The following is a 57305-nucleotide window of genomic DNA, read 5'->3' on the forward strand; positions in this document are numbered from 1 at the left end:
GGCAATCGGCAGTGCACAGTAGGTATGGCGCAGGCGATCTTCCAGGGCTTCCGCCAACTCGTTTTTCAGTAAGTGCGTTTCAACCAGAAACTGGTCCGCCGTGTTCGTTGCGTTCGCATCGCATATCAATACTGCATAGCGTTCCTGCAACTTGGCCAGTCTACTGGTGAATGATTGCCCGGAGCGTTCCCCCTCAGCATGGGGTTGCACTTTGATTGCGCATTCGTACGCCTTGGCCAAGGCACTAATCCCCTGCAATGTTTGCCCGACTTCCAACACTTCCGCCCTGGGTGGCTGGGATTGCAGCAACTTGCCGATACGCTCGGCACGGCTGCTCACGCTGCCGTCGGCCAGCCTGTGTTGGAAAAATTCCTTTACCCGAAGCAATAGCGGCATACGGCCATTGTCGCCACCCTGGCGCACCGCCCGGAGTTTCCGCCCATCCGGCAGCGCCTCAACCCGATAACTGCAGTCGCCCAGTTTCAGGGTTGCGGCACCGCCTACCGCCACCGCGCTGCATATCCTGTCCAGCAAGCGGCTGTCCTTGGCCAGACTGGACATATCGCGGCAGCTGGCTTCGAGTAGGGCATCGGCGGCTGACGCGCGTGGCTGGTGCGTACTGGAACGCCCCGGCTCGGTATGCAGCTGTGTTTGCATCGGCCGGGATGATTTGATCATGGCAATCAAGGACGGCCGGACCGGCTGCTCCTGTTGCAAGCAGGCATGTTGCAGTTCGAGGTAGCCCTCCAATTGCTTGAGGCAGGACAAGACTTCCAGCCAGTCGGCTCTGACATCGGGCAGACGGCCAGGATTGAAGGCGCCGCCCTGCTCGTCGGACCTGTTCTTCTCAAGCAATTGGTACTTATCCAGCATGCCGGCCAATCGCTCCGACCTATCAGTAAGGAAAGACCTTAGCCGGTCCCAATGCCTATGCAGATGGTCCGGGAAGTGGCTTGGCAATACCTGGTTCTGTGCAGCCATCCGAAGGGAATGAAAAGTCGTATGGACCATATCAACCATGTACGCCAGTGCCTCAAAGGACTCGGGTTGATTGGCATCGAGCAGGAACGACACCTTGCCCCCATCCCGCAGCCAACGACAGATATTCAAGCCGGCCGTATCCAATGCAACCAGCACTTCGGCCCTGGCCACCCTTGCCTTGTCCCTGCGCAAAGAGATATCCGAACGATGTGCAAGCAAATCCGCTTCGCCGGGAAATTCAAACGGCACCCGATCTTCCGGACATGGCCAGTGCTTCACCTCCCGGTATTTCAGCAAGGATTTTCCGACGACTTCTTCCAGGATGTTGATCGCACTTGTGAGCTCCCCAGGGTAATTCAGCTTGGTCAGCCACTTGATCAAATGGCTTGTGCCCCTCTCGTACTGCGCCAGCACCATCTCTGCCTCCAGCATCTGCGAATAGCACTGCATGGGTGTCACTGAATAGTGAACCCCCCGTTTGGGCGGCAACCCTTGGCGAATGCGTTGCCGGAAGGCGCAGGCCTGCTTTTGGACTTCAGTCAGGTACGCAAAAATTGTCTCGGCGTGCTTTGAACCCTTGCCGCTGGCAGAGATCGGCTGCACGACTTCCAAACGATTGTTCCGGGTATCCCGCAAGTGGCAGGCTGCCTGCCCCTGCACTTCGATCCGTACTTCCCGCAACTCCCCTTTCTTTATATTCCATATTTCCGATACCTTGCTTGGATTGCATACCGCAGCCAAGTCTTGATAGCGCAATGTAATGGGCGAAAGTTTCATACCGTCTCCTCTCAATAGGATGATCCACGGCAGAAGTTCGAAGTAGCATCTTGCAGTGCAGGCTTGCCGCAAGGGGCTGGCAAGCAGATAAATCAATAATAATCACGGTTTTTATAGTCAACAAAACTACTTCGTTCCCCTTGGTCGAATCGCCCGTTCTGGATCGTGCGCTTCGCCACGGACAACAGCTCCTCATGGTGGTGGCCATATTTCACGTCCCCTAATCCCCTGATAAAGACATATTTATGGAATCGTTCAATTCCCTTTGGCGCGCACATCCGGTTTATATGGCGTTCGAAGTGTCTTGCGCGTGATTCCAACGTTCCACGGGCCAAGCGATGGGTAAAGAATTCCGCGAGGGGGTAATAATCGCACAGGCATATACAGCACTCTGTTCTCCTGAGTTTCCTTTCAGGCGCCGCATTACGCTCCACAACGGCAAAACACATTTTTCCGCGGGTAAATTTAATTTTATTGAAATAATCTATTTCCGCAGAGCCCAGGTTCTTGTATTTTTTTACCAGTCTACAAAAATCATCTTCCTGGGTCACGACCTCCCCTACCGCACACGGCACGACCAGATGCCAGGTCACCCTATATGTCCTCCCATCCACCTCAAAATTATCACTTATCTGCTCCAGCGTCTTTTGCGACGCCGCATAAAAATGCTTCTCGTTCGTAAACGTATAAACAGCGTAGGGGTCTATGCAATTAGGTCCTGGATGCACATCGATCACGTTTACCTCCTGAATTATGGCCCGCCGCTGATTACACCCTGCCAACGCCGGTGGATTGAAATAGGATCTTGATTGATCTATTTCCTGCGCAAGCGCGGCTTTCAGAAAGCTGCTGCGGGTATCGACTATCCGGAGGCGAGATGAGGCCGGCTGTCGTCATCCCATGGTGGCGATGGAGGCGGATCCGGTACCCAAGCCGCTTCCTTTCTGACCTATAACGATGAGCCCGGCATTCTCCGGCCGGCCATTCATTCGAAGAGGAAGGAAGCACATATGAAAACAGAAAAGTGCCACCAGCAACGTCCCCTCATGCTCGCCCTACTGCTAGCCGGTCTCGTGCCCAGCCACGCGGCGGAACGGATTCCATTGGCAGGCAAGGTACCAAACCAGGCGGCGGCGCACAGTGGCAAGCAATTGGACGTGGACGCCGGCGGGCCGGCCACCGCCCTGTCGCAGCGGCTGGGTTTGGCGACGGCGGATCTGCAAGCGGTACGCCGGCTGGAACTACCCAATGGCAATGTGACGGTGCGGCACCAGCAGCTCCACCGCGGGGTCCCTATCTGGGGGGAAAGCATCGTAGAGCAGCGCGGGACCATGCAGGCACTCAGCGGCGCCATGATTACCGGCATCGAGGCCGACCTGCCTAGCGTCACACCCGCCTTGCCGGCCGATTGGGCGCTCGCCCAGGCCAAGCTGAAAACCGGCTGGACCGGCCCACTGCGTAATGCGCAGACGCAGCTGTATATCAAGCTCGATGCCAGCAACCGTGCCCGGCTTGTCTACCAGGTCTCCTTCCTGATCGAGGGCGCTCGTCAGCCCAGCCGGCCTTTTTTCCTGATCGATGCCAACAGCGGGGAGGTACTGTCCCACTGGGAAGGGTTGACGCATCGCGACGCCACCGGCCCGGGCGGCAACGGCAAGACCGGCCGCTACGAGTACGGTACCAACTACGGTCCTTTGCAGGTGAGCGACAATTGCACCATGAACTTCGGCGGGATAAGCACCATAGACCTGCAAAACGGCACCAGCGGCGGCACACCTTACCAATTCGCCTGCCCACGCAGCGAGGGCAGCGAAACCAACGGCGCCTATTCGGTCGTCAACGATGCCCACTTCTTCGGCACGGCCATCATCAATATGTATCGCAGCTGGCTGAACGTCGCACCATTAGCCCAGCCCCTGGTGATGCGGGTGCATTACAGCAATAATTTCGCCGGTGCGTTCTGGGATGGTACCGCCATGTCCTTCGGCGATGGTTCCGCCAACTCCGGCTACTATCCCTTTGTCGTCCTGGACATCGCGGCGCATGAAATCAGTCACGGCTTTACCGAACAGGTGTCCGGTCTCAAGTACCAAGGCCAGCCGGGCGCCATCAACGAGTCCTTTTCGGATATCGCGGGTGAGGCGGCTGAGTACTTTGTGCGAGGGCACAACGACTTCCTGGTCGGCGCCGAAGCCATGCGGGGCGAAGGTGCGGTCCGCTATATGAACAATCCGCCGCAGGACGGCCAATCCATCGACCATATCTCGCGCTATACCGAGAATATGGACGTTCATTACAGCAGCGGCATCTTCAACAAAGCGTTCTACCTGCTGGCGACCAAGCCCGGCTGGAATACCCGCAAAGCGTTCGAAGTGATGGCCGACGCCAATCGGCTGTATTGGAGTCAAAACACCAACTTCGCCGAGGGGTCCTGCCACGTCCTGAGGGCGGCACAAGCACGGGGTTACAATCAACAGGATGTCTATACCGCTTTCCATGCGGTGGGCCTGACGCCCTGCGTCGTCGTGGACGACTTCCTGATCAAGGGCGTGCCCAGACGCAATCTGCAGGGCGCGGCCAATTCCGAGTGGCACAACTTCCTGACAGTGCCGGCCGGTGCGCGCAACCTCACTTTCAAACTATCCGGAGGCACCGGCGATGCCGATCTGTATATCAAGTTTGGTAGCCGTCCCACCACCTCCAGCTGGGATTTCCGCCCGTATCGCAGCGGCAACAACGAGACCGTCACCATACCCGTCGCCAAGACAGGCACTTACTTTGTCATGTTGCGTGGCTATTCGGCCTACAGCGGCGTAACCCTGCTGCCTGACTACAACAATTAGCACAACGGGGCCGACTTTATGCCGGCCCCGCTTACCACGAGCCCTGGCGAAGGTCTGAACGTTCGAATCAGCAGATTTTTATAGTGAATTGCTTTCTTCGAAAGCATCCGTATTTCTTTGCAGTAAATTGACAATCCCAGTTGATGAATTTACTCGAAATTTTCAAGAAGCAGTGAAATGCATTCAATCACAGGAATTATGTATGGATAACATACCGACAAAGCAAGCCCTTAGCGCAGAACCCTATCCAATCATACCAGCAAACAGAAAACCAGTGCGGCAATCGCATTCAACAACACCAGCCTCCGTCGCACCGCTTGATCGAAAGGATTTACCGCCTCCACTTCTAAAAGCTTTCGACGCGCTACCCTCGCAGCATTCGCGAGATAATCCAGTATTAGTTGCGCGCGATCTCCATATTTACAACGCCCTTACACACGAAAGCAATATAGTAAGCATCCTGACACAAGGCCAAGCATCGACATACTCAGGGAGGCACTTCTCTCCCAAAGGCATCGCCCTCAACGCGCCTTTTTATAATTACCCTGCTTTTGTCTACATCAAGCTGAGCAAATTCATTGACGAATATCAAAAGCATATGAGTGCGTTAAGTACGAGCGGAAAAGAAGCTCTAGCGGACCTATGCTGCGACATGATAACCGGGGAGATGATGCAGAATCCCAGGCTGGTATTATTAAGGAAAGCTGGACGGCACCAACAGCCCTATATTGCAACGGTTTGCGACGAAAAAACACTTAGCGATCCATCCTTGATAAAATCATGGGTAAGCAATAATTTAGCCACGATAGAAAGCCGGGAATTCGTGGAACTAAAAACCATCATCGTCGCACTGGATGAAGATCTAAAGAACGACATCGCCGACAATCTAAGGGTAAAAAATATCGAATCGGAAAGGCCCAGTCCTCAAGAGTGGGCTGCAATCAGGCCCGAGTCTTTAGATTCATTCCAACAGCAACATCCCACAAGCTTTCTCAACCGAGTATGGGAAAAACGGGAAGAGGTCATTGAGGGTCATTTCACAAGGCAACAATATTTAATGGAGTCTCAATACCAAAAAACACGCAGGAGCGAGTCGGCTCAACCACCATTCGACCACCGCTCCTGAGATTTGCCTACGTCGACCAAGGCACCTAAGCAATTGATTCAGTTGAAAAACAAGCATGGGCGTTGCAATTTGGCGGCGAGTTTTTCATTACCCAATCAAAGGCTTAGGTGCAACTACCGAACCGGCTCCCAGGCTGCACCGGTTTCGCGCTTCACCCTATTGCTTGAGCGGGGTCTTGGCCGCCACCAGCGTGAGCTCATCCCCCATTACCAAGAGCACGCCAGCATCGTCGAGACGCACGATACTGGCCTTGCCCAGTGCATTGCTGCGGACAATCAGCGAATACACCGCCCGTGCTTCGAAAGCGCCATGGTGCCCAGCCCCCGTATGGACAATCTTCACTTCACCCGCCTCGCCGCGCGCCACATCCGGCTTGAGCGACTTGGCCTGGCCGAGAAACCGGCGCAAACCGTCTTCGGTCGCCAGTTTATGCTTCAGTGCCACGGCTTGGCGAACCACTTGGGCGGGGATTGCCGGCCAATAGACTCCTTCGCTGATGGACTGCCCTCGGTTATCGAGCGCGGCAAAGGCAAACGACCCTTCCACCGGGATACCGCTCAATGAGCGTTCCAGATGGGTCGTGTACCACAACAGCTTCGATTCAAGCGGCTGGATACCCGCTTTCACCGACCCGCCGCCCGCCATGGTGGTGGTCACGTGGGTCGCGCTCACCTCCTTGGCCGGAATCCCGGCTGCCAGCAAGTAGGCTTTGACTTCCATGCTGTGCTTTTCCGGGTTGTCGGTCAGATATTGCGGCAGTGCTGCGCTCAAGGCGGCCGACTTGGGTCCGGCGGAATAGGCGTTCGGCACCAGCAGCGTTGCGCCGGTCACGGTGTCCCGCATAAATACCGCCTTGTCGCCAACGGTACGTAGATAAGGGCCTTGTACGTCCTGCCGGAGCGCGCCGTTCGCGCCGAAGCGGGATTTTTCCACGCTATGTACGTAGGCAATGCCCTCGCCGGCCGCCAGGGCTGATTCGCTTGCCGCTGCGTCAGGCTCGGCGGCCGCCAGGGCGCCGACCTGCAGCAAGCCGAATGCGATCAACACGCCAGTATGCAATCTATTTAATTTCATGATGCTTCCTCCAGATGAATGGGCCAATTCAATCCTGATGGTTCAAGGCAGAATAAAGGGATGATTATTGCAATCGTAATTGCAGGTATATAGCCAGGACATCCAGCCCCAGCCTATCCCGTCATTCGCCTCGTTTCGTAATTGCACCCACGATTCGGTTCGATTGGCCCATTCCGCCCGCGCCTGGTTGATTTCCACCGAAACGATAATATGCGCGCCACAACCGACCACGCCGTGATTGCCGCCACCAAAGGCGCAGCCGCTGCCGCCGGTAACCGAGTTGATGGCATCGGTCCAGGATGGGCCTACCGCCGAATTGACATTTGCAACGTAGCGATCGGCGAATGCGCGGCCGCGATTGGCCACGTCGGCGGTATCGGAGCCGACCCGGGTGGGCATGATCAACGCGATGCTGGATACCCCGGCAAAGGCATTCAGCATCTCCGGCACATATAGGTCAGGGGTAATGCCGCAACTATTGTCGATGACGGCAAGGTTGATCCCGCCATTGGTGCCTGCACCTGCCCAGGCGCCCGAGCTGGCATCTTCACCCCAGCGCACGGCGCCGGTGGAGTAATTGACCAACTGGCAGGAGGTTCCGGTCCTGTCCACCACGATATTCCGTGGCCGGGAGTAAACGCAGCGGCCGGCCAGCGGGCTATCGGTAAAACGCAGGCATTTTTTCTGGGTACCGGCGATATCCGGGCAGCCGGCGGTGGTGGTACACGCAGTGTTGGTCTGGTCGTCACAGGTGCCGTGGCCACTGAAATAGGCGATGGCGTCGCCCGGCCGGTCGAAATTCGAGGTGTCGGCATTGCCGGCGACAATTTGCGGATCGGGAAAATCGGTGGGATAAACCAGCCCATTTACATAGCGAATACTGGCGGTATATCCGGCAATCGATAACATGCGATTTCGAAAATTATCGACGTTGGGAATATCGTTCGATAAGGCGCCGCAGGAATAGATATCAACCGCTTCAATAGCAATGCCCGTTTCGGCCGCGGCAACCGATATGGCGGGTAGAACAAGCAGTACGGATGCAATGGCACGTGGCGCGTGCTTTTTTATCAAATGCATGATGCTCCTCCTTGCGATCACATGCCGGCCAATTCCGGCAATGTGGAATCCGCCGCTTTGTCCCCCGCTATTGATAAAGGCGAGCAGACGCGACGACGAAGCGGTGCACCGCGCGCAAGCGAGCGCGGCCATGTATTCAACGTATAGCGACGGAATGGGTACGCTGTTCAGCTACCCGTGCGTCGGCGACGCAGGGAGAGGCGGAGCAGCTTTCGTCGAAAAGGCATAGGGATGGGGCATGGCTTGGCCATGATTTCCTCCTGCGCGCCGGGTGGATATTATATTTTCCTGAGGGTCGGCCGGCTAAATTGGGTTATAGGCGCGAGTTCCCGCGCCGCCGAGAATGCCGATGGACGGTTCGCCCCTGGTTTGGCGAATACGCGAGGCTTGCCTAAGCTCTAGCTAGCCCCCTAAACGGGACAAGACCGATAAAACGATTGGAGGAAACCCATGGCTTATTTCGCCGGCTTCGACACATCAACTTTCCCGGGCGTGCAAAAAATGGCCTGGCTGAAGGCCAACACCAACCTGGTCTGGTGCGGCTACTATCTGGCGCCCGCACCTAGCCATCCCGGTACCAGCTGGATGGGACAAAGGGCAGCGCTACAAGCTGCCGGCTGGGGCATTGCACCCGTTTATGTAGGCCAGCAGCTGAGTAGCCAGCCGGGCTCGCATACGGTGACAGCCGCACAGGGAACGATAGATGGCAACCAGGCTGCCGCGCTTTTACAGACAGATGGCTTCGGCCCCGGGCGCTGGGTCTATCTGGACTTGGAAAACGGCGCACCCTACCAAGCCCCCAGACGGACTACGTGAATGCCTGGGTCGCGGCTGTGACCGCCGCGGGTTACGGCGCCGGCGTCTATTGCTCTCATGGCTTCGCGGAGGTGGTAGCGCAACACATTCCGCAGGCGCGCATTTGGGCGTTCGAAGTGAGCACCACGGCCCAGCACGGCATCAGCGGCAACACTTTTCCCAATCCCAGCCCCGCCGGCTGTGGCTATTCGGGGGCGACAATCTGGCAACTGCAGCAAAACGGTGTGATAGATCTTGGCAGCAACGGCAGCCTGGAGGTGGACCTCAGCACCGCGCTGACTGCGGACCCAGGCTCGCCTTAGTCCGGCGCGGGGCTGCCGCGCCCGGACTTACGGAGCGTGGCTGTATCGGCGCCCTCGGTGCCGATACAGCCACGCTCCCTTTTGCGGGTGCTTGAAACCCCCGCACTACTTTTTGTCGCTACCTCCGCTGGGAAAACCAAAGCCTGTCCATATGGTCTTGGTTCTGTCCTGCAGTTGCTGCTGCATATCCACGAACATATTGGTACTTTGCTCCAGATAGCTGGTCATCATGTTCTGCATGGCCGGCGCCTGGAACTTCATGAAATCGCCCCATAGATTGGCATTGCCCGCCAGTGGGTTGTCGCCCTGGCCTATGATGGACTTGGATTGGTCCTGCAAACGCTGTTGCATCTGACTGAACAACTGCAGATTCTTTTCCAGGTAGTTACCCATCAGACCTTGCATGGCGTGACCGTAGAAGCGGATGATCTGGGTCAGCACGTCGTAGGTGAACATCGGTGCAACGCCGCTTTCCTCATCTAGAATGATCTGCAACAGCACGCTGCGGGTGATATCCGCGTGGGTTTTGGCATCTTCCACCGTGATCTCGACATTTTCGAGTACCAGCTGCTTTACATCCTCAAGGGTGATGTAGCAGCTGGTTGCCGTGTCATACAGCCGTCGATTTGGGTATTTCTTGATGATGCGTTTTTCAATATCGGCCAAGTTTGTCTCCGTTATTTTCTGAATCAATGACTTAGCGAGGAAAGGTTAGTCTTGTTGCGATGCAGCAAATCGTCTTGACGGCGCAAAACCCGCTTCCTAGAATGCCTAGAGTTGTGCGAAGCAGCATAACTATAACTTAAGCCTTCGCATCGAGCATCCACACCGATAGAACGAGGAGTACAGCATGACCCAAGCCCCCTATTCCGACCTGGCCCAGCAACAGATGGAGCTAGCCCTCAAGGTCGCCCGCATCGGCATCGACAGTACCGAGCGTTTGCTCAAACTTCAGCTGGGCGCCGCCAAAGAGGCGCTGGAGGACTCCGCCAGGACCGCCGCCCGCCTGAGCGAGGTCAAGGATCCACAATCGGCCATGGCGGTGCGGGCCGAACTGACCGAGCAGGCCATGGGCAATATGCTGGGGCTGTCGCGCAACATCTATGAACTGGCGGCGCAGACCCAGGCCGAACTGGCCCAACTGAGCGAGATCAGGTCGGGCAACTTTCAGCAAAGCTTGATGAGCAACTTCGACCGGATAAGCAAGGCGACGCCGGCGGGTAGCGATATCCTGTCCGCCTCGCTCAAATCCAGCGTGGCGGCCGGCCAGGCAGCGTTCGACAGTTTGAACAAGGCCGCCCGCCAGGTGGCGGAATTCGCCGATACCAGTTTGAAGGCAGCTTCGACGGCCACGGCGGAAGCGGTCAAGAATGTCAATCGCGAGAAGGCATAGGACTAGCCTGCCTTCGCACTGAAAATGCATCTCTACAAACAAAAATGCGCCGACGATGAGGTCGGCGCATTTCTTTTACAGATAGGGAGGTTGATGCAAGGCGTGCCGGTTATAGAAGTCGGCAACACCAGTTCTTATCTTCAGGAAAGGCGCGCTGGTATAGTGCCCCATCGGTAATGTATTTCTTCTCATACGGCCGGGTTTTCTCGACATCGGCGGCACGCAAGGCGCTTTCTGACATAAATCGTTCGAATGAGTAGCCAATTAAAGCCGAATAATGTTCGCGCGAAATGGGCAAATAATCTGATGGGCGTTGTCCCTGAGGCGCGGATGACGCATCAAATAGCGATTTTGCGACTATATTCGCTTCGTTTAAATGAGCCAAGCGTAACTCGGGGAAGCCTTGCTTGCCGATACGCTGCGCGAATTTTACCAACACATTGTCTAATTCTGTCCACTTTAGATCCTCTTTGTATTCCTTTTCGTTGCAGCCGAAGGCTTCGCGATAGTATTTAGCGGAGTACGTCACCCAATACGCCTCAAAATCCGATGTCTTACGTAACATACCCGGCCGGGTAAATGCATGCAGCAACACGTCTTTTTGCAGAAGCAGATTGATCAGCTGAGGTGCGCACGCATTATATGTAACTTCATCGAAAAGACCGAGCGCCACTAGCTTCTTTGTTGAATAAATTGGTAATTCGCTTGGACAGTCGGATAAAAGGGGCAGCAGACTCAACAACAATCGAATTTGCTGGTCCGTCTTGCCTGCCTGTCTTGCCTCGCCGAGATAGTGATCCAACTCGGCCCACGTCCCACCAAAGGCTTTCAGTAGATTGACTTGATTCGCCGGGTCTTTAAAATCACGAAGGTTAGGTAAGTCTTTCAGCACACTAGGTGCTGCATAGCGAACACTATCTGCTTTCGCATCGTAAGTGGCATAAGGAATCGCACCTATTGGCATGATTTTCAACTCCATGTATATCCCATCTGCCCTCCCTTAATTGATTGGCAGCGGGACGCTGTCGGAAAGGGGCAGTTCGTAGGCAGTCCGTCCGGCGTCGCCCGCAATATAACTGCCCGTTTTGTCCATCGCCACGCCGAATTTGTCCTGGTCTTTGACCGCGAGCATCTCCTTCAAGGCGACATTTTCGATATGCGGCATACCGGCTATCTCCAATATCCGGCCAGCCATTTTTCGTCTCGCCGTCAGCCCTAACGCCGAAAGCTTGCCACCTAAGCTGGAATTATCAGCGATCGTGCGCTGTGCCAATTCCGCTTTACTTGTTGCTTCTGTTGTTTCTCGTTTGCCCCCCCGTGAATATAGTAGCAATAGCGCGAGCGAGAAATAGATATTGGGATTATCGGGGTCCTCGTCCAACAAGGCGGTTTCCAAGGCTGCCAAGGCGTCCGGCCGATCCAGCAAGGCCATCAGCGCGGCGATCTGTTTCTCCACCAAGGCATCATGTTCATCAATATGATGACTACCATTCCAGGCTTGGATGGCGGTGCGAATTAGCCAAGCAGTGGAAAGCACTCCCCCCACGCCCGCCAACACCGGCACGCCCACGGCGGCACCGACGCCCGATAAGGTCAGTCCCAAACTAACGGTGGATATCACTAAGCCGGCCGCCCCCACGCCAATGCGGGCCTCGGCTTGCGTTTGCAGCGCCTTCTGCGCCACGATTTCCTTCTCATGATTATCTAGTAACTGCTTGAGCACGATACCTAGGACGCGGCATATATGGCGGTATTCCGGAAGGGCATCGGTTCGCAACTGTTCCATTGCGGCGTCATACCTAGGCGATGCACACGATGTTGCCCGTTCCTCTTGGCGATCTTTTTCAGAATGTAACGCTTTAGGCACGGCCGAATTTTTCCGGTCCAAGCAAGGCGCCACCCGTCTACGTAACTGAGTCGCGATGGCTTCCGCTTTTTTCGCATCACGACGATCAATGACGCCCTGGCCAATATGAAACAAGCTACTGACGATACCGAAAATCGAGCCGACGGTCGACGCAACCGGGGCGGCAACGTGGACCACCCGGCCGGCAAGTTTGCCGATCTCGGTCGCGATCACGGCGGCGCGCGCGCCTACGCTGGCGAGTTGCAGGGGGCTGTCTCGGAACAGCCCGGCAAAGACGGAAAGCCCTTGTTTCTTCAGGCGCTTCTCTTCGGCGATGGCGTTGCCGTAACAAGTATAGTCGTTGGCATTACAGGCCCTCGCTGCTCTCGCATCGTCAAACTCGCTGGGCGCCGCTTGTCTTTGCCTTTGTGCGTAAGAGAGCGGCGCCGGTTTGGGCTCAAGCGGGGTGTCGGGAGGGGAGACAAGCCCCTTTGGAGGGGTCGGCCTTGGCTCGCGCTGCACAAATGTACGGATACCGTTCAGGGCGAACACCGGCGCCCTTGAGGGCGAAGCGGGCTTCGGCTCAAGTCGCTTGGGTGTGGAGGGCGGCGTAGCAGGCTCAATGGCCGGAGGCAAGGCGCTAGCCGACGGCTTGGCATGCGCCGCCGGGTTTTGCGCGACAAAACGTGCTGCCCCTGCGCCATGCTGTTTTTTCTGGCTGCAGATTCGCAGCAGCCTCTTCAGGATATTGACAAAGGCTTTGGTGGCAAGAACGACCTCCACCAGCGAGAAGGCACAGCCTACGCCCGGCAGGCTGGCGCCTTCGACGACGTCGGGCAAGGTCGGCGCACCAAACAGCGCAACGATTTTTGACGCAACGCTACCCGCCGAGAAAACACTCCAGGCGCCAAAAAATGCGCCACTGATGGTCTGTTTTGTTTTATGGGATGGATATTCCTTGCAGTTTACATGGGGGGCGGAGGGATCAATTGCTAAATTACCCATGTCAGACTCCTTCAATAAAAGGGAATCCCATAAACTTCAAATGTGCTACTAAATCCTTGTTAGTTGCCCGCCCAGGTGGACCGCTATCGTAAAGTTGTTCAAGTTTTCACATTTTGAAAAAATGTGCTTTGCAAGCGTGGACGTGCGCCCATGCTGGGCGCAAATAAAAATACCCCTCGGCCGAGGGGTATGGGTAAGTACTTTGCCGTGCCCAGTCTTGGATTCCTGCCGGGAGGAATCAGCTGGGCCTGGTTTTGTCCTGTCAACGGCCTGGAATGGCCGCCAACAGCTTCTGCGTATACGGATGCTTGGGATCCCGATATAGCTCGTCGGAATTGGCGTACTCCACCATCTCGCCGTGATGCATGACCAACACTTCGTCGGAGATGTACTTCACCACATTCAGATCGTGCGAGATAAACAGGTAGCTCATGCTGAATTCATCCTGCAGATCCTGCAGCAGATTGAGCACCTGGGCCTGCACCGATACGTCCAGCGCCGACACCGATTCGTCGCAGACGATGATTTCCGGCTTCATGGTCAGGCAGCGCGCGATGCTGATGCGCTGGCGCTGGCCGCCGGAAAATTCGTGGGGGTACTTGAAGAAAGCGCCATCCGGCATCGACACCCGCTTGAGCAGCTCGCGCGCGTGATCGGCGCGATCCTTGTCGTTGCTGAAAATGCCATGCACGCGCATCGGTTCCATCAGGATGTCGCCGACGGTGAAACGCGGGTTCAAGCTGGCGTAGGGATTCTGGAAGATGATATTCAGGCGCTTCTTGTAGGGCAGATAATCCTTGTCCGACAAGCTCATCAGGTCGCGGCCCTCGAACATCACCTCGCCCCCCTGGTTGGAGTGCAGGCGCAGGATGGTCTTGCCCAGGGTGGTCTTGCCCGAACCGGATTCGCCGACGATACCGACCGTCTTGCCGCGCGCCAGCTTGAAGCTGACATCCTTGACGGCATGCACTTCGCGCTTGCCGAACAGGCCTTGCTTCATGGTGTAGGTCTTGCTGAGGTTCTTCACCTCCAGCACGATGGGGTCGTCCGCCTTTACGCCACGGGGACGCTCGCCCTTGGGCAGATCGGCGTCGCGGCCGCTGAGGAAGTCCTCCACCACCGGCAGGCGCAGCGGCCGCGAATCGATACGCGGCCGGCAAGCCAGCAAAGCCCGGGTGTAGGGATCCTGCGGGGCGAGGAACAGCGATTCGGACGGACCTTGTTCCTTGATCACGCCGTTGTGCATCACCACCACGTGGTCGGCGATTTCGCGCACCAGCTCCAGGTCGTGGGTAATGAACAGAATGCTCATGCCGTGGGTGCGCTGCAGCTTTTTCAGCAGCTCGATGATCTGGTTCTGCACCGTCACATCCAGGGCCGTGGTCGGTTCGTCGGCGATCAGCAGCTTGGGTTCGCAAGCGATCGCGATGGCGATCATCACGCGCTGCTGCTGGCCACCCGATAGCTCATGGGGGTAGCTATCGATGCGCCGTTCCGGATCGGGGATGCCCACTTCGCCCAGCAGCTCGATGGCGCGGACCCGCGCGGCTTTCTTGGTGATGTCCTTGTGCAGCATCAGCACTTCGACGATCTGTTCGCCTACCCGGTAAACCGGATTCAGCGAGGTCATCGGATCCTGGAAGATCATCGAGATTTGCTGGCCGCAGCGCGCACGGCGCTGCTTGATGGTTTCACCCAGCAGATTGTCGCCGTTGAACAGGATCTGGCTATCTTCGCCGAACTCGGTATTGATGACCGGCAACAAGCCCATGATGGCCATGGCCGACACCGATTTACCGGAGCCCGATTCGCCGACCAGGGCAACGGTCGAGTTTTCCGGCACGACGTAGTTGACGCCCTTCAGCGCGTCGAAACGCTTGCCTTCGCCCATGCGGAAGCTCACCCGCAGATTCTTGATTTCGAGCAGATTCTTCTGATTCATCATCGGTCCTTGGGGCGCGCTAGCGGCGGTTGGCTTTAGGGTCGAAGGCGTCACGCAATACATCGGTGAACAGCCCGAAACAGACCACGAAGGTGGACATCACGACAGCGACCGCAGCCAGCTGCCACCACTTGCCCAATACCAACTCGACCATCACTTCATTGATGATCACGCCCCAGGAAATCGAATCCAGCGGCACGCCGAAACCCAGGAAGGACAGCACGACCTCGGCCTTGATGAAGTCGATCACCAGTTGCGACAGTTGCACCAGGACCAGGTGCGACACATTCGGCAGGATATGGATAAACATCATGCGGCTCTGGCTGGCGCCGATGGCATCGGCGGCCTGTACATATTCGCGGCTGCGCTGCTTGATGTACTCGGCCCGCACCAGGCGGTAGACGCTGGTCCAGCCGGTCAATCCCAACACGATGATCACGGTGCTGATGCCCTTCGTGCCCATCGCACCGGCGATGGCAAGCACCAGCAGAAAGTACGGCATGGCGGTGAAGATGTTGTAGAACCATTCCAGGATGTCGCCGATGGTCCGGCCGAAGTAACCACTGATGGCGCCCAGCACCGTACCGATGGTGACGGCCAGCAACGCGGCCATGACACCCACGGTGATGGATACCTCGCCTCCCTTGATGACCTTGTCCAGAACGTCGCGGCCCCACTTGTCGCCGCCGATGGGCAGCGACCAGGCGCGATTCTCCACCACGGCCGGGTAGGCCTTGGCAGCCTCGTCGATCTTGCCGGTATACGATGCCAGGGGATCGAGCGCCAGGCTGGCGGCGTCCATGGGTTCGTCGTCCGCTTTCATCTGGCTGTTCTTGCCGAATGGATTCGGTGTGTCAGCCATGAAACTCGGATTGGCCCAGGACACACCCACGCCCTTGTTCCATTCGGAAGCGACCAGGCCCACCTTGGCCAACAAGGCCACGGTGAAGTAGACCAGCAGGACGAAAATACAGAACTTGGCCAGATTGTCGCGCCACAGGCGTTTGCCCGCCGCCCGCCAAAAGCTTTGCGATGCTTGATTGGACATGCTTTGCTTCCCTCGATTATTTGAATTCAACGCGCGGATCGAGCCACTTGTAGAGGACGTCGACCAGCAGGTTGGCGATCATGGTGGCCATGGCCGTATAGACGGTAATGGCCTTGATGATCGGGAAGTCGTTATTGGATACCGCCACCACGATCTCGCCGCCCACGCCGGGGATCGAGAAGATCTTCTCGATCAGGAAGGAGCCGATCAGGAGGCCTGGCAATTGCATGCCCAGATTGGTGACGATAGGCACCGCGGCGTTGCGCAGCACGTGCACCACCATCACCCGGCCCTCGCCCGCGCCCTTGGCGCGAGCGGTGCGGACGTAGTCCTGGTTGGTTTCCTCGACCACGAAGGAACGGTACAGGCGCAGGCTGGGGGCAACCGACACCAGCAGCATCAGGAACACCGGCAACGGCGCGTAACGCGTGATATTGGCCCACAAGTCGCCGCTGGCCCAGCCGCTGACCGGGAACCAGCCCAGCATGCGGCCGAACACGTATTGGCCGATCACGACATACAGCAGCAAGCTGATCGACATGGCGGCGGTGGAGATGGCGACCACGGCCCGGTCGGTCAGGGAGCCGCGGCGGTAGGCCACCCACGAAGCGAGGCTGACCGCGATCAGGGCGTCCAGCACCCAGACCTGCAACATCACCGTCAGGGTAACCGGTGCGCGTGCCATCAGCAGCGACGACACGGTCTCGTTGGTACTCCAGCTACGCCCGAAGTCGAAGGTAACGACCTGCTTGGCGAAGATCAGCAGCTGCATCCACCATGGATCCAGCAGGCCCAGCTGTTCCTGGATGGCGGCGATCTTTTCCTTGCTGGGGATCTTGCCGGCCAGCACGACGCTGGGGTCGGCGCCGAATACATTGAAGATGACGAATACCAGCAGCATCACACCAATCATGGTGGGAATCATCTGCCATATGCGGCGAATCAGGTAGGCGGTCATTTGGCACCCTCAACCAGCTTGCGTTGACCGGTGATCTCCTGGAAGAAGGCTTCGGAGCTGGGTTCGCGGCCAAGGAAGCGGCGGACCAGATCCATTTCCGGGATTTGCGAACCGTTTTCCAGGATGGTCTTGCGGAAACGCATCCCCACTTCCGGGTTCATGAAATCGCCGGCAAAGGCCGAGCGCATATCCAGCGCCAGCACTTCGGACCACATATAGCCGTAGTAACCGGCAGCGTACCCGCCGACGATATGGCCGAATGCGCCAGGGAATTCGGTACCCTTCAGGTGGCCCAGCGGCGAATCGCTTTCCATCTTGACCCAGAGGCGGAGCGGGTTCTGCGGCACCGCGCCGGCCAAGGCCATGTCATAGGCGGCATACATCCATTGGCGGGCGTACTTGCTGCCCTGGCCGAACTGGCGCGCTTCGTTCATCTTGCCGATCAAGGCCATATCGATAGGCTTGCACGTAGCGCAGACCTCGCTCCACAGCTTGAGCGTATCGGGGTGGCGCGACCATTCCTCGAACATCTGCGATGGCGCTTCGACGAAATCGCGCTTGGTGTTGGTACCGGCGTTGAGGGTGTAGCGGGTGCGGCTCAGCACGCCGTGCATGATATGGCCGAACTCGTGGAACAGGGTTTCCAGTTCGTCTTCGTCAAAACCCTTGCGGCTGAAATTGGTCACCAACGACGACACCGGGGTGCTGCCGCTCAGCAGGCTGGCCTGCTTGACGGTGAACGCGGCGGCATGCTTGTACTTGCCGTCGCGCGGGAACAGATCCATATAGAAACTGGACAGGTAATCGCCGCTGGCCTTGTCGAATACGTCGTAGCCCTTTACATCCTCATGCCATACCGGCAGCTTGGTATTGGGACGGAACTCGACGCCGTACAGGCGGCTGGTGACGGCCATCATCCAGTTGATGGTGGGCTCGGTGGGGAATTGCGCCCGCACGGCCTCCTGGTCCAACTGGTAGCGCGATTTCTTTACGCGGCTCTCGTAGAAGGCCAGGTCCCAGCGATTGAATTTGACGCCGGCCTGGCCGGTATGGGCGGCCTTGTCGGCGGCCAGCTCGGCCAGTTCCTTCTTTTCCACGCTGACGACCTGGTCCTTGACCTTGCCCAGGAAGTCCAGCACGACCTCGGGTTTGCCGACCATATTGCTGCGGGTGGCCCAGGCGGCAAAGGAGGGATAGCCCATCATGGTGGCCAGGCGCTTACGCAATTGGCTGACCTCTTGCAGGATGGCCAGGTTCTTGGCGCCGCCCCGGCGTTGATAGCCGTAATACATTTCACGCCGAACCGCTTCGTTCTCGGCGTTTTCCATCAGCGGCAGGTATTCCGGGTAGTCGAAGCCGACCAGGTAGTCGCCTTTGCCGTTGCGCTTGAAGCTCTTCAGGGAGGCTTCCGGCACACCTTTCAGCTGGGCTTCGGTGAAGGTCAGCTTGGTCTTGTTCTCGCGCACATTGCGGGCGAAGTCCTGCTGCAATTTATCCAGGCGGGCAAACAGCTTGGCCGCTTCCTGGCGCTGCTTGGCGGGCAGGTTCACGCCTTTGTCTTCGAATTCGGTCAGCAGCCCTTTGATCGTCTCGCCATCGATCGCGTCGGCCGGCTTGACCGCCTTGAAACGCTGATACAGCGCCTCGCTCTGCATTACGCCATTCATCAGCGCGGAAATCTTCAGGTCGCACGCTTCATTGACTTGCCGGACTTGCTGGTCCGGGTGGGTATTGGCCAGCAAGCCGCCTCCCCACCAGAACTCGACCAGTTCGCCCATGGTATGGCTCCAGGGCTTGAGCACGGTTGCCGGCGAGGCTTCGGCCAGGGGCAGCTTCTCCAGGCTGGCCACGGTGCCTTTCACCTTGGCCATCGCTTCGTCGCACAGGCGCGGCACATCCGCCGCGGCCGGTTGAACGATCTCTCCGCGCTCGGCTGCGATCGCCAAAGGCGCCCACAGGCAAGCAATCAGCATGCTGATCTTTTTCATAGCAGTCTCCACTATTCTTATTACGACGCCAGGGGCTTAAGGTTGGGTACCGAGCACTTTGAGGCGCTGGTCCATGTCGATATCCCAATTCGCGAAATGCGGGAAGTTATCAGGGTGCGGCAGATATCCATTTACCCAGGGCTGGGTAACAAAGGTATCGAGCTTGTTGAATTCGTACATCCATGGCGCGTAGGCCCCGACGATACGACTCATCTGGCGCAGCTTGTCGTTGCGCGTCTCGGAATCGGGCATCGAAGCGATCTGTTCATACAGCATATCGAACTGGCCATTGCGGAAGCGCGATTCATTGGCCGGCCCGGAGTTGGGGCCGTACAGCAGCTGCATAAAGTTCTCGGCATCCGGGTAGTCGGCATTCCAGGCGCCATAGGCCATCTGGTATTTGCCGTTCTGGCGTGCGTTCACCAGGTCCGGGAACTGCATCTTCTTCACATCGCTCTTGACCTTGAGGCGGCGCCAGGTGGCTTGCACATGCTCTTCGTCGTCGCGCGTATCCTTGCCGGTCGAGGTCAGGTAGGCGATTTCGAGCGGTTTGCAGCCCGGCAATTCGCGATAGCCGTCGCCGTCGCAATCCTTGTAGCCGAAGACGTCCAGCATCGCATTGCCGCGCGCCGGATCGAACTTCAGGAAGGCATTGCGGAACTTGGGATCATAGCCGATGACATTGGGGCTGACCGGCGAATGAGCCTGTTCCACCAGGCCCATCTGCACCACCCAGTTGTTCCAGGCGGAATTGAAGGCCAGCGTGAAGGCACGGCGCAAGGCCACCTGCTCGGGCTTGTAGCCGCCGACCACCGGATCTTCCATATTGAACATCTTCCACTGCACGGAAGTGGACAAACTACGGTAGTACCGCCAGCCATGCTTGGCGTACTTGGGCGCCAGCTGGCCGCCCGGTGCGACCATATTGGCGAAATTGGAGCCCAGTTCGGCCATGATATCCAGGCCGCCGTCATCGAAGGCCAGCCACGCCGATTGCGGCGATTCGATGATACGGATATCGATCACGCCGACGCGTGGGAAGGTCTTGCCCGACAATTGCGCGGCCAATTCCGGGTTCACCCCCACCGCACCAGGCGCAGGCGTATAAGTGTGGCCACGATAATTGGGGTTGGCTTCGAGGATGATGCGGGTACGCCGCTCCCAGGTACGCAGCTTGTAGGCGCCGGTGCCTACCGGATGGGCATCGGACTCTTCGCCGTATTTGGCCAGTACTTCGCGCGCCACGCCGCCGGCCGCCGGCATCGCCAGGATCTGCGGCAGCAGGAAGTCGGGTCGTTTCAGATTGAATTGCAGCGTGTAGCGGTCCAGCGCCTTGATGCCTTCGAATGGCTTGTCGTAATCGAACTTGGCGCCTTTTTTCTGCGCAGCGGCGATCTTTTCGTCCAGACCGATCAATTTACCCTTGAGGATAAAGTCCCATGGCGCGCCGCGATTGGCGGGGTCGACCACGCGTTGCAGCGCGAAGACGAAGTCGCTGGCCACCAGCTCGCGCTTCTTGCCGCCGAAGGCAGGATCGTCGGAGAAGTAGATGCCTTTCTTCAGGCGGATGGTGTATTGCATGCCATCCGGACTCATCTGCGGCATACCGTCGGCAACCTTGGGCACCAGCTTCATGGGCCGGGCCAGGTAGTCGTAGTCGTACAGCGACTCGAAGATGGTGTAGTTGATATTATTGGAATAGTGGTCAGTGTATTTCGCCGGGTCGAAACCCGCTTCCGGCGCGCGGAAGTAGTAGCGCAACACTTTATTCATATCTGCCGATTGAGCACTGGCGGGTAGGGCAAGGCCAGCGATGCAACAGGTCAGGCCTGCGAACATGGCAAGTTTCATGATCTTGGGATTCGCTTTGGGAAAACGGCAACTGGAAGAATGGTGTCGCAGAGGGGATCGCCCTAACGGCAACACCGGAATCGTCACGCCATCGAAAACCGGACCGGCGGGATTGCCCCCATCCGGTCCGATCGGCACGTCAATGCTGCTGCGCGTACAAGGTCCATAGGCGGGCCAGATCGGCCGAACCGTCGGTACCCTTGACCAACTTCAGGGTCTGTAGCGCCTTGGGTTTCTGTCCGGCCATCAGATAGCCGATACCCATGCGCAACCTGGCATCGTCGGGGCGTTTGAACCCGTCCTTCGCCATGCCCTGCTCCATCAAAGCCAGACCCTTGGCGGACTGGCCCATACCGATGTAATTGACACCGAGATTCAGCAAGCCCATGCCATCCGTGGCGGCCTGTGCTTCCTTTTCCAGCTGGGCCAGCATCTTCTGCTCGTCGGCGACACGCTTGGCGGCCAGATCGTTCAGACGCTTATGCCGCTCGGCTTCATTGCCGGTACCGAGAACGCCTGCGGCAAAGCCTTTATCGACGATCTTCTTGCCTTCGGCGTTGAAGCCTTCCTGCAGGGCCAGTTGCGACATTTCCATATAATCGTTGCTGGTCACCATATTTTCGGTGACGAACTTCAGCCGATACAGCTCGAGCGACAGCCGCTCGGAAAAGCCGGACTTGCGCTGAACGCGGCTGATGATATCGGTCCAGTAGGATTTTTTCGGGTAGCGGGCCACCAGTTTTTCCAGGGCCACCACATAACCGTTGTTATCGTTCATCTTCAGATAACAATTGGCCAGCAATTGCAGCTTTTCCTCGCTGGGTGCACGGCCAGCCTTTTCGTCCGCCTGGACTTGGGCCAGCAGTTCCTTGGCGGCGGCGGCGACATCGCCGCTCATATAGCGCAATTGCGGAATCAGGCCGGTGATCTGCGGATTGCTGCCGCCTTCCTTGGCGTAGCGGGACGCCCAGGCGGCGGTGCTGCGATAATCCTTGGCGCGGTAGAACACGCTGACCAGGGCTTCCATCGCATTGAGCTTTTCGCCATTCGACATCTTGCCCGACGCCATGGCCGCTTCCAGCGACTTGGCCGCCAGTTGCGCGTCACCCGCGCCGGCTGCGGCAAAGCCGCGCATACGCTGGATCACGAAGGCTTCGTAGGGTGTCTGGCCGGCCGCGGCTTCCGCTTCGCGTATCTTGGCCAGGGCCTCCTTGTATTTCTGCGCTTTGAGTAGATTGCTGGCAGCCTGCAAGGGCTTGCCTATTTCGGGCCTGACGGTTTGCGATTCGGCGGCGGCCGCAGCGGGACTATGTTGCGGCGAGAGCAGAACGGGGAAGCCGAGAGCTGCCCAAAGTAATAGGCCGGCGTAGAGAGGACGGGCGCGCATTGTCATTCTTGAACTTTTCCGTTGCGTGAAAAAGCAAAGTGCGACGACATCGCAAATTTGATATCGCCGCCTTTGGGAGACGCCTGGCAGGTTACGAATCGCAGATCAGCGAGGCTCGCACCTGCGCAGCGCTTCCATTGTGTTACATGAACTGTTCGTTACCGACCATGCCAATCTTGGTCACCCCTATGCGCTGTGCGGCGGCCATCACCGCGGCAACGCTCTTGTAGGCGGCCAACTTGTTGGGTCGAATGTGAACTTCGGGTTGATCAGGTATTGCCGCGTATTCCTGGAACTTTGCTTCCAGTGCCGCCTGATCCGCCAGGACCGTGCCGTCCAGATAAACCGTACCGTCAAAATCGATATCGACACGGTGCACGATCGGCTCCGTGGTCTTTGGCGGAGGCGTACCGGCCGGCATATCCAGCTTCACGGCGTGCAATTGAACCGGGATCGTGATGATCAGCATGATCAGCAAAACCAACATCACGTCGATCAACGGCGTGGTGTTCATTTCGGCCATTACTTCCGGTTCACCGGTGTCGCTACCAGAGCCTACATTCATGCCCATGGCTATTCCTTCTCAAATGGACATTGCATCGAGCGCCACCCCTGGGGATGAAAGATGTCTCGTGCAAGCATTGCCGTAGATTGATTGCTACTCCCCTGCCCCCGCTTTCGCGAGGGCGCCTCACTGGCTTGCGCCAATGGGGCGTGGGGCCGTATTGCGGTCCTTCAGGTCAAATGGCCGGATCAGCCATGCGGCGGTTCGGTGATAAAACCAACCTTCACGATACCCGCCCGTTGACAGGCTACGATCACGCGTCCGATGAACTCGTAGCGCGCCTTCTGGTCGCCACGGATCTGGACTTCGGGTTGTGGATCCTTGACCGAAACTTCCTTGAGCTTGGCGACCAGGGCGTTGTTGTCCGGCACCCGTGATTCGTTCCAATACACATCGCCATCCTTATCAACGGCGATGTTGATGTTCTCCGGCTTGGTCTTGTTAGCCTTGATCGTTTCACTGGGCAATTTAACCGGCACGGTGTGGGTCGCTACCGGGATGGTGATCAGGAAGATGATCAACAGCACCAGCATGACGTCCACGAGCGGGGTAGTGTTGATGGTCGACACTACCTCGTCATCGCCGCCGGAGTCACTTCCGACGTTCATTCCCATGATTAGGCTCGCTTAGCGGTCTGGGCGTTGCTCATCAGCACATTGTGCAGATCGGCGCCGAAGGCACGAACTTTTTCCATGCCGCTCTTGTTACGACGAACCAGCCAGTTGTAACCCAGCACGGCAGGTACGGCGACAGCCAGGCCGATGGCGGTCATGATCAGCGATTCGCCGACGGGACCCGCCACCTTGTCGATGGAAGCTTGACCGGACATGCCGATTTGCACCAGGGCGTTGTAAATACCGTACACGGTACCGAACAGGCCGATGAAAGGTGCGGTGGAACCCACGGTAGCGAGGAAGGCCAGGCCGTCCTGCAGGCGGTTCTGCACGTTTTCGATCGAGCGCTGGATGGACATGGTCACCCAGGTGTTGCGGTCGATCTGTTCCAGCAAAGCACCTTCGTGGTGTTCGTTGGCGTTGACACCGCTTTCGGCGATAAAGCGGAAGGCGCTGCCCTCATCCAGGGCGCCGACGCCAGCCTTCACCGAGCCTGCGCTCCAGAAGGAATCGCGGGCGGCATGTGCTTGACGCATCAGCTTCTGTTGCTCGTACAGCTTGGTCACCAGGATGTACCAGGTACCCATGGACATGATCAGCATAATGACCAGGGTGCCCTTGGCAATCAGGTCGCCTTGGCCCCACAAGGCCTTGAGGCCGTAGGGGTTATCCGCATATTCACCATGTGGATCCTTGGCGGTAGCATCTGCGGCTGCAGCGGGTGCTTCGGCTGCGGCCGGAGCGGCGGCTGCGGGTGCTTCGGCGGCGGCCGGCGCAGCGGCTGCGGCCGGAGCGGCAGCGGCCGGCGTGTCATCCGCAAAAGCCAGCGGGGACACAAGAACCGTTGCTACGGGGGCAGCGGCCAGGGCGACTGCCGCGAAAAATGCGGAAAAACGATGGGCTACAGACATGATGCTTCCAGTTCCTTAGCTAGATTGGGTTCGGCGAAGAGCCGAAAAACTTCCCGATTTAACATGGCAAACCGATAGATGGGATACACCTATAGGAATTGCCCGCCAAAAATCACTCGTCCTTGAGGGTAAACTCAACGGGGTAATAAGTTGTCACATCAGTCCCCTGTCCACGGCAAGCGAGGCGCTTGACCGCACCAACGGCAAGTGAATTCACCTTTGGATTGGACGACTTGGTCACGCGAGCACTCTTGATCTCACCGCCGGGGCCGATGACCAGTTCCACGGTCGCTTCGGCATGGGTGATTTCTTCCTTGGCTGCCAGCGCAACGAATTTGTCCTGCATCGCTTCGCCGACTTCCTTCACGTTGGAGCAAAGACCCCTGACGCTAGGTGGTGCGGGTGGTGCGGGCGGCACATTCTGGACAGGCGGGGGGGCCGGGGCAAAAGTGGTATCCGCTGGCTTGACCGTCGTGGCTTGCTGAATGGCATTCGTAGGCGGCGGCGCAGCAACTTGAACCTCGGGCGGAGGAACAAACGATGGCGGCGGCGGTGGTGCCTTAAAATCCGGGGGAGGAGGCGGTGGAACATCCGGCGGAGGAGGGGGAGGCTGAACTTCCTCGATGATCTTTGTTACCAGCGACTCGGGAAGAGCAGCTATCACTTTTTTACCCAAGCCCATCATCAGGGCATAGGCAATTCCAACGTGCAAAAGGATAACGAAGCCAAAGCCAATCAAATGCTTCGAAGGATTCCTCTGCTGCTGCGCAAAATCCATGGTCTACCCTCTATACCTGCCACGCCGTAAGGCAGGGTTAAGCAACGTCGGCAAGCCCAGGCGGATCACGCCGAACTTGCCATCCAGAAATCGATTATTGCGCTTAACCGGCGCCATGACACCAAATAACCGCAGACTCAACTTTCGAGTCTAGCGTATTAATTGACGCCGCATCAATCAATTCGAGATCGGCGACAGCTCGCAATATCAGAAAACAGGACAATACCACTGAAAGACATGCACATACCACTAAAGACATCTACCTTATTATTTTACGTTGTCTTTTTGCAACAAAGGCCGCGTAAGCGGCCTTTGTCGTGGGTATTTATGGTGCGCCCGAAGAGATTCGAACTCCTGACCCCTTGGTTCGTAGCCAAGTACTCTATCCAGCTGAGCTACGGGCGCATTACTTGAGATTGCGTTTACTGCGACTGCCTGAGTTGTTGTTAAGTGGTGCGCCCGAAGAGATTCGAACTCCTGACCCCTTGGTTCGTAGCCAAGTACTCTATCCAGCTGAGCTACGAGCGCACTGATACTTCAATACAACAACAACTTTCAAAACAACCGCCGTGAAACACTTGGCGGAGAAGGAGGGATTCGAACCCTCGATACAGGTTTGTGCCCGTATGCTCCCTTAGCAGGGGAGTGCCTTCGACCACTCGGCCACTTCTCCGTCTCAAGAGGGCGCCACTATAGCTGGGCATTTGGGACACGTCAAGCGTTCATGGCTCTTGATCGAGATTAAATGCCTTGTGCAGCACTCGCACAGCCAGTTCCAGGTACTTTTCGTCCAGCACCACGGAGATTTTGATCTCGGATGTTGAGATCATTTGAATGTTGATGCCCTCTTCCGCCAGCGTGCGGAACATGGTCGAAGCGATGCCCACGTGCGAGCGCATGCCCACGCCCACCACCGATACCTTGCAGATCTTGTCGTCGCCGGAGATGGACTTGGCACCGATATGGCCCTGCACGCCCTCCAGGATGCGCAAGGCACTCTGGTATTCATTGCGCGGCACGGTGAACGAGAAGTCGGTATGGCCTTCCACGCCGACGTTCTGGATGATCATGTCCACATCGACATTGGCGTCCGCGACCGGCCCCAGTATCTGGTAGGCGATGCCGGGCTTGTCCGGCACGCCGGTGACATTGATGCGTGCCTCGTCCCGGTTGAAGGCGATGCCCGAAATAATGGCTTTTTCCATGCAGTCTTCTTCCTCGAATGTAATCAGCGTGCCGTCGCCTTCATCTTGAAAGCTGGAGAGCACGCGCAGTTTGACCTTGTACTTGCCGGCGAACTCGACCGAGCGGATTTGCAATACCTTGGAACCCAGGCTGGCCATTTCGAGCATTTCCTCGAAAGTGACCGTCTTCAGCCGGCGGGCTTCCGGCACCACGCGCGGGTCGGTGGTGTAGACGCCGTCCACGTCGGTATATATCTGGCATTCATCCGCCTTGAGCGCAGCGGCAAGCGCCACGCCCGTGGTATCTGAGCCGCCACGGCCCAGCGTGGTGATATTGCCCAGCTCATCCACACCCTGGAAGCCGGCCACCACCACCACCCGGCCCGCCGCCAGGTCGGCGCGCATGGGCGCTTCATCTATATGCTGGATACGCGCCTTGGTATGGGAGGCATCGGTCAATATCCGCACCTGCCCGCCGGTGTAGCTGCGGGCGTCGAGGCCGATCGCTTTCAAGGCCATGGATAGGAGGCCAATGGTGACCTGCTCGCCGGTGGAGATGATGACATCCAGCTCACGCGGATCCGGTTCGGCCTGGATTTCCCTGGCCAAGGCAATCAGCCGGTTGGTTTCACCGCTCATGGCGGAGACCACGACAACCACCTCGTGACCCTGAGCCCTATATTTGGCGATGCGACGAGCCACATTCTTGATTCGCTCGGGCGAACCCATCGATGTGCCGCCGTACTTCTGGACGATTAGCGCCATTCCTTCCCTCGGGTCTTACTTAATGAAAGGAATCGAATCTAAAGAAAGCCTCGCCCGAAGACAAGGCGCGCTTGCCTCCGTTTATTAGAATTTTTCGCAAGGGCCCCGCCCTCATTGGGCTATAAGCCATATACAGCGTTGGTTGACGGCGAAAATCGCGGGGGATATGAGGATGCGACGCCACCTTGGCGAGCAAGCGCTTGCGGGAAATTTAGCCGCTCGGCGCGGTCGCCGATATCCACGCGACATCAATCTATCGGGAGGCTATGGTATAAAGCCGCTTCCTCCACACCGCGCCTTGCCAAGCGACGCCTTCTGATGAATCGCGGTTTCTACACTATTCTGACCGCGCAGTTTCTCTCTGCGCTGGCGGACAATGCTCTCTTTATCGCCGCCCTGGCACTGCTCAAGATCCAGGAGGCACCGGCTTGGCACCAGTCCATGTTGCTATGGTGCTTTACCGTTTCTTATGTCGTGCTGGCCCCTTTTGCCGGCTCCTTCGCCGACTCCATGCACAAGGGCAAGGCCATGATGCTGTGCAACGGCATCAAGTTGCTCGGCTGCGTCGGCATGCTGGTGGGCCTGCCTCCCCTGCTGGCCTACGCCGTGGTCGGTTTCGGCGCCGCTGCCTACTCGCCGGCCAAGTACGGCATCGTGACCGAATACCTGCCGCATGAGCAGTTGGTCGCCGCCAATGGCTGGCTGGAGGGCGCGACGGTCAGCGCCATTATCTTCGGCACCGTGCTGGGCGGCCTGATCGCCGGGCCGCGCATGGGGGAATGGCTGGCCATCACGCCGCTACATATGCTGAGCGCGCCGGTCTTTGCCCTGGTCGTACTGTGCTTTATCTATCTCGCGGCCGCCTGGGTGAATCTCTATATCCCCAAGCTGAACGTGGAACTCAAGCCCATCCATTACAGCCCGCGCTTCCTGATACGCGAATTCTGGGATTGCGTGATCAAGTTGTGGCGCGATCCGCAAGGCCAGCTGTCCTTGGCGGTCACCACCCTGTTCTGGGGCGCCGGCGCCACCATGCGCCTGGTCGTGATCAATTGGGCGGTGATCTGGCTGGGCTTCAATCTGGAGGAAGCCACCCGCCTGGTCGCGGTGGTCGCTTTCGGCACGGCCGCCGGCGCCATCCTGGCCGGCCGCCTGATTCCGCTACGGCAAGCCTTCCGGGTGCTGCCTGCCGGCGTCGCCATGGGCGTCATGGTCATCAGCATGCTGTTTATCAATAATGTCGTACTGGCCGGCACACAGATGTTCCTGGTCGGCGCCCTGGCCGGCTTCTTCGTGGTGCCGCTCAATGCCATGCTGCAACACCGTGGCCATCTATTGATGGGCGCGGGCCATTCGATCGCGGTGCAGAATTTCAACGAAAATCTCGGCATCCTGGTCATGGTCGGCGGCCATGCCTTGCTGGTGAAATATTTCAGCAGCCCGCTCAGCGACAATATGCACGGCCACGCGCTCGCCTATTTCCAAAGCCTGGGCGGCGTACCCCCGATGTACAGCATCATTATCGGTTTTGGCCTGCTGCTGATCATTCCCATGCTCTACATCATGCATCTACACCGTCGCGGCCAAGCGGCAGGGCTGATGCACGATTAAAGCGCAGGAGCGCCGGGCCGCCGAGTAGGCGGCCCGGGAAATCAAGCCAGGGCCCAATCGATAGGCGCCCTGCCCCGCGCGACCAGGTAGCGGTTGGCTTCGGAAAAATGCCCATTGCCGAGAAAACCGCGGTAGGCGGAGAGCGGCGATGGGTGAGGCGAACGCAATACACAGTGCCGGTCAGCATCGATCAAGCCAGTCTTGGCTTCCGCGTAAGCTCCCCACAGCAAAAACACGATGCCGTCATGGCGCTGCGCCAATCGCGCAATCAGCGTATCGGTAAATTGCTCCCAGCCGCGCTTGCGGTGGGCGCCCGCTTTTTCCGCCTCCACCGTCAGCACGCTGTTCAGCAGCAACACACCCTGCCGTGTCCATCCCGCCAGATTGCCGTGTTGCGGCGGCGAACATCCCAGGTCCCGACTGATTTCCTTGAAGATATTGACCAGGGAAGGCGGCGGACGCACGCCCAGGGGGACCGAAAAACTCAGTCCATGCGCCTGGCCGGCTCCATGGTAGGGATCCTGACCCAGGATCACCACGCCGACATCAGCCGGGTCAACCGCCGCCAGGGCAGCATAACGCAAGGGTTCTGGCGGGTAGATTTGCTTGCCGGCGGCCGTTTCCGCCTGAAGGAATTGCTGCAGTGCCGTCCAATAGGGCTGGCGGACTTGATCCGCCAGCAGATCCGCCCAGGCGGAGGGTAAATCAATCATCATGTGGGTGTTTGCGCTCGAAGATTTCACGGCGATGGCGCCGAAAGATGGTTTTTTCCAGCCAGTCCTGCAACTCGGCATCCAGATGCTGAAAGCTGCAGTTCACACGCCAGCCGCCCGCTTCCGCCAGGCAGCTGTCGATATGGGCCGACAAATAAAGGGGCTGTGGAATACGCGGTGACAGGTGCAAGACCAAGGTGCCGACATCGCCGACCGGCAAGGCCGTTGCCGCCAGCCAACTCGCACCGCCGCCATGCAGGACCAGTGGCCGCGTCGGCGGCAGCGGTTCGCCCCGGGCCAGCAATTGGCCCAATAGCTGCAAGGTCAGGTCCACCCGCGCTTCCAGCGCCTGCCAGCGCAACGCTTCCGGACCGTCTTCATCGTCAAGATGAGGCGGCGCCGCCTCCAGTAAGGCCAAGACCCGCAGCAGCAATACGCCGTCGGTACCTGGCGGCGGCGCGGCATGCAGCCAGGCGAGGGGCAGATCGAGATCGATGGATAGCGCAGCGGCCATGCAAGCCTCCAGTCTGATACAGATAAGTATACCCCTTAGGGGCACTCAGTAAGGAATACGGGCCCAAGCAGTCGCCGGCGTAGCGGACACAGCAATGGTTCCAGTAGATTTGTTTACAGTTTCCCTAGCTTGGCAAAGCACTAGGCGCCTATCTAGACTTTATATTCCATTAATCCTCCCCTCGCGGATTTGCAGGCCGGTCCGCTCACTATCCATGGTAAAAAAACATCTGTTGCCCAGCCTCTTCCTGCTGCTTTCCAGCGGTCCGCTGCTGGCGAACGAAGCCCCGGCGGCGAAACCCGTCAAGATGGGCAAACCGGTCAGTGCCGCTCACGAACACAAGGCCGCCGATGTGCATGCGGAAGATCCCAACCACTGGAGCTACACCGGGCCGAAGACCGGACCGCAGAACTGGTCCAGGCTGAATGCCGCCAATACCCCCTGCAGTGAAGGCAAAGAGCAATCGCCCGTCAATGTGTCCGGCGCCGTGGGCCAACAACTGGCACCGCTGAAGTTTTCCTACGGCATGAGCAAGCTGGCCATCGTCAATAATGGCCACACCATCCAGGTCAATATCGATCCGGGCAGTTGGCTGGAGGCCCTGGGCGAGCGCTATGAATTGAAGCAGTTCCATTTCCATACGCCCAGTGAAGAGCTGATCAGCGGCAAGCAATTCCCGCTGGTCGCCCATATGGTGCATAAGAGCGAAGCGGGACAGTTGGCGGTCGTCGCCGTGCTGTTCAAGGAAGGCAAGGAACACCCCTTGCTGCAGACCCATTGGGAGCGGTTGCCGGAAGAACACGGCGAAAGCCGCAGCTACGAAGAGCGCTCGTTCAGCCCCGCCGGCCTGCTGCCAGGCAACTTGAAGTACTACACCCTGACCGGGTCGCTCACCACCCCGCCCTGCTCGGAGGGTGTGCGCTGGTTGATCCTGAAGACGCCCGTCGAGCTTTCCAGCGCCCAGCTGGCACGGTTCCGTCGCGAGTTCCCCTTCAATGCCCGCCCGGTCCAACCCATCAACGGCCGGGAAATCCTGGAAAGCATGTAGGCGCGCATTTCGGCCGGTGCGGAGGCGGAGTAGAATCGCGGCCAACCGAGTCCCCAGCAACGCGGCCCTCCGGCCGCGTTGTCGTTTCTGCCGAAAGTTGCCAATGACTACTCAGTTGTTCACGCCTGCCGAGCTCGAAACCTTTCAGCGGCAGGGTTTTATCGTCGTCCGCGCCATGGCCGACGCAGAATTGCGGCAAGCTCTGCTCGCCACCGGCAAGGACCAGCTGGCCCGTGCCATCGAACCGATCGAATATGAAGCCGACACCCACTATCCCGGCGCGCCCAGCTCGCGCGAGGCGGCCGGTGGCCAGACGGCAAGGCGGCTGAAGCAGGTCTATGCCCGTGACGAGGTGTTTAGGCGCTGGGCTTTGGACGCAAGCCTGGCGGGCCGGGTAAGGCAATTGCTGGGCAGCGAACATATCGCGCTGAGCCAGGCCCACCACAATAGCCTGATGACCAAGCAGCCGGCATTCTCCAGCGTGACCCACTGGCATCGCGATATCCGCTATTGGAGCTTTGAAGACAGCAACCTGATCTCGGTGTGGTTGGCACTGGGCATGGAAGTGCGCGAGAACGGCTGCCTGGGCTTTCTACCGGGAAGCCATACCATGGACATCTCCGCCGAGCGCTTCGAGAACCGCGCCTTTCTGCGGCCGGACCTGGCGGAGAACCAGGCCTTGATCGAACAGGCCGTCTTCCCCGAATTGGCGCCGGGCGACGTGGTGTTCTTCCATGCCCGTACCTTCCACGCCGCCGGCTGGAATCGGACCGAGACCAGCAAGTATTCGCTGGTCTTCGGCTATCACCGCCAAGACAATCACCCGCTACCCGGCAGCCGCAGCGCCAGCCTGCCGTCGGTCGCGCTGGCCTGACCCCCCTGCCGGCGAGGGGCACCCCACACAAAGCGTGTAGGGCGTCCCGGGTCGATTGTCACTGCCTGGTCTTAGGATTCAACATAGTGAATCCACTTCTGAGCAGCCAGGGGCCGGCCGCTTATACAAAACTCCCTCGCGATATCCTTCGATCTTTGCCCATCACGGCATAACTGGAACGAGGGCCAATAATCGCCCGCTATGTCTACTTTGGTCGTGTCCGCAGTTCCATTGTCGAAGATATACGTCTCCTTATCGGAAGCAAACAGGCAAATATGCGTCAGTCCTGGCTTACCAAGGAACATCATGTTCTTTCCGTCGGTGGTAAAAAGCGTCAGACATTCAAGCCGCCCAGCGTTGATATCAGCCAGCCGTTCGAATACATATGGCAAAGTTGGTGTGTTTTTCCAATCCGAAAATGCTTCACCGACCAAACGATGCGAGCACTTCTCGATCATACTTTCCATTGAGCACCACTCCTGCTAAAGTCTTCAGGGTCCGTAAATTCAACCACGCCGTCAGGATGAACAACTGTCAATCCGCTCAGCCCCAATTTAAGTGCCATTTTCTTTATATCAGATTGGCAATAGCCACATACCGGCTTACCAATAATATAAATCACGGGAGCACCTCCCCTTTGACCTGTTTTATATGCCTGCTCCATTGCCCCAATTTCAGCATGTGCAGTAGCCCACGTATTATTCGGCCTTTCAGCCTTCTCTTTGGCCTCGCTGTAAATCGATAATTTTTCATCAGTCGCCAATGTAGAATTGCGCGCCCTCTGATTAACATCGTAATATTTTTTTCCATTATACAGAAGCACCGCCTCGCACTTAAGTAGACTCCTACCGTCCTCATCTACACCCATAGTGATACTAGCCGCGCCACGCAAAGCGGGAATGCCGAGAAACTCGTTCACAACGGGGTTGTCGATCTCCATTTGACTTGCCGCCAGCGGTAGCGCCGGCCGGCTCGACTGACTAGCTGCCGGTAAGCTGACTGGACGCTGCGCCCGCAGGGCTTCGCGCTGCGCCCGCACCGCAGCGCCAGCTTGGCGCAGCGCCTCCACCGAAGCGTCATCGCGGCCACGCCGGGCATCCGAAGTTTTCGCAGAGCCTGTGCCAGCCAAACCAAGATGATCATAAGCAACACTTCCATTTTGTTTCTTCTGATTACGCACTCCGTTTGTGGGTTTTTCCTTTTTCTGACTATGCACTCCGCTTGTGCGATCTTTTTGCGTCAGATTCCTGAGTGTTTCGCCAAAATTATTATCCTTTTGACCACGCTCGATGCTTCCCAGTGTATCAGTGGACGAAAGTTTCTGATCCGCAAGCGGAAGGTTAGCGTAGCTGGTAGTATTATCCAAAGGGGCTACTTTGTATGATATATTTGGCAGATCCATTACTATTCTTTCCTAATTTATATATAAAAACCGCGCCTTCCAAAACACCTTCTCCGCGCGAAGCATAAGTTCGTATGCCAAATGATAATTTTCACTGATTGACATCTCATTTCATGGAACCACGCAAAAAATATAGTATCGACAAAAGCGCAAGCCATCTCGCGTATCTATAAAAAGTACACGCACTCTTATTTTATTTTTCTTAAGCTGCTCAATCTATCGTTAAAAATAGATTACTTTGCATATCTGCCCTACCGGCAAGGCAATGCGCTATGCCTCAGCCACGCCCCTCCATGGCTGCAAGGTGGGGGAGTGGGGTAAAACAGCGGGGACGGTTGAATCGCTGGGCAAACTGTCATGCCGGCCCAGCCAATACAGTCGGTCGCCGAATGCCGTCGCCGTGTCTGACGGTTTTGCGAATAGCGGCGTAATCTTGCCGGACTGAGCCATCCGGCTCGGACGCCGCCAAGGTTGTTACCGTGCCCAATTCCCTGCTCTACTTCGCCGCCACCCTGATCTGGGGTTCCACCTGGCTCGCCATTACCTTTCAATACGGCGCGGTACCGGCCAGCGCCTCGGTGGCCTACCGCTTCCTGCTGGCGGGCATGCTGATGCTTGGCTGGTGCGCGCTACGCGGCGAACGGCTGCGGCTCAGCCTGGCGGAGCTGCGCTGGTCCGCCTTTCAGGGTGTGTTGATGTTCGGCCTGAGCTATATGCTGGTATACGAGGCGGAGCACCATATTGCCTCCGGCTTGATGGCGGTGCTCAATTCCAGCATGGTCCTGCTCAATGTCCTGGGTATGCGGCTGGCGTTCGGGCGGGCCTTGGACACCAAGTCCCTATTGGGCGCGGGCCTGGGCATTCTGGGCATCGCCCTGGTGTTCTGGCCCGAATTGAGCGAAGTGCGCGGCGCTTCCAGCTGGCTTGGCGTCGCCTGCGGCCTCGGCGCGGCCCTGCTGGCGTCGATAGGTAACCTGGTGGCGCAACGCAATCGCAATCTTGCCGTCCCGCTGCTGCCCGGCATCGGCTACGGCATGCTGGTGGGTGGTACCACCGCCCTGCTGCTGACCGTGCTTAGCGGCCAGCCCCTGGTATTCGATTGGCGCCCCCAATACCTCGCCTCGCTGCTATATCTCGCGGTGTTTGGCTCGGTGGTGGCCTTCGCCTGCTATCTGACCCTGATGGGCCGGATCGGCGCCGCCCGCTCAGGCTATATCGCGGTGGCCGTGCCCATCGTCGCGCTGCTGCTATCCGGATGGTTCGAGGGCTTTGTCTGGCGCAGCTGGACCTTCGCCGGTATCGCCTGCGCCGTGGTGGGCAATATGATCATGCTGCTGGACGTAGCCGGCTGGCTGCGCAAGATCGGCCTAGCCAGGCTGGCCGCCCGTCTGGCGTAGGCGTTCGTACAGGCAGATGGCCGTGGCGGCGCCGACATTGAGCGACTCCAGCCCGGCCCGCATGGGAATGGCCAGCCGCAGATCGGCGGCGGCCAGGACCTCGGCGCTGACACCCTGCCCTTCGCTGCCCATCACCAGCACCAGGTCGCCGCACAGGTCCGCCTGGTAGAGCGACACGCTACCGGCCAAGGCGGTCACTGCCTTGCGGCCCTTGAATCCCCCCAGAAGCGCGGGCAGATCGGCCCGCTCCAATACCGGTACGAGGAAATGCGCACCCATGCCTGCTCTTAGGACCTTGGGCGACCAGACGTCGGCACAGGCCGTGCCGAGCCACACCTGGTCCACCCCGGCTGCCGCCGCTGTGCGGAGGATGGAGCCGACGTTGCCTGGATCTTGCACGCCGTCGAGCGCCAGGATATGGCCGCTGGTCCATGGCGCCGGTGCAGCAGGTATCGGCCACACGCCCAGGATGCCACTCAGCGACTCCAGATCGCTCAATTGAGCGAACAGCGCGTCTTCCAATACGCTGGGCGTCTTGCCGAAACGCGCCAGTACCGCAGCGACTTCAGCCTTGTGCAAGGCACTGGCTGCCACCAGCAGGCGGTCGGGTGGCCGACCCGCGTCGAATGCCGCGGTGAGCAGGTGTGGCCCGTCGAGCAGGGTCAGCCCGCTTTTCAGGCGTTCCCGGCGATTGTTCGCCAGCTTGACGCAGGACTTGAGCAGGGGGTTCTGGAGTGACTGGATCAGGTCCATGGGCGGATGGCGTGCAGATATTCGATTGGACGGCGCATATTTTACCTGGCGGTCACACGGGTGGCGCTACAAATGTCCGCCCAGCCCAGGACAACCCGAAAAGCAGTAAGTCCGCCTCATCCACCGAAGCCAACTAGCTAGCCCTCCCCATCTTGGCGGGAGCCATCCCATCCAAGAAAGTCTGGAAGTCCACCAACGGCCGGCCCGGGAAGGCGGTGAACAAAAGTTCGTACCGCCGGCGCACAAGGAGCGCACGATGCAAGCCATTATTTCCACTCCGCCGGGTGCAAGGTACGCAAGTGCCGCTCCCCTGCCGGCGTACGACCCGGCGTGGCACACGGCTATGGCTCGGTTGTCCGCCAACGATCCGGCATTTTCCAGTTGCAGCCTGTGTGGCCTCCCTACCGACGACGAATCCACTTTCGTGATCGATACCACGCGCTTGGAAGAATTTGTCACTGCCCTGGCGGGAAACAGCCATCTCAAGGATCTTTCGCTGTCCAACCTCGGCATCACCGACACGGGCATGCAAGCAATCGCCAGCGCCGTGATGCGGAGACAAGCCAGCCTTGCGCGATTCTCCGTGCATGACAACCGGGTTGGCCGCAACGGGATAGCGGCAATTGCCGCGCTACTCACAGACCCTGTTTGCCAATTGCACCAACTCGAACTGAAAAATTGCAAAATCGACACAAGCGGCGCGCATACACTGGCCGAAGCCATACACTCCGACGCGAACACGCTCACCGCACTCAAGCTAAGGCATAACGATGTCGGCGACGCTGGCGCAGCGGTAATTGCCTATGCATTGGCTCAGCCGCAATGTGGTTTGCTTGAACTGGAACTGACAAATAACCGGATCGGCAACGCCGGCGCGTCAAGTCTCGCGCGCACCCTTGCCCTTGACCATTGCCGCTTGAATGTACTTCAACTGGGGCTGAACCATATCGATTGCACGGGGGCTTGCAGCTTGGGCGAGGCCATCGGGAAGAACGGTACCCTGCTTCGTCTATATCTCTTTACCAATAGGATAGGCAGGCTGGGCGCACAAGGCTTGGCGAAGGCGCTTGTAAGCAATACCAGCCTGACTGTATTGCACCTGGCCCACAACCCCATCGCCTATGAAGGCGCCATCTATTTCGCCGCTGCGCTCGCTCAGAATTACCGGCTCACCCAATTATCGCTATCCGATAGGCGCGTCAAGAATAAGGTTGAACTAGGCATCGCGCTGAAATTCATAGACTCGGCGCTGCTGCGCAACGAAGAGAGTGCATTTCATACCGCAGCCATCCTGCACAAACTGGCCAAGAAATCCCTGGAGGCAGGCAATCCCCATGGTGCTTGCGTCTTTTTGCAGCAAACCCGCCGCCTGGGCCTGGGAGAAATCCAGCAGGACATGCTCGCCGATACCATGGACGCTGCACAAGGGCAGATCAGCCGTGCCGCCGATCTCACCCGACTCGGCCTACTCCGTTTACAGGCGCAACACCGCGAACTAGCCCGGCTGAGCTTCGAACGGGCGCTGACGATAGACTACAAGCAGCCTCAAGCCTGGCAAGCGCTCAAGCAGATCGACAGGGAGCTTTCCGAGCGCCTACCCGTGGATGCGGGAGCGCCGGAAAATATTCCCTTATCCACCCCGCGATAAACGCCCCGCCTGCCAGGTAAGGCACTGCCCGGTCAGCTGGCAAACCTGTTTGAAGCCGTTGTATTGCGCTTCGGTCAGCGGGCCGCCGTGGTTGTCGGCGTAGAACAGGCCGACCGGCTTGTCGTCCACGAATAGCGACATGGCGACGAAATCACCCTCGCCCACCGCTTGGCGCACACCACGCGGCAGCAGCGCTTCGAATTGGGCGCGGTTGCCAGGCTTGAGCCAGATCGATTGCGGCTTGAGCATCAGGCGGGTGAACAGGTGCGGGGCGGTCAGATCGACCTGGAGGCTGCGAAGCGGATCATCATCGGCGGCGCCGACCACATAGCGGGTCTTGAGCAGATTGTGGCCGGCCATCAGCAAGCCGAACACGATGCGCTTCATCCCCAGGCCCTCGGCCTGGGCACGGATGGACAGGTTCATGATCTGGTTGAAGGTGCCCGAGCCTTGCCCGGCGCGCTGCAGTTCGCGCAGCAGAGAATCGAATGAAGGCTTGCCGGCCGCTTCCGGCGCGGCCTTGGCTTGCGGCCGCGGCCATTCGCCGGGCAGCATGGGCAGCCAGCGGGCCGGCGGGAAGATCTGCGCATATGGCCAATCCTTGCGGGCGAAGTGCAGCAACGCGCCGCAAATCAATTGCCACACCTCGGCCTGCTCCATCTCCAGGCTATGGGCGGCCAGGTGCACATCGGCGGCAACACCGTCCTGCCACCATCCCATCTGCAGTTTATCCGCCAGGCGCACGGCCGCTTGCTGCAACAGGCTGCGTTGGCTCGATGGGCTACGGTGGTCGAGCAGGCTGGAGAATACTTCCGGCAGGCTCCAGCGCGCGAACAAGGGCGGCAGTTCGTCCAGGTCGCTGGCGGGCGCGGCGTCCGGCAAGCCGGCTTCCAGCAGCCGCAGCATGCGCGGCATATGGCCCAGCAAGGCGGCGATATTGATTTCTTCCGGATGGGCGTCATAGCGCAGTTCGCTGAAATCCTTGGCCAGCCTGGCCGCCAGGCGGGTGGTGGCGACCTCGCGCAGCAGGGCGAAATAGCGGGCCGGATGTTTGGGCAGCAGCATCGACTCGACCGTGGCCAAGCGGGCGAACTGGCCGACAAAGGCATCCACGCCCATCAGCAAGACCACGCTTTCCAAGGCCACCACATCGCTGGCCAGGCTGCCGCGCTTGCGCTGGTTGATATGGCGCAGGATATGCGCGGTCAGCAAGGGGTCGCGCAACACCGCGGCGATGATCTCGTCGCTGCGCACGGTGTCCAGCCGGCCGGCGAAGCCCGCCAGGGCGGCCTTGGTGGATTGCAGGATGGGCAAGGGCCGGCGGGCCCAGAAGGTCAGCCAGGCTTCGTTCCTTTCGTTCTGCTTGGGTTGCGCGGCCGGCGGGGCGGCGCTCAGGGCATTCGCCATAAGTGGAGCTTCGCGCCCTTCCAGTCGTTGAGTTCGATCACTTCGTCGGCGGCCACATCGGGCACGGTGAAACTGTTGCTGATCAGCAAGCTGCCTGAACGCATCTCCCGGCGGGCCTTGGCCCACAAGGCCGGCATGGCGGCCGGCGAGAGAAAGGCATAGACGACATCGTAGTTGGCAAGATCCATCCGCATCATATCGCCCCACAAAAGCCGGGCCGGGTTGCCTGCCAGTTTCAGCCGCAGCCATCCGAGCAGGCAAGGCAGCCAGGCATGCTCCACCCCGCTGACCTTGAGTCCCGGCCTGCACCCCAGCCTGGCGAGCACCGTCGCGGTGCCGGCGCCGACATCCAGCACGCTGGCCTGTTCCGGCAACAAGCGTTCAAGTGCATCCATGGCGGCGCGGTTGCTCAAGTAGAGCGGCACCCGGCTGCGGGCGATGGGCCCGAACAACAACCAGGCCAGGACAAAGGCCAATAGATAGATCCAGGGAGGCAGCGCAAGACTCAGGCTCAAGACGATGGCCGGCGCGAACAGCGCGTGCAGCAGCTGCCACCAGATCGGCTGTCCCAGTAGCCGGGACAGCACGACCGCGATACACAGCTGGCCAAACAGGGTGGATAAGGCCGTCCAGTTGAACAGGTACCCAATTGCCAGCGCGGCGCCACCGGCCGCCAGCTGGATTGCCAGGCTCAGCAGCGCGGGGTTCACGGCTTGGCTTCTGCCGCCGCGCCCGACTTGAGGGCTTCGGCCGGATCGGTGACCGCTTCCGCATCGCCGGCCGCCTTGCCAGCCAACTTCATGATGTTCTCCTCGGCTTCCTTATTGAGCACGATGATGCTGATGCGGCGATTGACCGGGTTTGCCGGGTTCTCGGTATCGAAAGGGACCGAGCCGGCCAGGCCCACCACCCGCAGGATCTTGCCGGCGTCCATGCCGCCGACCAGCAGCTGGCGGCGAGAGGCATTGGCGCGGTCGGCCGACAGCTCCCAGTTGCTGTAATTCTTGTCGCCGGCGGAAAAACCCGCCGCGTCGGTATGGCCGGACAAGGAAAGGCGATTGGGCACCTCATTGAGGATCACCGCGATTTCCTTCAGGATTTCGCTGGCATAACCCTCCATCTGGGCGCTGCCGCTCTGGAACATGGGACGGTTCTGCTGATCGATGATCTGTACGCGCAACCCTTCCGGGGTGATATCCAGCAGGATCTGGTCCTTGTATTGCGCCAACTTGCCGGTTGCGGTGTTCTGGATGGCATCTTCCAGTTTTTTCTTCAGCTCGTTGAGCTTGCGGCTTTCACCTTTCTCCGGGCTGCGCCGCTGCGAACCGGCCGCCTTGGATAGATCCATGCCGCCGCCTTGCAACACGCTGGTCGATTCGCCGGCACCCGAGCCGCCGCTCATGGCCACGCGCAAGGGGTTCTGGAAATACTCGGCGATCCCTCGCAGCTCGCCCTTGGTAGCGGAGCCCAGCAGCCACATCAGCAAGAAGAAGGCCATCATGGCCGTGACGAAGTCGGCATAGGCGATCTTCCAGGCGCCGCCATGGTGACCATGGCCGCCTTTCTTGATCTTCTTGACTACTATGGGGCGCTGCGAATCGTCGCTCACCGTTTCTACCTTTCATGCTTTTGCACCGAAGGGAATGCGATCTAGGCTTTTTTGTTCTTCACGTATTCTTCCAGCTCAAGGAAAGACGGTCGTATATGGCCGGCCATGACCTTGCGGCCGAACTCCACCGCCACCTGCGGCGCATAGCCGTTCAAGCTGGCCAACAGGGTGACCTTGATGGTCTGGAAGACGCGGGTACTGTCGGCCGCCTTGCCATCCAGGATCCAGGCCAGCGGATTGATAAAGCCATAGGCCAGCAAAATACCCATGAAGGTACCCACCAGGGCCGCACCGATCAGCTTGCCCAGCTCGGTCGGCGGCAGGTGCAGCGAACCCATGGTATGCACCACCCCCATCACTGCCGCCACGATACCGAAAGCGGGTAGGCCGTCGCCCAGTTTCTGGAAGAAACCTACCGGTATCTCTGCTTCATGGTGGTGCGTATCGATTTCCACATCCATCAGGTTTTCGATTTCGAATGCATTCAGATTGCCGCCCACCATCAAGCGCAGGTAATCGCAGATGAATTCGACCACGTGGTGGTCCTTGGCGATGGTGGCGTACTTGGCGAACATGGGGCTGGCATCGGGGTTCTCGACATCGCCTTCGATCGACATCAGCCCTTCCTTGCGCACCTTGGACAGGATCTCGAACATCAAGGCGAACAGGTCCATGTAAAAGGCCTTGCCGTAGGGCGAGCTTTTGAACAGGACCGGAATTGAAGCAAGAATGGCCTTGAGCTGCGGGCCGTAGGCGACCAGCATGGCGCCCAGACCGCCGCCGAAGATGATGACCAGTTCGGAAGGTTGCCATAACACACCGAGATGGCCGCCATGCGAGACATAGGCGCCGAAGATACAGACGCACATAAACACGTAGCCAATGATGACGAACATCGAACGCTGCTCCCGTTGGCCTGAGAATGCCGAAGTTTTATCCGCGCAACGCTTAGATACTAGTCGGCGCGGGAGAAAAATGACAAATTCAAAAGTGCCGGAAGGGCCGTGGCAAGCCGTTGTCCTACGTTTTCTCTAGAAACTCAGCTGCCGCGCCAACAATTGCGCCCGTACCGGCGCAAATCCGCTCCGATGGGCGACGCAGGGCCCCAAGCTCGCCAAGGCGGCGAGGTGGGCGGGGGTAGGGTAGCCCTTGTGCTCGGCAAAGCCGTAACCGGGATACAGGCGGTCCAGCTCGGCCAGTTCGGCGTCGCGGGCCACCTTGGCCAGGATGGAGGCAGCGGAAATAGCCGGCTCGGTGGCATCGCCGCGCACAATGGCGCGGCCGGCGCAGGGTAGTCCGGTCGGCACGCGGTTACCGTCGATCAGCGCTTCGATCGGCAAGGGCCGCAGGTTTTCAACGGCGCGGCGCATGGCCAACATGGTGGCATGCAGGATATTGAGCTTGTCGATTTCGGCTACGCTGGCATGGGCGATGGTCCACGCCAAGGCTTTCTGCTTGATCTCGTCGGCCAGTCGCTCGCGCTTGGCGGCGGTAAGGGCTTTCGAGTCGGCCAGGCCGATAATCCCGTGATCGGGCCCGAGGATGACCGCCGCGGTAAAGACCGCGCCGGCCAGGGGCCCCCTGCCCGCTTCGTCCACGCCGCAGATCAGCATGGCTGGCGGCCTTTCAGATAGGCGACCACGGCATCGGCGGCCCGTTCGGCTGCGTCGCACTTGAGCTTGGCGTGCTGCTGGCTGAACAGTTCGTCCAGCGCCTCGCCCAAGCGCTTGTCATCGATAAAGTTCGACAAGGCCTGGGCCAGGTTGGCCGGCGTGGCATCCGCCTGCAACAGCTCGGGCACCACAAAACGGCCGGCCAGCACATTAGGCAAGCCCACATAGGGCAGGCGCAGCTTTTTCTTGACCAGTTTGTAGGTGGTTTCCGACAGCCGATAGGCGATCACCATGGGTCGTTTGGCCAGCATGGCTTCCAGCGTGGCGGTGCCGGAGGCCACCAGGATGGCATCGGCTGCCTGCATCGCTTCCAGGGAGTGGCCGAACATCAGCCGCAGCGGCAGGTCCAGCGCCTTGAGGCGGTAGCGGGCGGTGTCGAATTGGTCGCGGGTTTCGCGGGTGACCAGCGGCACCAGGAACTGTGCCTCGGGGTAGCGGGCGTGCAGCAGGCGCGCGGTTTCGATAAACAGGTCGGCATGGTAATTCAGCTCGCTGACCCGGCTACCCGGCAACAAGGTAAAGATCAGTGCCCGCTCCGGCAAACCCAGCGTCTCGCGCACGGTTTCCTTGGCCATGACCAGCGGCATTTCGTCGGCCATGGGGTGGCCCACATAGGTCGCCTTGGCGCCCACTTCGTCGTACAGCGGCTTTTCGAACGGAAACAGGCATAGCACCTCGTCGGTGGCCGCCTTGATCTTGTGGATGCGCTCGCCGCGCCAAGCCCAGATGGACGGGCTGCAATAGTGGATGGTGGTGATGCCGCCATCCTTCAGCTTGCGTTCCAGGCCCAGATTGAAATCGGGTGCATCGATACCGATAAACAGGTCCGGTTTTTCCGCCAGGCAGGCACGCCGCAGCTCGGCACGGATGCCCAGCAATTCGCGCAGGTGCTTGATCACCTCCAGATAGCCGCGCACGGCCAGCTTTTCCATGGCGAACAGGCTTTTCGCGCCGGCGGACTGCATGCGCGGGCCGGCGATGCCGGCAAAGCGGGCATTCGGTACCCGCCGCTTGATCGCCTCGATCAGGCTGGCGCCCAGCTGGTCGCCGGAGGCTTCTCCGGCGACGATGGCGATGCGAGGGCCGGCATGGCCGTCAAACAAGGACTGCATAGGGTCTCGACGAAGAAGCGCCAGCTCAGCGGATCAGGCCGCGCGTGGCACTGGACAGAAAATCCACAAAAACCTGTAGCTCGGGCCGTTCCTGCGCGCGCGCGGCAATCTCGGCGCTGGCCTGCTCCAGACTGAGGCCCTGCCGGTACAGAATCTTGTAGGCGCGCTTGATCTCGGTGATCTGCTCGGCGCTGAAACCGCGCCGCCGCAGGCCTTCGCTATTGACACCGGCCGGCGCGGCACGATTGCCGGCGGCGGTGACATAGGGCGGCACATCCTGGGCCACGGCGGCGGTAAAGGCCGTCATGGCGTGCGGTCCGATCTTGCAGAATTGGTGGATAGTGGTGAAGCCGCCCAGGAAGACCCAGTCACCCAAGTGCACATGGCCGGCCACCGTGGCATTGTTGGCCAGGATGGTATGGCTGCCGATGCGGCAATCATGGGCGATATGGACGTAGGCCATGATCCAGTTGTCATCACCCAGGCTGGTGATGCCTTCATCCTGGACGGTGCCGGTGGAGATGGTGACGAACTGGTAGATGCTGTTGCCGTCGCCTATCGTCAGGCGGGTCGGCTCGCCCCGGTACTTCATGTCCTGCGGCGCGCAGCCGATATAGGCCGAGCCATGCAGGACATTGTTGCGTCCCAGCGTGGTATGACCTTCGATCACACAATGGGGACCGACCTTGCTGCCGGCGCCGATTTCGACATGCTCGCCGATCACGCTGAAGGGACCGACTTCGACATCGTCGGCCAGCCTGGCGCCCGGATGCACCTGGGCGCTGGAATGAATATTCGCCATCTTTGCCTCAGACCGCCGGTTTGGCGGTGGTCTTCACCTGGGCACACATCAGGTCGGCTTCGGCCACCACATTGCCGGCCACCCGTGCCACGGCCTTGTACTTCCAGATATTACGCATACGGCGCTCGCTGGTGACCTCGATCAGCAGCTGGTCACCCGGCACCACCTGCGCCTTGAAGCGGGCATTGTCGATACCGGCGAACAGATAGAGAAAACCATCCTTGGGCTTGTCGCCGGTGGTCTTGAAACTCAGCACGCCGGCCGCCTGGGCCATGGCTTCGATGATCAACACGCCCGGCATGACCGGGTAGCGGGGAAAGTGGCCGACAAAGAATGGCTCGTTATAGGAGACATTCTTCAGTGCCACGATGCGCTCGCCGGGTACCAGTTCGGTGATCCGGTCGATCAGCAAAAAGGGGAATCGATGCGGCAGGTGATCCAGGATGCCCTGGATATCCATGGTTTCAAGTTCTTGGGTCATGCGTTTAGGTCTCCCTGGTCAGCTTCATTGCGGCCGCCCTTGCGTTCTAGTTCTTTTACCTTTGTTGCCAGTGCATCCAGGCGGCGCAAATGCGAGGCATTGGCCAGCCAGTCCTGGTGCGTCTGGACCGGATACTGGCCGACATAGGTGCCGGCCTGCAGAATGGATTTGCCGACCAGCGTGCCGGCCATGACATTGACCCGATCAGCCAACTCCAGATGCCCCAGGATCATGGCGCTGCCGCCAAAGGTGCAATAGGCGCCGATACGGGTGCTACCGGCCACGCCGGTACAGCCGGCCATGGCGGTATGGCGGCCGATATGCACGTTGTGGGCGATCTGGATCTGGTTGTCGAGCCGTACGCCGTCCTCGATCACCGTATCATCCAGCGCGCCCCGGTCTATCGTGGTCGAGGCGCCGATTTCCACATCGTCGCCGATCAGCACCCGGCCGATCTGGGGGATCTTCAGCCAGGCCGAGCCATCCCAGGCATTGCCGAAACCATCCGAGCCGATCACGGCATTGGCCTGCACGATATTACGCTTGCCCAGGCGGCTGTCGGCGTAGATCACCACGCCAGGATGGAGCCAGCCACCCTCGCCGATTTCCACTCGGTCACCGATGCGGCAGCCCGCTTCGATCACGGTGCCGGCGCCAATCACACTGTCTTCGCCGACACTGGCCAAGGGGCCGATGCTGACACCGGCTTCGATGCGCGCACTGGCCGCCACCACCGCACTGGGATGGATGCCGGCCGGCGGCCGCCGGGGCGGATTGAGCAGGGCATTGACGCGGGTAAAGTAGAGATAGGGATTGTCGGCAAGGATGCGCGGCTTGTCGGACATATCGCGCGCGGCGGGGCCCAATACCAGCGCACCGGCACGCGTTTCCTGCAATTGCTTGCGGTATTTCGGATTGGCCAGAAAGCTGATTTCATCGGCTTGCGCGGAGGCCAGGGTGGCCACCTGGCGTATCGCCACGTCCGCGCCGATCAATTCGCCGCCCAAGCGCTCCACCAGGTCGGACAGGCGATAAGTCCCCGTCATGGCTACTTTTCCGCCAAGGCCTTGATGACCTTGTCGGTGATATCCAACTTGGGATTGATATAAACCGCTTCCTGCAGGATGGCGTCGAACTTCTCCGCCGCCGCGATCTGCTGGATGGTGTTGTATACCCGCTCCTGTATGCCGGACAACTCTTCATTGCGGCGGCCGTTCAAGTCTTCGCGGAATTCGCGCTGGATACGCGCCAGATCCTGCTGCAGCTTGACCAGCTCGCGTTCCTTATTGCGCCGGTCGGTTTCGGGCATGGTCAGGCCGCCCTTGTCCAGATCGGTCTGGCGGCCGCGCACCTGGTCGGTCAGCTTCTTCAGGTCGGTCTCGCGGATCGCGAATTCCTTCTCGAGCTTCTTGGTGGCTTTCACCGCCGGCCCCGATTCGCGCAGGATCCGGTCCAGATTGACAAAGCCGATCTTGATGTCCTGCGCCAACGCAGGCGCCATCAAGCCGGCGGCGAGGATCAGACTGAACAGGGGTTTCACGATCACTACCTCATCACAGGTACGACAGGCGCCGACTGGCGCCCGTCATCAGAAAATCTGGCCCAGCGAGAACTGGAAGCGGTCTATCTTATCACCAGGCTTGTTGTTGAGTGGCTTGGCATAGCTGAACTTCATCGGGCCCACCGGCGCGATCCAGCTGAAGGCCAGACCGGCAGAATAGCGCATATCGTTGAAGCGCAACTTGTCGCCCTCGCCCCACACCGCACCGCCGTCGACAAAGGCGGACAGACGCACCGACTTGTCGGTCTTCATGCCCGGCACCGGCAGCAGCAGTTCGAAGTTGTTGACCAGGCGCCGGTTACCGCCGGTGGCATCGGACGCATTCAGGGTCGTGACGGTACCGTCGGCATTGCGTACCGTATCGACGGTACGCGGTCCCAGGCTGGAGCTGTCATAGCCCCGCACAGAACCGACGCCGCCGGCGAAGAAGTTCGAGTAGAACGGCAACTTCTGGCCGCCCAGGCCGCCGCCATAGCCGGCTTCCACATTCCACAGGAAGGTGAAAGTCTTGTTGAGCGGGACGAACCATTGCTGCTGGGCGGTCAGCTTGTAGTACTTGATATCGCCGCCGGGCAGGCCGGCTTCGCCGCTGACCGTCATCAACTTGCCGCGGGTGGGGAACAAGGCGCTGTCGCGCGTATCGCGCGCCCAGCCGACCGTGCCCAACAGGGTCAGGTTGCGATCGCCGTATTTGTTGACGAAGTTCTTGTACTCACGCGGGCTATTGCCATACACCGTCAGCTTGGAACGTTCGGCCGACAAGCCGAAATTGACGCCATCGTACTCGCTGACCGGTACCGACCAGCGCAAGCCGGCGCCCAGGGTGTCGTTCGAATAGGTGCCGACCACGTTATTGCTGGGTTCGTAGCGCCGCTTGTAGATATCGAAGCCGCGCGCCACGCCATCGGGCGTCGCGTACGGGTTGGTAAAAGAAGCAGCGTAGACCCGGGTGCTCTTGCTGGTGTTCAACTCCAGCTTGAGGTACTTGCCGCTACCGAAGATATTGGCTTGCGCGATGGAGCCGCTCAGCACCATGCCGTCGGACTGCGAGTAGCCGGCGCCGACCTGGATATTGCCGGTCTGCTTTTCCGTTACCGATACATTCACGTCCACCTGGTCGGTGCTATCCGCCACCAGGGGGGTATCGATATTGACCTCGGTGAAATAACCCAGCAGATCGAGCCGTTCCTTCGAACGCTTGACCTTCCAGCCGGCATAGGGCGCCGCTTCCAGCTGCCGCAGTTCGCGCCGGATCACTTCGTCGCGGGTGCGGCTGTTGCCGCTGATATTGACGCGGCGGACATAGGTCTTCTTGCCCGGGTCGACGTAGAAGGTAAAGGCCGCCTCGAATTTTTCCTTGTTGACCTCGGGCACCGCGTTGACATTGGCGAAGGCATAGCCTTCGTCGGCCAGGCGGTCGGAGATGCGCGTGGTGGCGGCATTGATCTTGCTGCGCGAAAACACCTCGCCCGGGGTGATGTCCAGCAGCTTGCGCAGCGTTTCTTCCGGCACGATCAGGTCGCCGGCGAATTTCAGGTCGCTGATGCGGTATTGCTGGCCTTCGCTCAGGTTGACGGTCAGGAACATGTCCTTCTTGTCGTCCGACAGGGCCACCTGCTGCGAGTCGATATTGAATTCCAGGTAGCCGTTGTCCAGGTAGAACGAGCGCAGCGCCTCGATATCGGCCTGCAGCTTGGGCTTGGAATACTGGTCGCTCTTGCTGAACCAGCTGAACCAGCCGCCGGAGTTGAGCTGGAAGGTGTCCTTCAGCTCCTTCTCGGCATACTTTTCGTTACCCACCAGATTGATCTGCTTGATGGTGGCAACCAGTCCTTCGGAAATATCGAAGGCCACGCCAACGCGGTTGCGCTCCAGGCGGGTGACCGTGGTCTTGACACGTACAGAATACTTGCCGCGGCTGTAGTACTGTTTCTTCAGTTCCTGCTCGGCCGCGCCCAGCATGGCTTGGTCGAAGGTACGGCTTTCCGCCAGGCCGTTTTCACGCAGTGCCTTCAGCAGCTGATCCGATTCGAATTCCTTGGCGCCTTCGATCTGGATGTTGGCGATGATGGGACGTTCGTCCACCGACACCACCAGCACGCCTTTATCGGCTTCGATACGGACATCGCTGTAGAAGCCGGTGGCGAACAGCGCCTTGATGGCGGCTGCGGCCTTTTCGTCGTCGACGCGGTCGCCCACCTTGACCGGCAGGTAGTTGAACACCGTACCGGCTTCGGTGCGCTGGATACCCTCGACACGAATATCCTTGATGACAAAGGATTCGAAAGCCTGGGCGGGAAGTGAGAGGCCGAATGCGGCCAATAGGGCGAGCGAGATCGAGGTCGGTTTCATATTCAGATCTGGCGGAACAAGCCTTTAGCCCGTCCACCGCTGGATGGAGTTTGGATAGTGGAGGCCCTGCGTGATCGCACGCGGTTCAAAGCCCCCTCAACTACCCACCAATCGCGTTATGTCGTTGAACAGGGCCACAATCATCAACGCCGCGAGGAGTCCGACGCCCACGCGCTGACCAAGTTCCATCACGCGTTCCGACAGGGGCCGGCCCCGCAAAAGTTCGGCGGAATAATACATCAAATGACCGCCATCCAGCACCGGCACGGGTAGCAGGTTGAGTACCCCTAGGCTGATGCTGATCAGGCAGAGAAATTCCAGGTAGGCGTGCAGACCGATCTGCGCGCTCTGTCCGGCGATACCGGCTATGGCCACCGGCCCGGAAAGTTGCTTATACGAGACATTGCCGGTGACCATCCGCCACATCATGCGCAGCGACAGGCTGGAGATGGTCCAGGTCTGCCGCAAGGCCTTGCCCATGGCGGCTACCGGCCCCCGCTGCACGGTCTGGCGGATATCGGCCAATGCATCGATATCGACCGACAGGCCGGCGCCGATCCGGCCAAAGCGTTTTGGTCCATCCTGGCTGGCCTCGGGCGTCAGGGTCAGGGAGATAAGCCGCCCATCGCGGCGGACCTCGAGCTGCGTGGCCAGTCCCGGCCTTGCCTGGATAGCCTTGATAAACGTACCGGGATCAGGCGTGGGCTTGCCGGCAACCGACAAGGGCTGGTCGCCCACCTTGAGCCCGGCCCGCTGCGCCACGCTGGCGGGCTCCAGCTGGCCGATGCGCGTCACCCCGAGATAAAGGCCCAGGGCGGCGCCCAGTCCGCCGTTGATCATTTCCTTGTCTACCTCGGCGAAATCCAGCGCCAGGGTTGCGGTCTGGCTATCCGCCCGCCGGACCAGTACCTTGACGTCGGCACGGGCGGAGGCCTGGTCTATCAAGGTCAGCTGGGCATCGGTCCAGCTTTCGACGTTCTCGCCATCGATATCCAGCAGGGTATCGCCTGGCCGGAAACCGGCTTGCTCGGCGATGCTGCCGTGCGCGACCATGCCGATGCGCGGCCGCACGGTTTCCACGCCGACCATATAGATGGCCCAGTAGATCAGGATGGCCAGTACGAAATTCGCCAGCGGGCCGGCCGCCACGATGGCGATACGGGCCTGCGGAGTCTGCCGATTGAAGGCACGGTCCAGTTCCGCCGCCGGCACGGGCCCTTCACGCTCGTCCAGCATCTTGACGTAGCCGCCCAGCGGGATGGCGGCCAGTTGCCACTGGGTCTCGCCTCGCTGCCAACGCAGCAAGGGCTTACCGAAGCCGATGGAGAAGGTCAGGATCTTGACGTTGAAGCGCTTGGCCACCCAATAGTGGCCATATTCATGGATCGCCACCAGCACGCCGACGGCGAACGCGAACGCAAGCACGGTAATCAAATAGGACATGGCAAGCTCCGTGCGATCAAGCGGTCAAAAAAACAGCGAATCCACCATCAAGCATGCCGGCTCAACCAACCGTCGGCATACTGCCGGGCAGCCTGGTCGGCGGCGGTCAAGCTTGCCAGGGAACCGGCATCGAAGCTGGCCGCGACGGCCTGCATGGTGGCCGCATTCAGCAGCGGAATCGCGTCGAACGCCAGCCGTCTATCCAGGAAGGCCGCCACGGCAACCTCATTGGCGGCATTCAACACCGCCGGCGCCGCACCGGCAAGTCGCAAGGCTTCGAAAGCCAGCCCCAGACAGGGGAAGCGCTGCGGATCGGGCGCTTCGAAATCGAGCCGGGCAATCTTGAATAGATCGAGCGGCGTCACCCCGGCATCGATGCGCGCCGGCCACGCCAGGCCATAAGCAATCGGCGTGCGCATATCGGGGTTGCCCAGCTGCGCCAGCACCGAACCATCCACGTATTCAACCATGGAATGGATCACGCTCTGCGGATGGACTACCACTTCGATACGCTCGGGCGCCAGGTCGAACAGCCAACGCGCCTCGATGACTTCCAGGCCCTTGTTCATCAGGCTGGCCGAATCGACCGAGATCTTGCGGCCCATCGACCAGTTGGGATGCTTGACCGCCTGCTCCGGCGTCACCGCCGCCAGCTGCTCGCCGCTGAATTGCCGAAACGGTCCGCCCGATGCGGTCAGCAGGATGCGGCGCACGCCCTGCCCCGCCCCATCGTCGAACGGTTGCGGCAGGCACTGGTAGATGGCGTTGTGCTCGCTATCGATAGGCAACAAGGTTGCGCCGCCCTCGCGTGCCGCGTCCATGAACAGGCGGCCGGCCATCACCAGGGTTTCTTTATTGGCCAGCAGCACGCGCTTGCCCGCCCGGGCGGCCGCCAGGGTCGGCCGCATGCCGGCGGCGCCGACTATGGCGGCCATCACGGCATCCACTTCCGGCATGCTGGCGATATGTTCCAGCGCCTCCATGCCGGCCAGGACTTCGATCTGCGCCAGGCCGGCCAGCCGCAAGCGATCTCGCAACTCGGCCACGCCTGCCGGCTCGGCCAGGACGGCATAGCGCGGCAGGTGGACCCGGCATTGCTCGACCAGCTTGTCCAGCTGGCTATGAGCGCTAAGCGCGACGATCCGGTATTTGTCCGGGTGGCGGGCCACCACATCCAGGGTACTGACCCCGATGCTGCCGGTGGAACCCAATACGGTAATGGCCTGGGTGCTCATGATCAGACCGCCAGGCGCGCGTAGCCGAACAGCAGCGCGCTGGCGACCGGCACCAGGGCAAGCAGGCTATCCACCCGGTCGAGCACGCCACCGTGCCCGGGCAGGAGATTGCTGCTGTCCTTGAAGCCGACCTGCCGTTTGAGCAGGGATTCGAACAGGTCACCCATTACGCTGACCGCCGTCAAGGCCCAGGCCAGCGGCAGCAGCAGCCACCAAGACAGCTGGGCAAACACCGGCACGCCAAAATACTGTAAAGCCAACACATACAGCGCGACCGCCAACAGTCCGCCATACACACCTTCCCAGCTCTTGCCCGGGCTGATGCTGGGCGCCAGCTTGCGTTTGCCGAAGGCACGCCCGGCAAAATAAGCGGCGACATCGGCCACCCAGGCAATCGCCAGCATGGCCAGCAGCAATATGGCGCCTTGCGGCAATTCACGGATGCGGGTCACGCCGGCCAGCGCGGCCAACAGCACCAGCCAACCCACCAGGGCGGACAGGCCTTTGTGCTTGAGCGTCCATTTGTGGCGCAGCCAAAGCGGTACCAGCAAAAGCCAGAACAACAATGCCAGCACATCGAGCGGCAGCGCCCAGCTACGCGCCAAGGGTATGAACAGCCAGGCCGTGCCCAGCGCCAGGAAGCCCACCACAAAGCAGATCATCTCGCCACGATCGAAACGGGCGAAACGGGCCCATTCCCACGCACCCAGGCTCAGCGCCAGCAGGGCAAACACGCCCCAGCCCAGCGGCGGCGCCAGAAACAGGCTGGCAAGCACCAGCGGCAACAAGGCCAGCGCGGTGAGAATACGGGTCTTCAACATGCAGCGTCTTTCAATTGCTCACTGGTGCGGCCGAAGCGACGCTCGCGATGGCGGTATGAGGCAATGGCCGCTTCCAGGGCCGCCCGGTCGAAATCGGGCCAGAAGGCTTCGGTGAAATAGAATTCGGTATAAGCCAACTGCCATAGCAGGAAGTTGGATACCCGCGCCTCGCCGCCGGTGCGGATGAACAGATCCGGTTCCGGCGCGTAGGACATGGCCAGATACGGCGCGAGGTCCTCTTCGCCGATCTCTCCCTCGCGCAGGCTCGGACGTTCCTTCAGCATGGCCTGCATGGCGTTGAGGATGTCCCAGCGGCCGCCGTAGTCCGCCGCGATGGTCAGCGTCAGGCCGGTATTGGCAGCCGTGCGCGCCTCGGCCGCCTCGATGGAGCGGACGATCTCGGGCGCGAAATGATCGCGCCGCCCGATCAGCTTGAGGCGGATGCCGTTCTTATCCAGCTTGACCACCTCACGCTCAAGGGCCGACAGGAACAAGCCCATCAGGAAGGACACTTCTTCGGGCGGCCGGCGCCAGTTCTCGCTGGAAAAGGCGAACAGGGTAAGGTACTTCACACCCAGCTCGTCGCAGGCCTTGACCGCTTCGCGCAGGCTTTCGACCCCCTGCTTGTGGCCGGCTACCCGAGGCAGGAACCGCTTCTTGGCCCAGCGGCCGTTGCCGTCCATGATGATGGCGATATGGGCGGGGACGGCCGCGACGGCCGGTATATCCTTGGTAGAGCTTTTGAAGAAGACCACGGGGTACGCCTTAAACGGTCAGTAGCTCTTTTTCCTTGTCGGCAAGCTGCTTGTCGATGTCGGCGATATATTTGTCGGTGAGTTTTTGCACGTCATCGGTACCGCGACGCTCGTCGTCTTCCGAGATCAGCTTGTCCTTGACGGCCTTCTTCAGCTGTTCGTTACCATCGCGGCGCAGATTACGCACGGCCACGCGGCTGTCTTCGGCTTCACCGCGCACCACCTTGATCAGATCGCGGCGACGCTCTTCGGTCAAAGCCGGCATCGGCACGCGCACCACGTCACCCATGCTGGCCGGGTTCAGGCCGAGGTCGGAATCGCGGATTGCCTTTTCGATGACCGCGCCCATCTTCTTCTCGAACGGCGATACCGACAAGGTACGCGCATCCATCAGGCCGACGCTGGCCACTTGGTTGATGGGGGTGGGGTTGCCGTAGTAATCGACCATGATGTGGTCGAGCAGACCGGCATGGGCACGGCCGGTACGAACCTTGGCCAAGGTGTTCTTCAGGTTTTCCACCGATTTCTGCATCTTACTTTCGGTGTTCTTCTTGATATCCGCGATCATGCTTCTCGCTCCTGCTAGAGTCGGCTGGGCCGACATGACATTGCGACCGGGACAATTCCCGGTCCTATGATGGTTTGAATTTGGTACGTGCGAATCAAGGCCGGAGCCGGTCGGAGGCACGCCCTGAGTGGGCGTCCCCGACTGGGCGTCCCCGACCTGACATTGATCAGCAGTGTACCAGCGTGCCTTCGTCTTCGCCGAGCACCACGCGCTTGAGTGCGCCGGCCTTGAAGATGCTGAAGACCCGGATATTCATGTTCTGATCGCGGCACAGGGCCAGCGCGGTGGCGTCCATGACCTTGAGATTCTTGCTGATCGCCTCGTCGAATGTCAGCGAGGAATAGCGGATGGCATCGGGGTTCTTCTTGGGATCATCGGTGTAGACACCGTCCACCTTGGTTGCCTTCAGCACGATATCGGCATTCATCTCCATCCCGCGCAGCGCAGCCGCGGTATCGGTAGTGAAGAAGGGATTGCCGGTGCCGGCACCGAAAATCACCACCTTGCCCTCTTCGAGATACTGGATGGCTTTCGGGCGGATATAGGGTTCGGCCACTTGCTGGATGGTCAGGGCCGACTGCACCCGGCTGACCAGGCCTTGTTGCCGCATGGCGTCCTGCAAGGCCATGGCGTTCATGACCGTGGCCAGCATACCCATGTAGTCGGCGGTGGCGCGGTCCATGCCGGCCGCGGCGGGCGCGACGCCACGGAAGATATTGCCGCCGCCGATCACGACAGCAACCTGGATGCCCAACTGGGCCACTTCCTTGATTTCCGCCACGATGCGCTCGACCGTGATGCGGTTGATGCCATAACTATCCTCACCCATCAGCGCTTCGCCCGACAGTTTTAGGAGGATGCGTTTGTAAATGGGAGACTGGCTCATGGGCATACTTTCGTCGAAATGGAAATCGCTTCTTTGTAGCAGCCGGAAGGGGAAAAATTCACCATTGCCGACGCCACTTGTAAAACAACCGCCCAGGTCACCCAGGGCGGTTGTCGGTATAACGTCTACAACTTAAACCTTTGCAGCAGCGGCAACTTCAGCGGCGAAGTCGACTACCTTCTTCTCGATGCCCTCGCCCACCACATACATGGTGAAGGTCTTGATGCTGGCATTGTTGGCTTTCAGCAGCTGTTCGATCGACTGCTTGTCATCCTTGACGAAGGGCTGGCTCAGCAGGGTCACGTCCTTCAGGAACTTCTGCACGGTACCGTCGGCGATCTTTTCCCACATGGCTTCCGGCTTGCCGGCTTCCTTGGCGCGCTCGATGGCGACGCGGCGTTCGGTTTCGATCGAAGCGGCATCCACACCCGACGCATCCAGCGACTTCGGCTTGCAGGCGGCGATATGCATGGCGATATCCTTGCCCAGCGTTTCATTGCCACCGGCGAAATCGACCACGACACCGATCTTGGAGCCGTGCAGGTAGGTAGCCAGCTGGCCTTCGGTATCGAAGCGGGTGAAGCGGCGAACATTGATGTTCTCGCCCAGCTTGGCGATGATGGCCTTGCGCATTTCTTCCACGGTTTCGCCGGAAGCGGTCTTCACATTGCCCAGGGCTTCCACGTCGGCCGGGTTGCCGGTCACGATCGCTTCGGCTGCGGCTTGGGCGAACGCCAGGAAACCGGCATCCTTGCCGACGAAGTCGGTTTCGCAGTTCACTTCGGCCAGGGCGCCGATCTTGCCGTTCACGAAAGCAGCCACGGTGCCTTCAGCGGCGGTGCGGCCGGCAACCTTGCTCGCCTTGTTGCCGCTCTTGATACGCAGCGCTTCTTCAGCGGCCTTGATATCGCCATTGGCTTCGACCAGGGCCTTCTTGCAATCCATCATGCCCAAGCCGGTCATTTCACGCAGCTCGCCAACCATCTTTGCGGTGATTTCCGCCATGTCGGTACTCCTTGATTATTCAGTATGGACTTAACAAAAAGGGGCTACGCGCCCCTTTTTGTTCACATCGTGCGGCAGCTTGATTACGCTGCTTGTGCGCCGCTGCTGGCGGCGATGATTTCCTGGATGGCCAGGGCACGGCCTTCCAGGATGGCATCGGCGACGCCACGGGCGTACAGGCGAATCGCGCGGGCCGAGTCATCGTTGCCTGGAATGACGTAATCGATGCCTTCAGGCGAGTTGTTCGAGTCGACCACGCCGATCACCGGGATGCCCAGCTTCTGGGCTTCGACGATGGCGCCCTTCTGGTAACCGACGTCGATCACGAAGATCGCGTCCGGCAGGCCGTTCATATCCTTGATACCGCCAAGCGAGGTTTCCAGCTTGGTCACTTCGCGATTGAGCATCAGCAGCTCTTTCTTGGAGAAACCATTGTTGGGGTCGGCCAGGGTGATTTGCAGTTCATTCAGGCGCTTGATGGATTGCTTGACCGTCTTGTAGTTGGTCAGCATACCGCCCAGCCAGCGGTGATCAACGAAAGGCGTACCGGCGCGCAGCGCTTCTTCACGGACGATTTCGCTGGCGGCACGCTTGGTGCCGATGAACATGATCGAACCCTTGTTGGCGGTCAGGCGACGCACGTAGGCCAAGGCCTGCTCGAACATCGGCAGGGTCTTTTCCAGGTTCAGGATGTGGATCTTGTTGCGATGACCGAAGATGTAAGGTGCCATCTTCGGGTTCCAGTAACGGGTTTGGTGGCCGAAGTGGACGCCGGCTTCCAGCATTTCACGCATGCTGACGGACATAATGGGTAACTCCAATGCGAGGGTTAAGGTCTTGCCGCCCGCGACCGACACATCGAACAGACCGGTTTTTCCGGCCCTGAAGCGATGCACCCTGGCTCGCGCGAACGGGTAGATTTGCTTCCCGTGATTCTGGGAAGTCGGCGATTATACGCATATTGACCTGCTTTATTCAAGACCAGGCCCGAGTCAATCCAAGCGGCAGACCATGTCGCCCGCCGCTGCACAGACCGCTGCTGCGCGGCTGGCCAGGCTCGCGGCCGCCGGATCGCCGCTAGCCGTGGCCAGCTCGGCCAGTGCTTTCAGGTCGGCGGCAATGGCGCCAGGGCGGGCCAAGCCACGATCCAGCACCAGCGCGGCATCCAAGGCACGCCGGGCGCCCGGCCAGTCCTTGTCCCGCATGGCCGCCCTGCCCTGCAAGCGCAGCGCATTGGCGCGTTCATGCGGTTCGACCCCTGGCAGAGAGATCGCTTCGGCGGCAAAACGCCGCGCCGCCGAAGCATCGCCGCCACGCAAGGCCAAGCGGCCGCGCAGATTGGCGATGGCCGCCGCGAGGCCGGACTTCCCGTCTGCCAGCCTTTGCGCCCCGTCTAGATGGACAAGGGCGGCATCCGCTTCGCCCTGCTCGCTTGCCAGCAAGGCCAATTGATAGTGCGCTTCGGCACGGATGGCGGCGGGATAGGCATCGCTCCGCAACAAGCCATCGAGCAATGCCACGGCCTCTGCCGATTGCCCAAGCGCCCGCAGTGCTTGCGCCTGTCCCAACTGCGCGCCGCCCGCCATCGTCCAGTCATCCAGCGCCAAATGACGCCTGGCCGCCTCGCGCCAGAGTGCTGCGGCGGCACGCCAATTCTGCCCGGTACTGGCACGTGCCGCTTGCTGGCTGGCTGCAGCGGCTTGCTTTTGCAAAGCGGGCGGCGCTACGCCCTGAGCGGCGCAGCCGGCCAGCAGCAAGGGCAAGATCCACGAGAACCACGGGAACCATTTCATGGCGCCACTCCCTGGCTATCGCTGCGCGGTGCTTGAACAGGCGCCGGCGTAATCAATTTATTCAAGGGCCAGGCACCCGTTACCGCATCCACCGTCTCATTGCCCTTGCGGCTCAGTTCTCGCCCTTCCTGCACCAAGCCGACCGCATCCGGTCCGATCTGTTCGATCAATTTGTGGGTCGCTGCCCCGCTGGCCTCCAGGTGCCCCAGGGTACGGTCGGTCTTCTCCAGCAATCCGGGCAGGCGGGTCTCGATCTGCTGCAGCGATTGATCGGCCCGCTGCAATGCCTGGCGGGTGACCGCCAAGGTGGCGGGCACTTCCTTGCCGGCCAGCTTGTCTATGCTGACCAGCGCCTCGTCCAGCCTGGCCCGGGTGTCGTTCAAGCCGGCCGAGAAGGTGCGCAGATTGGCCAAGGTCTGATGCAGGTCGCCCTGCGGATCATTGACCCGCTTGATCATGCCCTCTACTTCATTGATCACCGGCATGGCCCGGTCGCGCACCTCGCGCATGATTTCGTCCATGCTCTTGGCCGGCACGAATTCCAGTTCGGCATCGCGCCCCACCGGCGGCAGCGAGAAACTGCCCACGCCGACATCGATATAGCCGTC

Annotated in this window: 54 protein-coding genes and 3 tRNA genes (2 of these 57 only partly in view); 10 read left to right on the forward strand and 47 right to left on the reverse strand. The window is 59.7% G+C overall.

Annotation, left to right across the window (positions count from 1 at the left end):
• Both FNU76_RS01825 and FNU76_RS01835 read right to left on the reverse strand, forming a co-directional pair.
• A protein-coding gene (locus FNU76_RS01825) for a hypothetical protein (RefSeq protein WP_179958309.1) crosses the window boundary here: on the reverse strand, positions 1 to 1758 show its 5' portion. The gene continues 669 nt to the left of window position 1, outside the view; only the first 1758 of its 2427 coding nucleotides appear in the window; the start codon lies at positions 1756 to 1758; its stop codon lies beyond the left edge, outside the window.
• Positions 1759 to 1850: 92 nt separating this feature from the next.
• Entirely contained in the window at positions 1851 to 2495 is a 645-nt protein-coding gene (locus FNU76_RS01835) for a hypothetical protein (RefSeq protein ID WP_143856119.1), read from the reverse strand.
• A gap of 273 nt (positions 2496 to 2768) precedes the next feature.
• Between FNU76_RS01835 and FNU76_RS01840 the strand changes: the two genes are divergently transcribed.
• Complete coding sequence (locus tag FNU76_RS01840; RefSeq protein WP_143856120.1) at positions 2769 to 4601, forward strand: M4 family metallopeptidase; 1833 nt, start codon at positions 2769 to 2771, stop codon at positions 4599 to 4601.
• A 202-nt stretch (positions 4602 to 4803) separates the two neighbouring features.
• Positions 4804 to 5727 carry a hypothetical protein gene (locus FNU76_RS01845; protein WP_143856121.1) on the forward strand — a complete coding sequence of 308 codons (924 nt, stop codon included), beginning with the start codon at positions 4804 to 4806 and terminating at the stop codon, positions 5725 to 5727.
• Positions 5728 to 5883: 156 nt separating this feature from the next.
• Here FNU76_RS01845 and FNU76_RS01850 read toward each other — a convergent pair whose 3' ends face one another.
• Entirely contained in the window at positions 5884 to 6801 is a 918-nt protein-coding gene (locus FNU76_RS01850) for a hypothetical protein (protein ID WP_143856122.1), read from the reverse strand.
• A 42-nt stretch (positions 6802 to 6843) separates the two neighbouring features.
• Positions 6844 to 7881 (reverse strand): hypothetical protein, encoded by a 1038-nt coding sequence (locus FNU76_RS01855; RefSeq protein WP_143856123.1) that lies wholly within the window; start codon positions 7879 to 7881, stop codon positions 6844 to 6846.
• 450 nt (positions 7882 to 8331) lie between these two features.
• Between FNU76_RS01855 and FNU76_RS24290 the strand changes: the two genes are divergently transcribed.
• Together FNU76_RS24290 and FNU76_RS24295 are read left to right on the forward strand one after the other, a co-directional pair.
• Positions 8332 to 8697, forward strand: coding sequence for a glycoside hydrolase domain-containing protein (locus FNU76_RS24290; RefSeq protein WP_223879189.1), 366 nt, complete (start codon positions 8332 to 8334; stop codon positions 8695 to 8697).
• The gene (locus FNU76_RS24295; RefSeq protein WP_223879190.1) at positions 8694 to 8999 is read left to right on the forward strand and encodes a hypothetical protein; all 306 of its coding nucleotides are present in this window, start codon (positions 8694 to 8696) and stop codon (positions 8997 to 8999) included. The genes FNU76_RS24290 and FNU76_RS24295 overlap by 4 nt, the downstream gene beginning before the upstream one ends.
• Positions 9000 to 9104: 105 nt before the next feature.
• Here FNU76_RS24295 and phaR read toward each other — a convergent pair whose 3' ends face one another.
• Complete coding sequence (gene phaR / locus FNU76_RS01865) at positions 9105 to 9665, reverse strand: polyhydroxyalkanoate synthesis repressor PhaR (RefSeq protein WP_179958310.1); 561 nt, start codon at positions 9663 to 9665, stop codon at positions 9105 to 9107.
• Between the two features lie 184 nt (positions 9666 to 9849).
• Between phaR and FNU76_RS01870 the strand changes: the two genes are divergently transcribed.
• Complete coding sequence (locus tag FNU76_RS01870; protein ID WP_143856124.1) at positions 9850 to 10392, forward strand: phasin family protein; 543 nt, start codon at positions 9850 to 9852, stop codon at positions 10390 to 10392.
• Positions 10393 to 10501: 109 nt separating this feature from the next.
• Here FNU76_RS01870 and FNU76_RS01875 read toward each other — a convergent pair whose 3' ends face one another.
• The 16 genes from FNU76_RS01875 to FNU76_RS01950 all read right to left on the reverse strand — a co-directional run bounded on the left by FNU76_RS01875 (position 10502) and on the right by FNU76_RS01950 (position 27234).
• Positions 10502 to 11371 (reverse strand): hypothetical protein, encoded by an 870-nt coding sequence (locus FNU76_RS01875; protein WP_143856125.1) that lies wholly within the window; start codon positions 11369 to 11371, stop codon positions 10502 to 10504.
• Positions 11372 to 11392: 21 nt separating this feature from the next.
• Positions 11393 to 13243 carry a hypothetical protein gene (locus FNU76_RS01880; protein ID WP_143856126.1) on the reverse strand — a complete coding sequence of 617 codons (1851 nt, stop codon included), beginning with the start codon at positions 13241 to 13243 and terminating at the stop codon, positions 11393 to 11395.
• A gap of 262 nt (positions 13244 to 13505) precedes the next feature.
• Entirely contained in the window at positions 13506 to 15188 is a 1683-nt protein-coding gene (locus FNU76_RS01885) for an ABC transporter ATP-binding protein (protein ID WP_143856127.1), read from the reverse strand.
• Positions 15189 to 15204: 16 nt separating this feature from the next.
• Positions 15205 to 16233 (reverse strand): ABC transporter permease, encoded by a 1029-nt coding sequence (locus FNU76_RS01890; RefSeq protein WP_143856128.1) that lies wholly within the window; start codon positions 16231 to 16233, stop codon positions 15205 to 15207.
• Positions 16234 to 16249: 16 nt separating this feature from the next.
• Complete coding sequence (locus FNU76_RS01895) at positions 16250 to 17191, reverse strand: ABC transporter permease (RefSeq protein WP_143856129.1); 942 nt, start codon at positions 17189 to 17191, stop codon at positions 16250 to 16252.
• On the reverse strand, positions 17188 to 19179 hold the full coding sequence (locus FNU76_RS01900; protein WP_143856130.1) for a M3 family metallopeptidase: 1992 nt from the start codon (positions 19177 to 19179) through the stop codon (positions 17188 to 17190). The genes FNU76_RS01895 and FNU76_RS01900 overlap by 4 nt, the downstream gene beginning before the upstream one ends.
• Positions 19180 to 19215: 36 nt before the next feature.
• Complete coding sequence (locus tag FNU76_RS01905) at positions 19216 to 20952, reverse strand: ABC transporter substrate-binding protein (RefSeq protein ID WP_179958311.1); 1737 nt, start codon at positions 20950 to 20952, stop codon at positions 19216 to 19218.
• A 217-nt stretch (positions 20953 to 21169) separates the two neighbouring features.
• Positions 21170 to 22417 (reverse strand): tetratricopeptide repeat protein, encoded by a 1248-nt coding sequence (locus tag FNU76_RS01910; protein ID WP_223879191.1) that lies wholly within the window; start codon positions 22415 to 22417, stop codon positions 21170 to 21172.
• 142 nt (positions 22418 to 22559) lie between these two features.
• On the reverse strand, positions 22560 to 22982 hold the full coding sequence (locus tag FNU76_RS01915) for an ExbD/TolR family protein (RefSeq protein ID WP_143856133.1): 423 nt from the start codon (positions 22980 to 22982) through the stop codon (positions 22560 to 22562).
• Between the two features lie 188 nt (positions 22983 to 23170).
• Positions 23171 to 23590 carry an ExbD/TolR family protein gene (locus FNU76_RS01920; RefSeq protein WP_308418595.1) on the reverse strand — a complete coding sequence of 140 codons (420 nt, stop codon included), beginning with the start codon at positions 23588 to 23590 and terminating at the stop codon, positions 23171 to 23173.
• 8 nt (positions 23591 to 23598) lie between these two features.
• Positions 23599 to 24507 carry a MotA/TolQ/ExbB proton channel family protein gene (locus FNU76_RS01925; RefSeq protein WP_143856135.1) on the reverse strand — a complete coding sequence of 303 codons (909 nt, stop codon included), beginning with the start codon at positions 24505 to 24507 and terminating at the stop codon, positions 23599 to 23601.
• 112 nt (positions 24508 to 24619) lie between these two features.
• Positions 24620 to 25285, reverse strand: a complete 666-nt coding sequence (locus FNU76_RS24835; RefSeq protein WP_263405644.1) for an energy transducer TonB — start codon at positions 25283 to 25285, stop codon at positions 24620 to 24622.
• 328 nt (positions 25286 to 25613) lie between these two features.
• Positions 25614 to 25690 (reverse strand) — tRNA-Arg (locus tag FNU76_RS01935).
• Positions 25691 to 25736: 46 nt separating this feature from the next.
• A tRNA-Arg gene (locus FNU76_RS01940) sits at positions 25737 to 25813 on the reverse strand.
• A 51-nt stretch (positions 25814 to 25864) separates the two neighbouring features.
• Positions 25865 to 25958 (reverse strand) — tRNA-Ser (locus tag FNU76_RS01945).
• Between the two features lie 49 nt (positions 25959 to 26007).
• Positions 26008 to 27234: an aspartate kinase gene (locus tag FNU76_RS01950; RefSeq protein WP_143856136.1), complete on the reverse strand. Its 1227-nt coding sequence runs from the start codon at positions 27232 to 27234 to the stop codon at positions 26008 to 26010.
• A gap of 318 nt (positions 27235 to 27552) precedes the next feature.
• Here FNU76_RS01950 and lplT point away from each other — a divergent pair, with 318 nt between their 5' ends.
• Positions 27553 to 28845 (forward strand): lysophospholipid transporter LplT, encoded by a 1293-nt coding sequence (gene lplT, locus FNU76_RS01955; protein WP_143856137.1) that lies wholly within the window; start codon positions 27553 to 27555, stop codon positions 28843 to 28845.
• A 41-nt stretch (positions 28846 to 28886) separates the two neighbouring features.
• Here lplT and ung read toward each other — a convergent pair whose 3' ends face one another.
• Both ung and FNU76_RS01965 read right to left on the reverse strand, forming a co-directional pair.
• Entirely contained in the window at positions 28887 to 29561 is a 675-nt protein-coding gene (gene ung / locus FNU76_RS01960; protein ID WP_143856138.1) for a uracil-DNA glycosylase, read from the reverse strand.
• Entirely contained in the window at positions 29551 to 30072 is a 522-nt protein-coding gene (locus FNU76_RS01965) for a PilZ domain-containing protein (protein WP_143856139.1), read from the reverse strand. Before FNU76_RS01965 ends, ung begins: the two co-directional genes overlap by 11 nt.
• 214 nt (positions 30073 to 30286) lie before the next feature.
• On the opposite strand from FNU76_RS01965, the gene FNU76_RS01970 reads away from it, so the two are divergent.
• Together FNU76_RS01970 and FNU76_RS01975 are read left to right on the forward strand one after the other, a co-directional pair.
• Positions 30287 to 31120 carry a carbonic anhydrase gene (locus tag FNU76_RS01970; RefSeq protein ID WP_223879192.1) on the forward strand — a complete coding sequence of 278 codons (834 nt, stop codon included), beginning with the start codon at positions 30287 to 30289 and terminating at the stop codon, positions 31118 to 31120.
• A gap of 103 nt (positions 31121 to 31223) precedes the next feature.
• The gene (locus tag FNU76_RS01975) at positions 31224 to 31994 is read left to right on the forward strand and encodes a phytanoyl-CoA dioxygenase family protein (RefSeq protein WP_143856140.1); all 771 of its coding nucleotides are present in this window, start codon (positions 31224 to 31226) and stop codon (positions 31992 to 31994) included.
• 71 nt (positions 31995 to 32065) lie between these two features.
• Here the strand turns inward: FNU76_RS01975 and FNU76_RS01980 are convergent, their stop codons facing one another.
• Both FNU76_RS01980 and FNU76_RS01985 read right to left on the reverse strand, forming a co-directional pair.
• Entirely contained in the window at positions 32066 to 32461 is a 396-nt protein-coding gene (locus FNU76_RS01980) for a hypothetical protein (RefSeq protein WP_143856141.1), read from the reverse strand.
• Positions 32449 to 33396 carry a cytidine deaminase-like fold-containing protein gene (locus FNU76_RS01985; RefSeq protein ID WP_143856142.1) on the reverse strand — a complete coding sequence of 316 codons (948 nt, stop codon included), beginning with the start codon at positions 33394 to 33396 and terminating at the stop codon, positions 32449 to 32451. The genes FNU76_RS01980 and FNU76_RS01985 overlap by 13 nt, the downstream gene beginning before the upstream one ends.
• Positions 33397 to 33875: 479 nt before the next feature.
• Here FNU76_RS01985 and FNU76_RS01990 point away from each other — a divergent pair, with 479 nt between their 5' ends.
• Entirely contained in the window at positions 33876 to 34793 is a 918-nt protein-coding gene (locus tag FNU76_RS01990) for a DMT family transporter (protein ID WP_143856143.1), read from the forward strand.
• On the opposite strand, the gene FNU76_RS01995 is transcribed toward FNU76_RS01990, so the two are convergent.
• The gene (locus FNU76_RS01995) at positions 34764 to 35546 is read right to left on the reverse strand and encodes a TrmH family RNA methyltransferase (RefSeq protein WP_143856144.1); all 783 of its coding nucleotides are present in this window, start codon (positions 35544 to 35546) and stop codon (positions 34764 to 34766) included. The two genes, FNU76_RS01990 and FNU76_RS01995, sit on opposite strands and share 30 nt — an antisense overlap.
• 343 nt (positions 35547 to 35889) lie before the next feature.
• Here FNU76_RS01995 and FNU76_RS02000 point away from each other — a divergent pair, with 343 nt between their 5' ends.
• Positions 35890 to 37194 carry a leucine-rich repeat domain-containing protein gene (locus FNU76_RS02000; RefSeq protein ID WP_179958314.1) on the forward strand — a complete coding sequence of 435 codons (1305 nt, stop codon included), beginning with the start codon at positions 35890 to 35892 and terminating at the stop codon, positions 37192 to 37194.
• Here the strand turns inward: FNU76_RS02000 and FNU76_RS02005 are convergent.
• The 21 genes from FNU76_RS02005 to FNU76_RS02105 all read right to left on the reverse strand — a co-directional run.
• On the reverse strand, positions 37177 to 38601 hold the full coding sequence (locus tag FNU76_RS02005) for an HDOD domain-containing protein (protein ID WP_143856146.1): 1425 nt from the start codon (positions 38599 to 38601) through the stop codon (positions 37177 to 37179). The genes FNU76_RS02000 and FNU76_RS02005 overlap by 18 nt on opposite strands.
• Positions 38586 to 39311 carry a class I SAM-dependent methyltransferase gene (locus tag FNU76_RS02010; protein WP_143856147.1) on the reverse strand — a complete coding sequence of 242 codons (726 nt, stop codon included), beginning with the start codon at positions 39309 to 39311 and terminating at the stop codon, positions 38586 to 38588. Before FNU76_RS02010 ends, FNU76_RS02005 begins: the two co-directional genes overlap by 16 nt.
• Complete coding sequence (motB, locus tag FNU76_RS02015) at positions 39308 to 40210, reverse strand: flagellar motor protein MotB (protein WP_143856148.1); 903 nt, start codon at positions 40208 to 40210, stop codon at positions 39308 to 39310. The genes FNU76_RS02010 and motB overlap by 4 nt, the downstream gene beginning before the upstream one ends.
• Before the next feature lie 41 nt (positions 40211 to 40251).
• Positions 40252 to 41106: a flagellar motor stator protein MotA gene (gene motA, locus FNU76_RS02020; protein WP_143856149.1), complete on the reverse strand. Its 855-nt coding sequence runs from the start codon at positions 41104 to 41106 to the stop codon at positions 40252 to 40254.
• Between the two features lie 135 nt (positions 41107 to 41241).
• Positions 41242 to 41823, reverse strand: coding sequence for a ribonuclease HII (gene rnhB, locus FNU76_RS02025; RefSeq protein ID WP_143856150.1), 582 nt, complete (start codon positions 41821 to 41823; stop codon positions 41242 to 41244).
• Complete coding sequence (gene lpxB, locus FNU76_RS02030; protein ID WP_143856151.1) at positions 41817 to 42995, reverse strand: lipid-A-disaccharide synthase; 1179 nt, start codon at positions 42993 to 42995, stop codon at positions 41817 to 41819. The genes rnhB and lpxB overlap by 7 nt, the downstream gene beginning before the upstream one ends.
• A gap of 25 nt (positions 42996 to 43020) precedes the next feature.
• On the reverse strand, positions 43021 to 43797 hold the full coding sequence (gene lpxA / locus FNU76_RS02035) for an acyl-ACP--UDP-N-acetylglucosamine O-acyltransferase (RefSeq protein WP_143856152.1): 777 nt from the start codon (positions 43795 to 43797) through the stop codon (positions 43021 to 43023).
• Between the two features lie 7 nt (positions 43798 to 43804).
• Positions 43805 to 44278, reverse strand: a complete 474-nt coding sequence (gene fabZ, locus FNU76_RS02040) for a 3-hydroxyacyl-ACP dehydratase FabZ (protein WP_223879193.1) — start codon at positions 44276 to 44278, stop codon at positions 43805 to 43807.
• Complete coding sequence (gene lpxD / locus FNU76_RS02045; protein WP_143856153.1) at positions 44275 to 45324, reverse strand: UDP-3-O-(3-hydroxymyristoyl)glucosamine N-acyltransferase; 1050 nt, start codon at positions 45322 to 45324, stop codon at positions 44275 to 44277. The genes fabZ and lpxD overlap by 4 nt, the downstream gene beginning before the upstream one ends.
• A 2-nt stretch (positions 45325 to 45326) precedes the next feature.
• Positions 45327 to 45818 carry an OmpH/Skp family outer membrane protein gene (locus FNU76_RS02050; RefSeq protein ID WP_308418596.1) on the reverse strand — a complete coding sequence of 164 codons (492 nt, stop codon included), beginning with the start codon at positions 45816 to 45818 and terminating at the stop codon, positions 45327 to 45329.
• 48 nt (positions 45819 to 45866) lie between these two features.
• A complete protein-coding gene (gene bamA / locus FNU76_RS02055; RefSeq protein ID WP_143856155.1) occupies positions 45867 to 48191 on the reverse strand; it encodes an outer membrane protein assembly factor BamA in 2325 nt (774 codons plus the stop codon).
• A 96-nt stretch (positions 48192 to 48287) separates the two neighbouring features.
• Positions 48288 to 49634, reverse strand: a complete 1347-nt coding sequence (gene rseP / locus FNU76_RS02060) for an RIP metalloprotease RseP (RefSeq protein ID WP_143856156.1) — start codon at positions 49632 to 49634, stop codon at positions 48288 to 48290.
• Positions 49635 to 49681: 47 nt separating this feature from the next.
• A complete protein-coding gene (ispC, locus tag FNU76_RS02065) occupies positions 49682 to 50869 on the reverse strand; it encodes a 1-deoxy-D-xylulose-5-phosphate reductoisomerase (RefSeq protein WP_143856157.1) in 1188 nt (395 codons plus the stop codon).
• Positions 50870 to 50871: 2 nt separating this feature from the next.
• Positions 50872 to 51690 carry a phosphatidate cytidylyltransferase gene (locus tag FNU76_RS02070; RefSeq protein ID WP_143856158.1) on the reverse strand — a complete coding sequence of 273 codons (819 nt, stop codon included), beginning with the start codon at positions 51688 to 51690 and terminating at the stop codon, positions 50872 to 50874.
• Positions 51684 to 52445 (reverse strand): undecaprenyl pyrophosphate synthase, encoded by a 762-nt coding sequence (gene uppS / locus FNU76_RS02075; RefSeq protein ID WP_143856159.1) that lies wholly within the window; start codon positions 52443 to 52445, stop codon positions 51684 to 51686. The genes FNU76_RS02070 and uppS overlap by 7 nt, the downstream gene beginning before the upstream one ends.
• A gap of 10 nt (positions 52446 to 52455) precedes the next feature.
• Positions 52456 to 53013, reverse strand: a complete 558-nt coding sequence (frr, locus tag FNU76_RS02080; RefSeq protein ID WP_143856160.1) for a ribosome recycling factor — start codon at positions 53011 to 53013, stop codon at positions 52456 to 52458.
• A 166-nt stretch (positions 53014 to 53179) separates the two neighbouring features.
• A complete protein-coding gene (gene pyrH, locus FNU76_RS02085) occupies positions 53180 to 53899 on the reverse strand; it encodes a UMP kinase (RefSeq protein WP_143856161.1) in 720 nt (239 codons plus the stop codon).
• A gap of 132 nt (positions 53900 to 54031) precedes the next feature.
• Positions 54032 to 54904: a translation elongation factor Ts gene (gene tsf, locus FNU76_RS02090; protein ID WP_143856162.1), complete on the reverse strand. Its 873-nt coding sequence runs from the start codon at positions 54902 to 54904 to the stop codon at positions 54032 to 54034.
• Between the two features lie 83 nt (positions 54905 to 54987).
• Positions 54988 to 55710: a 30S ribosomal protein S2 gene (gene rpsB, locus FNU76_RS02095; protein ID WP_143856163.1), complete on the reverse strand. Its 723-nt coding sequence runs from the start codon at positions 55708 to 55710 to the stop codon at positions 54988 to 54990.
• Between the two features lie 186 nt (positions 55711 to 55896).
• Complete coding sequence (locus FNU76_RS02100; RefSeq protein ID WP_143856164.1) at positions 55897 to 56697, reverse strand: tetratricopeptide repeat protein; 801 nt, start codon at positions 56695 to 56697, stop codon at positions 55897 to 55899.
• Positions 56694 to 57305: the 3' portion of an MlaD family protein gene (locus tag FNU76_RS02105; RefSeq protein WP_143856165.1), read on the reverse strand. 345 nt of this gene lie beyond the right edge of the window; 612 of the gene's 957 nt are visible here — the last part of the coding sequence; its start codon lies off the right edge, out of view; it ends in the stop codon at positions 56694 to 56696. Before FNU76_RS02105 ends, FNU76_RS02100 begins: the two co-directional genes overlap by 4 nt.

The organism is Chitinimonas arctica (assembly GCF_007431345.1).
Taxonomy (GTDB): Bacteria; Pseudomonadota; Gammaproteobacteria; order Burkholderiales; family Chitinimonadaceae; genus Chitinimonas; species Chitinimonas arctica.

Excerpts from the sequence above, each read along its gene's own strand:
- FNU76_RS01880 (WP_143856126.1), bottom strand. The coding sequence starts at position 13,243 with ATGGGTAATTTAGCAATTGATCCCTCCGCCCCCCATGTAAACTGCAAG.
- FNU76_RS02005 (WP_143856146.1), bottom strand. The coding sequence starts at position 38,601 with ATGGCGAATGCCCTGAGCGCCGCCCCGCCGGCCGCGCAACCCAAGCAG.
- FNU76_RS01995 (WP_143856144.1), bottom strand. The coding sequence starts at position 35,546 with ATGGACCTGATCCAGTCACTCCAGAACCCCCTGCTCAAGTCCTGCGTC.
- FNU76_RS01970 (WP_223879192.1), top strand. The coding sequence starts at position 30,287 with ATGGTAAAAAAACATCTGTTGCCCAGCCTCTTCCTGCTGCTTTCCAGC.
- FNU76_RS01845 (WP_143856121.1), top strand. The coding sequence starts at position 4,804 with ATGGATAACATACCGACAAAGCAAGCCCTTAGCGCAGAACCCTATCCA.
- tsf (WP_143856162.1), bottom strand. The coding sequence starts at position 54,904 with ATGGCGGAAATCACCGCAAAGATGGTTGGCGAGCTGCGTGAAATGACC.
- FNU76_RS01890 (WP_143856128.1), bottom strand. The coding sequence starts at position 16,233 with ATGTCCAATCAAGCATCGCAAAGCTTTTGGCGGGCGGCGGGCAAACGC.
- FNU76_RS02100 (WP_143856164.1), bottom strand. The coding sequence starts at position 56,697 with ATGAAATGGTTCCCGTGGTTCTCGTGGATCTTGCCCTTGCTGCTGGCC.
- fabZ (WP_223879193.1), bottom strand. The coding sequence starts at position 44,278 with ATGACCCAAGAACTTGAAACCATGGATATCCAGGGCATCCTGGATCAC.
- pyrH (WP_143856161.1), bottom strand. The coding sequence starts at position 53,899 with ATGAGCCAGTCTCCCATTTACAAACGCATCCTCCTAAAACTGTCGGGC.
- FNU76_RS02000 (WP_179958314.1), top strand. The coding sequence starts at position 35,890 with ATGGCTCGGTTGTCCGCCAACGATCCGGCATTTTCCAGTTGCAGCCTG.
- FNU76_RS01950 (WP_143856136.1), bottom strand. The coding sequence starts at position 27,234 with ATGGCGCTAATCGTCCAGAAGTACGGCGGCACATCGATGGGTTCGCCC.
- FNU76_RS01840 (WP_143856120.1), top strand. The coding sequence starts at position 2,769 with ATGAAAACAGAAAAGTGCCACCAGCAACGTCCCCTCATGCTCGCCCTA.
- FNU76_RS01975 (WP_143856140.1), top strand. The coding sequence starts at position 31,224 with ATGACTACTCAGTTGTTCACGCCTGCCGAGCTCGAAACCTTTCAGCGG.
- FNU76_RS01965 (WP_143856139.1), bottom strand. The coding sequence starts at position 30,072 with ATGGCCGCTGCGCTATCCATCGATCTCGATCTGCCCCTCGCCTGGCTG.
- bamA (WP_143856155.1), bottom strand. The coding sequence starts at position 48,191 with ATGAAACCGACCTCGATCTCGCTCGCCCTATTGGCCGCATTCGGCCTC.
- ispC (WP_143856157.1), bottom strand. The coding sequence starts at position 50,869 with ATGAGCACCCAGGCCATTACCGTATTGGGTTCCACCGGCAGCATCGGG.
- FNU76_RS01920 (WP_308418595.1), bottom strand. The coding sequence starts at position 23,590 with ATGAACGTCGGAAGTGACTCCGGCGGCGATGACGAGGTAGTGTCGACC.
- rpsB (WP_143856163.1), bottom strand. The coding sequence starts at position 55,710 with ATGTCCGTCAGCATGCGTGAAATGCTGGAAGCCGGCGTCCACTTCGGC.
- rseP (WP_143856156.1), bottom strand. The coding sequence starts at position 49,634 with ATGTCCTATTTGATTACCGTGCTTGCGTTCGCGTTCGCCGTCGGCGTG.
- FNU76_RS01910 (WP_223879191.1), bottom strand. The coding sequence starts at position 22,417 with ATGCGCGCCCGTCCTCTCTACGCCGGCCTATTACTTTGGGCAGCTCTC.
- FNU76_RS01915 (WP_143856133.1), bottom strand. The coding sequence starts at position 22,982 with ATGAATGTAGGCTCTGGTAGCGACACCGGTGAACCGGAAGTAATGGCC.
- lpxD (WP_143856153.1), bottom strand. The coding sequence starts at position 45,324 with ATGACGGGGACTTATCGCCTGTCCGACCTGGTGGAGCGCTTGGGCGGC.
- ung (WP_143856138.1), bottom strand. The coding sequence starts at position 29,561 with ATGATGATTGATTTACCCTCCGCCTGGGCGGATCTGCTGGCGGATCAA.
- FNU76_RS02070 (WP_143856158.1), bottom strand. The coding sequence starts at position 51,690 with ATGTTGAAGACCCGTATTCTCACCGCGCTGGCCTTGTTGCCGCTGGTG.
- rnhB (WP_143856150.1), bottom strand. The coding sequence starts at position 41,823 with ATGCTGATCTGCGGCGTGGACGAAGCGGGCAGGGGGCCCCTGGCCGGC.
- lpxB (WP_143856151.1), bottom strand. The coding sequence starts at position 42,995 with ATGCAGTCCTTGTTTGACGGCCATGCCGGCCCTCGCATCGCCATCGTC.
- frr (WP_143856160.1), bottom strand. The coding sequence starts at position 53,013 with ATGATCGCGGATATCAAGAAGAACACCGAAAGTAAGATGCAGAAATCG.
- motA (WP_143856149.1), bottom strand. The coding sequence starts at position 41,106 with ATGTTCGTCATCATTGGCTACGTGTTTATGTGCGTCTGTATCTTCGGC.
- FNU76_RS01870 (WP_143856124.1), top strand. The coding sequence starts at position 9,850 with ATGACCCAAGCCCCCTATTCCGACCTGGCCCAGCAACAGATGGAGCTA.
- FNU76_RS01980 (WP_143856141.1), bottom strand. The coding sequence starts at position 32,461 with ATGGAAAGTATGATCGAGAAGTGCTCGCATCGTTTGGTCGGTGAAGCA.
- FNU76_RS01850 (WP_143856122.1), bottom strand. The coding sequence starts at position 6,801 with ATGAAATTAAATAGATTGCATACTGGCGTGTTGATCGCATTCGGCTTG.
- lpxA (WP_143856152.1), bottom strand. The coding sequence starts at position 43,797 with ATGGCGAATATTCATTCCAGCGCCCAGGTGCATCCGGGCGCCAGGCTG.
- FNU76_RS01885 (WP_143856127.1), bottom strand. The coding sequence starts at position 15,188 with ATGATGAATCAGAAGAATCTGCTCGAAATCAAGAATCTGCGGGTGAGC.
- FNU76_RS24835 (WP_263405644.1), bottom strand. The coding sequence starts at position 25,285 with ATGGATTTTGCGCAGCAGCAGAGGAATCCTTCGAAGCATTTGATTGGC.
- FNU76_RS01900 (WP_143856130.1), bottom strand. The coding sequence starts at position 19,179 with ATGAAAAAGATCAGCATGCTGATTGCTTGCCTGTGGGCGCCTTTGGCG.
- FNU76_RS01875 (WP_143856125.1), bottom strand. The coding sequence starts at position 11,371 with ATGGAGTTGAAAATCATGCCAATAGGTGCGATTCCTTATGCCACTTAC.
- FNU76_RS01855 (WP_143856123.1), bottom strand. The coding sequence starts at position 7,881 with ATGCATTTGATAAAAAAGCACGCGCCACGTGCCATTGCATCCGTACTG.
- FNU76_RS01985 (WP_143856142.1), bottom strand. The coding sequence starts at position 33,396 with ATGGATCTGCCAAATATATCATACAAAGTAGCCCCTTTGGATAATACT.
- lplT (WP_143856137.1), top strand. The coding sequence starts at position 27,553 with ATGAATCGCGGTTTCTACACTATTCTGACCGCGCAGTTTCTCTCTGCG.
- FNU76_RS01925 (WP_143856135.1), bottom strand. The coding sequence starts at position 24,507 with ATGTCTGTAGCCCATCGTTTTTCCGCATTTTTCGCGGCAGTCGCCCTG.
- FNU76_RS01895 (WP_143856129.1), bottom strand. The coding sequence starts at position 17,191 with ATGACCGCCTACCTGATTCGCCGCATATGGCAGATGATTCCCACCATG.
- FNU76_RS24290 (WP_223879189.1), top strand. The coding sequence starts at position 8,332 with ATGGCTTATTTCGCCGGCTTCGACACATCAACTTTCCCGGGCGTGCAA.
- FNU76_RS01905 (WP_179958311.1), bottom strand. The coding sequence starts at position 20,952 with ATGAATAAAGTGTTGCGCTACTACTTCCGCGCGCCGGAAGCGGGTTTC.